The organism is Aurantiacibacter xanthus (assembly GCF_003584015.1).
In the GTDB taxonomy this organism is placed as follows: domain Bacteria; phylum Pseudomonadota; class Alphaproteobacteria; order Sphingomonadales; family Sphingomonadaceae; genus Alteraurantiacibacter; species Alteraurantiacibacter xanthus.
This window is the reverse complement of record NZ_QXFM01000002.1, coordinates 1-53,176: the sequence shown is the minus strand read 5'-3', so window position 1 is coordinate 53,176 and position 53,176 is coordinate 1. Positions and strand designations below refer to the sequence as shown.

67 protein-coding genes (1 of these 67 cut by a window edge) are annotated in these 53,176 nt (G+C 63.6%); 16 read left to right on the top strand and 51 right to left on the bottom strand.

Annotation, left to right across the window (positions count from 1 at the left end; all coding sequences use genetic code 11):
• From mdh to D2V17_RS00355, 11 genes are all read left to right on the top strand, one after another.
• Positions 1–917 carry the 3' portion of a malate dehydrogenase gene (mdh, locus tag D2V17_RS00405; RefSeq protein WP_119591172.1) on the top strand. 46 nt of this gene lie to the left of the window's left edge, so 917 of the gene's 963 nt are visible here — the last part of the coding sequence; the start codon falls outside the window, past its left edge; its stop codon occupies positions 915–917.
• Positions 918–923: 6 nt separating this feature from the next.
• Entirely contained in the window at positions 924–1,217 is a 294-nt protein-coding gene (locus D2V17_RS00400; protein ID WP_119591171.1) for a hypothetical protein, read from the top strand.
• Positions 1,217–2,107: a succinate--CoA ligase subunit alpha gene (gene sucD / locus D2V17_RS00395; protein WP_119591170.1), complete on the top strand. Its 891-nt coding sequence runs from the start codon at positions 1,217–1,219 to the stop codon at positions 2,105–2,107. The genes D2V17_RS00400 and sucD overlap by 1 nt, the downstream gene beginning before the upstream one ends.
• A gap of 53 nt (positions 2,108–2,160) precedes the next feature.
• Positions 2,161–5,001, top strand: a complete 2,841-nt coding sequence (locus D2V17_RS00390) for a 2-oxoglutarate dehydrogenase E1 component (RefSeq protein WP_119591169.1) — start codon at positions 2,161–2,163, stop codon at positions 4,999–5,001.
• A gap of 18 nt (positions 5,002–5,019) precedes the next feature.
• Complete coding sequence (gene odhB, locus D2V17_RS00385) at positions 5,020–6,270, top strand: 2-oxoglutarate dehydrogenase complex dihydrolipoyllysine-residue succinyltransferase (protein WP_119591168.1); 1,251 nt, start codon at positions 5,020–5,022, stop codon at positions 6,268–6,270.
• Positions 6,271–6,383: 113 nt separating this feature from the next.
• Positions 6,384–7,781 (top strand): dihydrolipoyl dehydrogenase, encoded by a 1,398-nt coding sequence (lpdA, locus tag D2V17_RS00380; protein ID WP_119591167.1) that lies wholly within the window; start codon positions 6,384–6,386, stop codon positions 7,779–7,781.
• 4 nt (positions 7,782–7,785) lie between these two features.
• Entirely contained in the window at positions 7,786–8,607 is an 822-nt protein-coding gene (locus D2V17_RS00375) for a hypothetical protein (protein WP_119591166.1), read from the top strand.
• Complete coding sequence (locus D2V17_RS00370) at positions 8,604–9,170, top strand: DUF924 family protein (RefSeq protein WP_119591165.1); 567 nt, start codon at positions 8,604–8,606, stop codon at positions 9,168–9,170. Before D2V17_RS00375 ends, D2V17_RS00370 begins: the two co-directional genes overlap by 4 nt.
• Position 9,171: 1 nt before the next feature.
• Complete coding sequence (locus D2V17_RS00365; protein ID WP_245978379.1) at positions 9,172–9,594, top strand: VOC family protein; 423 nt, start codon at positions 9,172–9,174, stop codon at positions 9,592–9,594.
• A gap of 23 nt (positions 9,595–9,617) precedes the next feature.
• Positions 9,618–10,328 carry a PepSY domain-containing protein gene (locus D2V17_RS00360; protein WP_119591163.1) on the top strand — a complete coding sequence of 237 codons (711 nt, stop codon included), beginning with the start codon at positions 9,618–9,620 and terminating at the stop codon, positions 10,326–10,328.
• Positions 10,325–10,948, top strand: coding sequence for a trimeric intracellular cation channel family protein (locus D2V17_RS00355; protein ID WP_119591162.1), 624 nt, complete (start codon positions 10,325–10,327; stop codon positions 10,946–10,948). The genes D2V17_RS00360 and D2V17_RS00355 overlap by 4 nt, the downstream gene beginning before the upstream one ends.
• Here D2V17_RS00355 and D2V17_RS00350 read toward each other — a convergent pair whose 3' ends face one another.
• The 33 genes from D2V17_RS00350 to rpsL all read right to left on the bottom strand — a co-directional run bounded on the left by D2V17_RS00350 (position 10,949) and on the right by rpsL (position 32,588).
• Entirely contained in the window at positions 10,949–11,770 is an 822-nt protein-coding gene (locus tag D2V17_RS00350) for a hypothetical protein (protein ID WP_119591161.1), read from the bottom strand.
• A gap of 94 nt (positions 11,771–11,864) precedes the next feature.
• Entirely contained in the window at positions 11,865–12,413 is a 549-nt protein-coding gene (locus D2V17_RS00345) for a hypothetical protein (RefSeq protein ID WP_119591160.1), read from the bottom strand.
• A gap of 208 nt (positions 12,414–12,621) precedes the next feature.
• Entirely contained in the window at positions 12,622–13,041 is a 420-nt protein-coding gene (gene rplQ, locus D2V17_RS00340) for a 50S ribosomal protein L17 (protein WP_119591159.1), read from the bottom strand.
• Between the two features lie 231 nt (positions 13,042–13,272).
• A complete protein-coding gene (locus D2V17_RS00335) occupies positions 13,273–14,328 on the bottom strand; it encodes a DNA-directed RNA polymerase subunit alpha (protein WP_119591158.1) in 1,056 nt (351 codons plus the stop codon).
• A 116-nt stretch (positions 14,329–14,444) separates the two neighbouring features.
• On the bottom strand, positions 14,445–14,834 hold the full coding sequence (rpsK, locus tag D2V17_RS00330) for a 30S ribosomal protein S11 (protein ID WP_119591157.1): 390 nt from the start codon (positions 14,832–14,834) through the stop codon (positions 14,445–14,447).
• A gap of 55 nt (positions 14,835–14,889) precedes the next feature.
• Entirely contained in the window at positions 14,890–15,258 is a 369-nt protein-coding gene (gene rpsM / locus D2V17_RS00325) for a 30S ribosomal protein S13 (protein WP_119591156.1), read from the bottom strand.
• Between the two features lie 308 nt (positions 15,259–15,566).
• Positions 15,567–16,214 carry an adenylate kinase gene (locus D2V17_RS00320; RefSeq protein WP_119591155.1) on the bottom strand — a complete coding sequence of 216 codons (648 nt, stop codon included), beginning with the start codon at positions 16,212–16,214 and terminating at the stop codon, positions 15,567–15,569.
• A gap of 49 nt (positions 16,215–16,263) precedes the next feature.
• A complete protein-coding gene (gene secY, locus D2V17_RS00315) occupies positions 16,264–17,628 on the bottom strand; it encodes a preprotein translocase subunit SecY (RefSeq protein ID WP_119591154.1) in 1,365 nt (454 codons plus the stop codon).
• Between the two features lie 109 nt (positions 17,629–17,737).
• Positions 17,738–18,262 (bottom strand): 50S ribosomal protein L15, encoded by a 525-nt coding sequence (gene rplO, locus D2V17_RS00310; RefSeq protein WP_119591153.1) that lies wholly within the window; start codon positions 18,260–18,262, stop codon positions 17,738–17,740.
• A 92-nt stretch (positions 18,263–18,354) separates the two neighbouring features.
• Entirely contained in the window at positions 18,355–18,534 is a 180-nt protein-coding gene (gene rpmD, locus D2V17_RS00305) for a 50S ribosomal protein L30 (protein ID WP_119591152.1), read from the bottom strand.
• A gap of 5 nt (positions 18,535–18,539) precedes the next feature.
• Entirely contained in the window at positions 18,540–19,340 is an 801-nt protein-coding gene (gene rpsE, locus D2V17_RS00300) for a 30S ribosomal protein S5 (protein ID WP_119591151.1), read from the bottom strand.
• A 2-nt stretch (positions 19,341–19,342) separates the two neighbouring features.
• Positions 19,343–19,687, bottom strand: coding sequence for a 50S ribosomal protein L18 (rplR, locus tag D2V17_RS00295; protein ID WP_119591150.1), 345 nt, complete (start codon positions 19,685–19,687; stop codon positions 19,343–19,345).
• 1 nt (position 19,688) lies between these two features.
• The gene (gene rplF, locus D2V17_RS00290) at positions 19,689–20,222 is read right to left on the bottom strand and encodes a 50S ribosomal protein L6 (protein WP_119591149.1); all 534 of its coding nucleotides are present in this window, start codon (positions 20,220–20,222) and stop codon (positions 19,689–19,691) included.
• Complete coding sequence (gene rpsH / locus D2V17_RS00285) at positions 20,222–20,617, bottom strand: 30S ribosomal protein S8 (protein WP_119591148.1); 396 nt, start codon at positions 20,615–20,617, stop codon at positions 20,222–20,224. The genes rplF and rpsH overlap by 1 nt, the downstream gene beginning before the upstream one ends.
• A gap of 12 nt (positions 20,618–20,629) precedes the next feature.
• On the bottom strand, positions 20,630–20,935 hold the full coding sequence (rpsN, locus tag D2V17_RS00280; protein ID WP_119591147.1) for a 30S ribosomal protein S14: 306 nt from the start codon (positions 20,933–20,935) through the stop codon (positions 20,630–20,632).
• 41 nt (positions 20,936–20,976) lie between these two features.
• Positions 20,977–21,561: a 50S ribosomal protein L5 gene (rplE, locus tag D2V17_RS00275; protein ID WP_119591146.1), complete on the bottom strand. Its 585-nt coding sequence runs from the start codon at positions 21,559–21,561 to the stop codon at positions 20,977–20,979.
• On the bottom strand, positions 21,554–21,874 hold the full coding sequence (gene rplX / locus D2V17_RS00270; RefSeq protein WP_119591145.1) for a 50S ribosomal protein L24: 321 nt from the start codon (positions 21,872–21,874) through the stop codon (positions 21,554–21,556). The genes rplE and rplX overlap by 8 nt, the downstream gene beginning before the upstream one ends.
• The gene (gene rplN / locus D2V17_RS00265) at positions 21,874–22,242 is read right to left on the bottom strand and encodes a 50S ribosomal protein L14 (protein WP_119591144.1); all 369 of its coding nucleotides are present in this window, start codon (positions 22,240–22,242) and stop codon (positions 21,874–21,876) included. Before rplN ends, rplX begins: the two co-directional genes overlap by 1 nt.
• A 122-nt stretch (positions 22,243–22,364) precedes the next feature.
• Positions 22,365–22,655, bottom strand: coding sequence for a 30S ribosomal protein S17 (gene rpsQ / locus D2V17_RS00260; RefSeq protein WP_119591143.1), 291 nt, complete (start codon positions 22,653–22,655; stop codon positions 22,365–22,367).
• An 11-nt stretch (positions 22,656–22,666) separates the two neighbouring features.
• Positions 22,667–22,876: a 50S ribosomal protein L29 gene (rpmC, locus tag D2V17_RS00255; RefSeq protein WP_119591142.1), complete on the bottom strand. Its 210-nt coding sequence runs from the start codon at positions 22,874–22,876 to the stop codon at positions 22,667–22,669.
• Entirely contained in the window at positions 22,876–23,310 is a 435-nt protein-coding gene (gene rplP, locus D2V17_RS00250) for a 50S ribosomal protein L16 (protein WP_119591141.1), read from the bottom strand. Before rplP ends, rpmC begins: the two co-directional genes overlap by 1 nt.
• Before the next feature lie 11 nt (positions 23,311–23,321).
• On the bottom strand, positions 23,322–24,017 hold the full coding sequence (rpsC, locus tag D2V17_RS00245; RefSeq protein WP_119591140.1) for a 30S ribosomal protein S3: 696 nt from the start codon (positions 24,015–24,017) through the stop codon (positions 23,322–23,324).
• A 2-nt stretch (positions 24,018–24,019) separates the two neighbouring features.
• A complete protein-coding gene (gene rplV / locus D2V17_RS00240; protein WP_119591139.1) occupies positions 24,020–24,397 on the bottom strand; it encodes a 50S ribosomal protein L22 in 378 nt (125 codons plus the stop codon).
• Positions 24,397–24,672 carry a 30S ribosomal protein S19 gene (gene rpsS, locus D2V17_RS00235; RefSeq protein ID WP_119591138.1) on the bottom strand — a complete coding sequence of 92 codons (276 nt, stop codon included), beginning with the start codon at positions 24,670–24,672 and terminating at the stop codon, positions 24,397–24,399. The genes rplV and rpsS overlap by 1 nt, the downstream gene beginning before the upstream one ends.
• Positions 24,673–24,678: 6 nt before the next feature.
• A complete protein-coding gene (rplB, locus tag D2V17_RS00230; protein ID WP_119591137.1) occupies positions 24,679–25,515 on the bottom strand; it encodes a 50S ribosomal protein L2 in 837 nt (278 codons plus the stop codon).
• A gap of 4 nt (positions 25,516–25,519) precedes the next feature.
• A complete protein-coding gene (locus tag D2V17_RS00225; protein ID WP_119591136.1) occupies positions 25,520–25,831 on the bottom strand; it encodes a 50S ribosomal protein L23 in 312 nt (103 codons plus the stop codon).
• Positions 25,824–26,447 (bottom strand): 50S ribosomal protein L4, encoded by a 624-nt coding sequence (rplD, locus tag D2V17_RS00220; protein WP_119591135.1) that lies wholly within the window; start codon positions 26,445–26,447, stop codon positions 25,824–25,826. The genes D2V17_RS00225 and rplD overlap by 8 nt, the downstream gene beginning before the upstream one ends.
• A gap of 3 nt (positions 26,448–26,450) precedes the next feature.
• A complete protein-coding gene (rplC, locus tag D2V17_RS00215) occupies positions 26,451–27,221 on the bottom strand; it encodes a 50S ribosomal protein L3 (protein ID WP_119591134.1) in 771 nt (256 codons plus the stop codon).
• Between the two features lie 250 nt (positions 27,222–27,471).
• Positions 27,472–27,783, bottom strand: coding sequence for a 30S ribosomal protein S10 (gene rpsJ, locus D2V17_RS00210; protein ID WP_010234663.1), 312 nt, complete (start codon positions 27,781–27,783; stop codon positions 27,472–27,474).
• 331 nt (positions 27,784–28,114) lie between these two features.
• Positions 28,115–29,290, bottom strand: a complete 1,176-nt coding sequence (gene tuf / locus D2V17_RS00205) for an elongation factor Tu (RefSeq protein ID WP_119591133.1) — start codon at positions 29,288–29,290, stop codon at positions 28,115–28,117.
• A gap of 94 nt (positions 29,291–29,384) precedes the next feature.
• Positions 29,385–31,478, bottom strand: coding sequence for an elongation factor G (fusA, locus tag D2V17_RS00200; RefSeq protein ID WP_119591132.1), 2,094 nt, complete (start codon positions 31,476–31,478; stop codon positions 29,385–29,387).
• 128 nt (positions 31,479–31,606) lie between these two features.
• Positions 31,607–32,077, bottom strand: coding sequence for a 30S ribosomal protein S7 (rpsG, locus tag D2V17_RS00195; protein ID WP_119591131.1), 471 nt, complete (start codon positions 32,075–32,077; stop codon positions 31,607–31,609).
• 139 nt (positions 32,078–32,216) lie between these two features.
• On the bottom strand, positions 32,217–32,588 hold the full coding sequence (rpsL, locus tag D2V17_RS00190) for a 30S ribosomal protein S12 (protein WP_119591130.1): 372 nt from the start codon (positions 32,586–32,588) through the stop codon (positions 32,217–32,219).
• 966 nt (positions 32,589–33,554) lie between these two features.
• Here rpsL and D2V17_RS20870 point away from each other — a divergent pair.
• Positions 33,555–34,280 carry a hypothetical protein gene (locus D2V17_RS20870; RefSeq protein WP_147367135.1) on the top strand — a complete coding sequence of 242 codons (726 nt, stop codon included), beginning with the start codon at positions 33,555–33,557 and terminating at the stop codon, positions 34,278–34,280.
• Between the two features lie 253 nt (positions 34,281–34,533).
• Here D2V17_RS20870 and D2V17_RS00185 read toward each other — a convergent pair whose 3' ends face one another.
• Entirely contained in the window at positions 34,534–34,776 is a 243-nt protein-coding gene (locus tag D2V17_RS00185; RefSeq protein ID WP_220474040.1) for a hypothetical protein, read from the bottom strand.
• A 132-nt stretch (positions 34,777–34,908) separates the two neighbouring features.
• Here D2V17_RS00185 and D2V17_RS00180 point away from each other — a divergent pair, with 132 nt between their 5' ends.
• From D2V17_RS00180 to D2V17_RS00170, 3 genes are all read left to right on the top strand, one after another.
• Positions 34,909–35,586, top strand: a complete 678-nt coding sequence (locus D2V17_RS00180) for a hypothetical protein (RefSeq protein WP_245978378.1) — start codon at positions 34,909–34,911, stop codon at positions 35,584–35,586.
• A 228-nt stretch (positions 35,587–35,814) separates the two neighbouring features.
• A complete protein-coding gene (locus D2V17_RS00175; protein ID WP_119591129.1) occupies positions 35,815–37,029 on the top strand; it encodes a hypothetical protein in 1,215 nt (404 codons plus the stop codon).
• 219 nt (positions 37,030–37,248) lie between these two features.
• Entirely contained in the window at positions 37,249–37,737 is a 489-nt protein-coding gene (locus D2V17_RS00170; protein WP_119591128.1) for a hypothetical protein, read from the top strand.
• Here D2V17_RS00170 and D2V17_RS20865 read toward each other — a convergent pair.
• From D2V17_RS20865 to D2V17_RS00130, 10 genes are all read right to left on the bottom strand, one after another.
• Positions 37,664–38,068, bottom strand: a complete 405-nt coding sequence (locus tag D2V17_RS20865) for a hypothetical protein (RefSeq protein WP_147367133.1) — start codon at positions 38,066–38,068, stop codon at positions 37,664–37,666. The genes D2V17_RS00170 and D2V17_RS20865 overlap by 74 nt on opposite strands.
• Positions 38,069–38,148: 80 nt before the next feature.
• Complete coding sequence (locus D2V17_RS21110; protein ID WP_191229000.1) at positions 38,149–38,649, bottom strand: JAB domain-containing protein; 501 nt, start codon at positions 38,647–38,649, stop codon at positions 38,149–38,151.
• A 74-nt stretch (positions 38,650–38,723) separates the two neighbouring features.
• A complete protein-coding gene (locus D2V17_RS21105) occupies positions 38,724–39,194 on the bottom strand; it encodes a hypothetical protein (RefSeq protein ID WP_191228999.1) in 471 nt (156 codons plus the stop codon).
• Between the two features lie 38 nt (positions 39,195–39,232).
• Positions 39,233–39,559, bottom strand: coding sequence for a hypothetical protein (locus D2V17_RS00160; protein WP_119591126.1), 327 nt, complete (start codon positions 39,557–39,559; stop codon positions 39,233–39,235).
• A gap of 69 nt (positions 39,560–39,628) precedes the next feature.
• On the bottom strand, positions 39,629–40,156 hold the full coding sequence (locus tag D2V17_RS00155; RefSeq protein ID WP_119591125.1) for a sigma factor-like helix-turn-helix DNA-binding protein: 528 nt from the start codon (positions 40,154–40,156) through the stop codon (positions 39,629–39,631).
• Positions 40,157–40,273: 117 nt separating this feature from the next.
• Positions 40,274–41,596 carry a hypothetical protein gene (locus D2V17_RS00150; protein WP_119591124.1) on the bottom strand — a complete coding sequence of 441 codons (1,323 nt, stop codon included), beginning with the start codon at positions 41,594–41,596 and terminating at the stop codon, positions 40,274–40,276.
• A gap of 85 nt (positions 41,597–41,681) precedes the next feature.
• Positions 41,682–42,476, bottom strand: a complete 795-nt coding sequence (locus D2V17_RS00145) for a LysR family transcriptional regulator (RefSeq protein ID WP_119591123.1) — start codon at positions 42,474–42,476, stop codon at positions 41,682–41,684.
• Positions 42,477–42,524: 48 nt separating this feature from the next.
• A complete protein-coding gene (apaG, locus tag D2V17_RS00140; protein ID WP_119591122.1) occupies positions 42,525–42,941 on the bottom strand; it encodes a Co2+/Mg2+ efflux protein ApaG in 417 nt (138 codons plus the stop codon).
• Positions 42,942–42,990: 49 nt separating this feature from the next.
• Positions 42,991–44,373 carry a PAS domain S-box protein gene (locus D2V17_RS00135; protein ID WP_245978377.1) on the bottom strand — a complete coding sequence of 461 codons (1,383 nt, stop codon included), beginning with the start codon at positions 44,371–44,373 and terminating at the stop codon, positions 42,991–42,993.
• A gap of 82 nt (positions 44,374–44,455) precedes the next feature.
• Positions 44,456–45,664, bottom strand: coding sequence for a trans-sulfuration enzyme family protein (locus D2V17_RS00130; protein ID WP_119591121.1), 1,209 nt, complete (start codon positions 45,662–45,664; stop codon positions 44,456–44,458).
• A 74-nt stretch (positions 45,665–45,738) separates the two neighbouring features.
• Between D2V17_RS00130 and D2V17_RS00125 the strand changes: the two genes are divergently transcribed.
• Positions 45,739–47,022, top strand: coding sequence for a phospholipid carrier-dependent glycosyltransferase (locus tag D2V17_RS00125; RefSeq protein WP_119591120.1), 1,284 nt, complete (start codon positions 45,739–45,741; stop codon positions 47,020–47,022).
• 67 nt (positions 47,023–47,089) lie between these two features.
• Here D2V17_RS00125 and D2V17_RS00120 read toward each other — a convergent pair whose 3' ends face one another.
• From D2V17_RS00120 to D2V17_RS00090, 7 genes are all read right to left on the bottom strand, one after another.
• Complete coding sequence (locus D2V17_RS00120) at positions 47,090–47,275, bottom strand: PLDc N-terminal domain-containing protein (RefSeq protein ID WP_119591119.1); 186 nt, start codon at positions 47,273–47,275, stop codon at positions 47,090–47,092.
• Positions 47,276–47,366: 91 nt separating this feature from the next.
• A complete protein-coding gene (leuB, locus tag D2V17_RS00115) occupies positions 47,367–48,422 on the bottom strand; it encodes a 3-isopropylmalate dehydrogenase (protein ID WP_119591118.1) in 1,056 nt (351 codons plus the stop codon).
• Complete coding sequence (gene recO / locus D2V17_RS00110; RefSeq protein ID WP_119591117.1) at positions 48,419–49,018, bottom strand: DNA repair protein RecO; 600 nt, start codon at positions 49,016–49,018, stop codon at positions 48,419–48,421. The genes leuB and recO overlap by 4 nt, the downstream gene beginning before the upstream one ends.
• 173 nt (positions 49,019–49,191) lie before the next feature.
• On the bottom strand, positions 49,192–51,159 hold the full coding sequence (locus D2V17_RS00105; protein ID WP_119591116.1) for a S9 family peptidase: 1,968 nt from the start codon (positions 51,157–51,159) through the stop codon (positions 49,192–49,194).
• A 96-nt stretch (positions 51,160–51,255) separates the two neighbouring features.
• The gene (locus D2V17_RS00100; RefSeq protein WP_119591177.1) at positions 51,256–51,501 is read right to left on the bottom strand and encodes an accessory factor UbiK family protein; all 246 of its coding nucleotides are present in this window, start codon (positions 51,499–51,501) and stop codon (positions 51,256–51,258) included.
• A 44-nt stretch (positions 51,502–51,545) separates the two neighbouring features.
• On the bottom strand, positions 51,546–52,103 hold the full coding sequence (locus D2V17_RS00095) for a TspO/MBR family protein (RefSeq protein ID WP_119591115.1): 558 nt from the start codon (positions 52,101–52,103) through the stop codon (positions 51,546–51,548).
• Positions 52,104–52,190: 87 nt separating this feature from the next.
• Positions 52,191–52,955, bottom strand: a complete 765-nt coding sequence (locus D2V17_RS00090) for a TlyA family RNA methyltransferase (protein WP_119591176.1) — start codon at positions 52,953–52,955, stop codon at positions 52,191–52,193.
• Between the last annotated feature and the right edge of the window lie 221 nt (positions 52,956–53,176).

Sequence of the window (53,176 nt, the reverse complement as noted above, 5' to 3'; positions counted from 1 at the left end):
GCACCCTCGCTCACCTCGCAGCGAAGAAGGAAATGGGCGACATCGTCCTGTTCGACATCGCCGAAGGCATGCCGCAGGGCAAGGCGCTCGATCTGAGCCAGTGCGGCCCGGTCGAAGGCTTCGACGCCTCGATCACCGGCACCAACGACTATGCCGACATTGCCGGGGCCGACGTGATCATCGTCACCGCCGGTGTGCCGCGCAAGCCCGGCATGAGCCGCGACGACCTGCTCGGCATCAACCTTTCGGTGATGAAGGCCGTGGGCGAAGGCATCAAGGCCCACGCTCCTGACGCATTCGTGATCTGCATCACCAACCCGCTCGACGCGATGGTCTGGGCGCTGCGCGAATTCTCCGGCCTGCCCGCCAACAAGGTGGTCGGCATGGCTGGCGTGCTCGACTCGGCGCGCTTCGCGACCTTCCTCGCCTGGGAATTCGGCGTCTCGGTGAAGGACGTGAACGCCTTCGTGCTCGGCGGCCACGGCGACACCATGGTGCCGGTGCTGTCCTATTCCACCATTTCGGGCATTCCGGTGCACGACCTCGCCAAGATCAAGGGCGTGGACGCCTCGCGGCTTGACGACATCGTGGCCCGCACCCGTTCGGGCGGCGGCGAAATCGTCGGCCTGCTGAAGACCGGCTCGGCCTACTATGCGCCCGCCACCAGCGCGATCGCGATGGCCGAAGCCTATCTCGGCGACCAGAAGCGCATCCTGCCCTGTGCGGCTTACGTTGAAGGCAAGTATGGCGTTGACGGGCTTTATGTCGGCGTTCCGGCCGTGATCGGTGCCAATGGCATCGAGGACGTGGTCGAGATCGAACTGTCGGACGAAGAAAAGGCCAACCTCAAGGTTTCGGTCGACGCGGTCGAGGAACTGCTGGTGGCCTGCAAGGGACTTGAGCCTTCGCTGGCTTAACAATGCATGACGCTTCTCCTCCTTCTTTTGGCGATAGGCTGGATGGCCCTGCATTGGTGGCTCGGTCGCAGAGGCTATCGCCGAACACTGGGAGCGCTCTCGATACTCGACGCAGTTCTTTTCGTTTTGCTGTGGGTGCACCTTCATAATGACGCAGCAAGCAACCCCTCCAACGGAATGGGACGCGGTCTCGCGTTTTTCGGCGGTGTCCTTTTCCTCGCCTTGCCAGCGCTTGTCGGGGCAGGAGCGTTCTGGAAATTCCGCCGGGTAACCGCAGAACACAAACAGGAATTTGATTAATGTCCATCCTCGTAAACAAAGACACCAAGGTCATCACGCAAGGGATGACCGGCAACACCGGCACCTTCCACACCCAGCAGGCGCTGGACTACGGCACGCAGATGGTCGCGGGTGTGACCCCCGGCAAGGGCGGCACCACCCACCTCGGCCTGCCCAACTTCGACACCGTGAAGGAAGCCAAGGCCGAAACCGGAGCGACCGCTTCGGTCATCTACGTCCCGCCGCCATTCGCCGCCGACTCGATCCTTGAAGCCATCGAGGCCGAGATCGAGCTGATCGTCGCCATCACCGAGGGCGTTCCCGTGCTCGACATGGTGCGCGTGAAGCGCGCGCTGCAGGGTTCGAAGTCGCGCCTGATCGGGCCGAACTGCCCCGGCGTGCTCACCCCCGGCGAGTGCAAGATCGGCATCATGCCCGGCTCGATCTTCTCGAAGGGCTCGGTCGGCGTCGTCAGCCGCTCGGGCACGCTCACCTACGAAGCCGTGCACCAGACCACCGCGGTCGGCCTCGGCCAGACCACGGCTGTCGGCATCGGCGGCGATCCGGTCAACGGCACCAACTTCATCGACGTGCTCGACCTGTTCCTGTCGGACGACGAGACCAAGTCGATCATCATGATCGGCGAAATCGGCGGCTCGGCTGAAGAAGAAGCCGCCGAGTTCATCAAGCAGGAAGCGGCCAAGGGCCGTTCCAAGCCGATGGTCGGCTTCATCGCCGGGCGCACCGCCCCTCCGGGCCGCCGCATGGGCCACGCGGGCGCGATCGTCTCGGGCGGCCAGGGCGGCGCCGAAGACAAGATCGCCGCGATGGAAAGCGCCGGCATCCGGGTCAGCCCCTCGCCCTCGCTGCTGGGCGAGACCCTCGATGCCCTGCTGAAGGAACTCGCCTGAGTTCTGCCCGTAAGGGTAATGGTTGACGTAAGAGTTGAGTGAAGGTCCCTGCCATGGGTGATGAGCCGTTGAATTTGCTTCCCGAGATGCCCGATCAGGGCGGGGCCCAGGCAGGGCCGAGCTGGGCCAATCCGCGCTGGCCGCTGACCGACGACGGCAGCGACCTTACCGCCGGTCTCGACCCGACGGCGATGAAGCTGTCGGTCGAGAAGGCGGCCAAGAGCGCGGGCAAGCCGGCCGATGCCAGGAGCATCGAGGCGGCGGCCAACGATTCGATTCAGGCGATGATGCTGATCCGGCATTATCGTGTGCGCGGACATATGGCCGCCACGCTCGACCCGCTCGGCCTGACCCACCGCGACAAGGAAGAAGAGCTGTCGCTCGCCGCCCATGGCTTTGCCGGGCGCGAGGATCAGGAAGTCTATGTCGGCGGCGCGTTCGGGTTCGAATGGGTCAAGGTCGGCGAGCTGTATAAGGCCCTGCGCAAGACCTATTGCGGCAATGTCGGCCTCGAATACATGCACATCGCCGACACCGAGGAGCGGCGCTTCCTGCAAGAGCGGTTCGAAAGCCCCGAGGATACGATCCAGTTCACCCCCGAGGGCAAGAAGGCGATCCTTCAGGCGGTGATCCGCGGCGAGGAATACGAGAAGTATCTCGGCAAGAAATACGTCGGCACCAAGCGCTTCGGCCTCGATGGCGGCGAGGCGATGATCCCGGCGCTGGAGGCCGTGATCAAGTATGGCGGCTCCACCGGCGTGCGCGAGATCATTTACGGGATGGCTCATCGCGGCCGCCTCAACGTGCTCGCGAATGTGATGGCCAAGCCCTACAAGGTCATCTTCCACGAGTTCTCGGGCGGCAGCGCCAACCCCGACGATGTCGGCGGCTCGGGCGACGTGAAGTATCACCTCGGCACCAGCACCGACCGCGAGTTCGACGGCATCAAGGTCCACATGAGCCTCGTGCCCAACCCCTCGCACCTCGAAACGGTCGACCCGGTGGTGCTCGGCAAGACGCGCGCGCAGCAGGCGATCCACGACGATCTCGGCGTGCACCAGAAGGTGCTGCCGGTGCTGATCCACGGCGACGCGGCCTTCGCCGGCCAAGGCGTGGTGTGGGAGTGCTTCGGCCTGTCGGGTGTGCGCGGTTATGACACCGGCGGCTGCATCCACTTCGTGATCAACAACCAGATCGGCTTCACCACCAGCCCCAAGTTCGCGCGCAACTCGCCCTATCCGAGCGATGTGGCCAAGGGCGTGCAGGCCCCGATCCTGCACGTGAACGGCGACGATCCCGAGGCCGTGACCTTCGCCTGCAAGCTGGCCGTGGAATACCGCCAGACCTTCAAGCGCGATATCGTGATCGACATGTGGTGCTATCGCCGCTTCGGCCACAACGAGGGTGACGAGCCGATGTTCACCCAGCCACTGATGTACTCCGCCATCAAGGCGCACCCGCGCGTGTCGGAAGTCTATTCCGAGCGGCTGCTGGCCGAGGGCGTGATCGAAGCGGGCACCGCGCCTGCCATGCGCGAGGACTTCACCAGGCAGCTCGATGAAGAGTTCGAGGCCGGGCAGAGCTACAAGCCCAACGAGGCCGACTGGTTCGCCGGTCGCTGGAGCGGCCTGCACAAGCCCGCCGACCCCGAACACGCGCGTCGCAACATCGACACCGCGATCGACAAGAAACTGTTCGACCATCTCGGCCGCACACTCACCACCGTCCCCGAGGATGTGACCATCCACAAGACGTTGCAGCGCGTGATCGATGCCAAGCGCGAGATGTTCGAAACCGGCGAAGGGTTCGACTGGGCCACCGCCGAGGCGCTCGCCTTCGGCAGCCTCGTCACCGAAGGCTTCGGGGTGCGTCTGTCGGGGCAGGATTCCGGCCGCGGCACCTTCAGCCAGCGCCACGCGATCTGGATCGACCAGAAGACCGAGGCCAAGTACGTTCCGCTGTCGAAGCTGCCGCACGGCAAGTTCGAGGTCTACGATTCGACGCTCAGCGAATATGGCGTGCTCGGGTTCGAATATGGCTTTGCCATGGCCGACCCCAAGACGCTGGTGCTGTGGGAAGCGCAGTTCGGCGACTTCGCCAACGGCGCGCAAATCATCATCGACCAGTATATCGCCGCCGCCGAGGCCAAGTGGCTGCGCGCCAACGGCCTCGTGCTGCTGCTGCCGCACGGGTTCGAGGGGCAAGGGCCGGAGCATAGCTCCGCGCGGCTCGAACGCTTCCTGCAGCTGTGCGCGAACGACAATATCCAGGTCTGCAACATCACCAGCCCGGCGAACTACTTCCACGTGCTGCGCCGGCAGATGCTGCGTCCGTTCCGCAAGCCGCTGGTGATCATGACGCCGAAGTCGCTGCTGCGCCACCCGATGGCCAAGAGCGACGAGGACAAGTTCACCGGCGAGGGGCACTTCATGCGCATCCTCTCCGACAAGAAGCAGGTCGACGACAAGAAGGTGCGCCGCCTCGTGCTGTGCTCGGGCAAGGTCGCCTACGACCTCATGGCCAAGCGCGACGAAGAGGGCGTCGACGACGTGTCGATCCTGCGCATCGAGCAGCTCTATCCCTTCCCCGGCGAACCGCTCGCCACCCGAATGCAGCGCATGACGGGGCTCGAAGAGGTGGTCTGGTGTCAGGAAGAGCCGAAGAACAACGGTTCGTGGTTCTTCGTCGAGAGCAAGATCGAAGATGCGCTGATCGCCGCCGGGCATAAGGGCATGCGCCCGAGCTATGCCGGGCGCGAAGTGGCCGCTTCGCCCGCCACCGGCTTTGCCAAGCGCCATCAGGCGCAGCAGGAAGCGCTGGTGTCGGTCGCCCTGGGACTTTCCACGCGCGGCAAGACCGCAGCAGAATACGCCGAAAAGCGCGGCGCCAACTAGGCTGAGAGACAAGAGATCATGACCATCGAAGTCAAAGTGCCCGTGCTGGGCGAAAGCGTCACCGAAGCAACCGTGGGTGAATGGCTGAAGCAGCCCGGCGATGCCGTGGCGCAGGACGAGCCGATCGCCAGCCTCGAGACCGACAAGGTCGCCATCGAAGTGCCCTCGCCCGTCGCGGGCGTGATGGGCGAGCACGTGGTCGCCGTGGGCGATACGGTGGAAGTGGGCGCGGTGATCGCGACCGTTTCCGAAGGCGGCAGCGGTGCGGCTCCTTCGCCCTCGCCTGCCCCCGCTCCGGCGGCAAAGGCTGAGGAAGCCCCCGCCGCCAAGGCGAGCGAGCGCGAGATGGAAGCCCTGCCCGACGGCTCGCCGACGATGTCGCCCGCCGTGCGCCGCGCGGTGCTCGAAGCGGGTGTCGATCCGACCACGATCAAGGGCACCGGCAAGGACGGTCGCCTGACCAAGGAAGACGTGCTGGCCGCGGCCCAGTCGAAGAAGGATGGGGCCAAGTCGGGCGGCGCTGCGCCTGCTCCGGCTGCTTCCACTCCGGCCCCCGCCGCGAGTGGCGAGCGCAAGGAAGAGCGCGTGAAGATGACGCGCCTCAGGCAGACCATCGCCAAGCGCCTGAAGAGCGCGCAGGACACCGCCGCGCTGCTCACCACCTTCAACGACGTCGACATGACGGCGGTGATCGAGGCGCGCGAGAAGTACAAGGACGTCTTCGCCAAGAAACACGGCGTGAAGCTCGGCTTCATGAGCTTCTTCTCGAAGGCCTCGGTGCTGGCTCTCAAAACCTTCCCGAGCGTGAACGCGCAGATCGACGGCGATGAGATCGTTTACTTCGACTATGTCGATATCTCGGTGGCGGTTTCGGCGCCCAACGGCCTCGTGGTGCCGGTGGTGCGCGATGTCGACCAGCTGAGCTTCGCCGGAATCGAGAAGGCCATCGCCGACTATGGCGCCAAGGCCAAGGACGGCACCCTGACCATGGACGAGATGAAGGGCGGCACCTTCACCATCTCCAACGGCGGTGTGTTCGGCGGCCTGATGAGCACCCCGATCATCAACCCGCCGCAGTCCGCCGTGCTCGGCCTGCACCGGATCGAGGACCGCCCGGTCGTGCGGGGCGGCGAGATCGTGATCCGCCCGATGATGTACATCGCGCTCTCCTACGATCACCGCATCATCGACGGCCGCGAGGCAGTCACCGCGCTGAAGACGATCAAGGAAGCGATCGAGGATCCGACCCGGCTGCTGATCGACTTGTAATACCACCTTGCCCCCGTTCGGGCTGAGCTTGTCGAAGCCCTGCCCTTGCAACGGGAGCAGCAAGACCGAAGTAAGAGCAATCCTTCGACAAGCTCAGGATGAGCGGAGTATTTATGGCAGACTACGATTTCGACGTCATTGTGATCGGTGCCGGCCCCGGCGGCTATGTGGCGGCGATCCGCGCCGCGCAGCTGGGCCTCAAGGTCGCCTGCGTCGAAAGCCGCGCCACGCTCGGCGGCACCTGCCTCAACGTCGGCTGCATTCCCTCCAAGGCGATGCTCCACGCGTCCGAATACTTCGACGCCGCCGCCAATGGCGCGATGGCGAAGATGGGCGTCGAGGTGACCCCCAAGCTCAATCTCGAAGCCATGCACGGCCAGCGCCGCGACGCGGTGAAGCAGCTCACCGGCGGGATCGAGATGCTGTTCAGGAAGAACAAGGTGACCTGGCTGAAGGGCCACGCCAAGTTCACCGGCGAACACACCGTCGAGGTCGAGGGCGAGAGCCACTCGGCCAGGGAAATCGTGATCGCCACCGGCTCTTCCGTCACCCCCCTGCCCGGCGTCGAGATCGACAACGACAAGGGCGTGGTGGTCGATAGCACCGGCGCGCTTGATCTGCCTGCTGTCCCCAAGACAATGGTCGTCATCGGCGGCGGCGTGATCGGGCTCGAGCTGGGCTCGGTCTGGCGGCGTCTGGGCGCCGAGGTCACCGTGGTCGAATTCCTCGACCAGCTGCTGCCCGGCATGGACGCCGATGTGCGCAAGGAAGCGGGCAAGATCTTCAAGAAGCAGGGCATGACGCTCAAGCTCTCGACCAAGGTTACCGGGGTCGAGGTCAAGGGCAAGAGCGCCAGGGTCACCGTCGAGCCCGCCGCTGGCGGCGAGTCCGAGGTGCTGGAAGCCGATTGCGTGCTCGTCTCGATCGGGCGGCGCCCGAACACCGAGGGGCTGAACCTCGAAGCCATCGGCCTTGAGACCAACCAGCGCGGCCAGATCGAGGTCGACGGCCAGTTCCGCACCAAGGTCAAGGGCGTGCGCGCGATTGGCGACGTGGTCCCCGGCCCGATGCTCGCGCACAAAGCCGAGGACGAAGGCATTGCCGTGGCCGAGTGGATCGCGGGCCAGATCGGCATCGTCAATCACAACCTCATTCCCGGCGTCGTCTACACCATGCCCGAGTTTGCAGGCGTGGGCCTGACCGAGGAGGCCGCGAAGGAGCGCGGCGCGATCAAGGTCGGCAAGTTCCCGATGCTCGCCAACAGCCGCGCCAAGACCAACCACGAGCCCGACGGCTTCGTGAAGGTCATCGCCGATGCCGAGACCGACGAGGTTCTGGGCGTCTGGTGCATCGCCTCGGTGGCGGGCACCATGATCGCGCAGGCGACGCAGGCGATGGAATTCGGCGCTTTGAGCGAAGACATCGCCTATACCTGCCATGCTCACCCGACGCATTCCGAGGCGATCAAGGAAGCCGCCATGGCAGTCCGCGGCAAGCCGATCCACATGTGAGGCGATGAGCAGGGTGCGCGAGCCTGTCACGGCACGACTCCCCGCCCTGCTCGCGCTCGCGCTGCCGGTTCTTGCCGGGCTCGCCTATATGGCGAGCTTTGGCGCATCCAGTGCCTACCTCGCGATCACAACCGCTGCGCTGGTCGTTGCGCTGGCGCTGGTCGCGGCAGTTCCGCAAGGGCTGACTGCTGCGAAAACGCGGCGGATCGCCGCCATCGTCTGCGCGGCGCTGTTGCTGGTGCCGCTCGTCACCGGCCCGCATATGAACGGCATCGCCCGCTGGCTTCCGCTGGGCCCGGTGACGCTCAACAGCGGGCTGCTCGTCCTGCCCCTGCTCGCGCGGCTGTCGGCGCAGGATCAGGACTACGGCCACTGGATGCTCGCCGCAGCGCTTTTGGCCGCGCTGCTGCAACCCGATGCCGCCGCCACCTTTGCCGTCACTATCGCGGCGGTCGGGCTGCATCACGTGACCAAGGACTGGCGCGCGGGCGTCGTCGCGATCCTCGGCTTTGGCGCGACCATCTATGCCGGTCTAAATGGCGAACTGCCTCCCGTCCCCTTTGTCGAGCGGGTGCTGGTGCAGGCGGCAGGCGACAGCGGGCCTTTTGCCCTGCTGCTGTTTGTTGCGCTGATGACCTCCTTCATGCTGATGCTGTTTGCCGGCCCCGGAACGCGGGCGGAGCGGTTTGCGCTCGCGGGATCGCTGTTCGGTTTCGCGGTCATGGCGGCGGTGAACAATTATCCCACCCCGCTGATCGGCTATGGTGCCGCCCCGATCATCGGCTATGCCGTGGCGCTTGCATGGCCAGAAGGAGCCCGCCGATGACGATCTCACCGCTCGACCCCACCCGCGCCGCAGATGAAGTGCTCGGCTTCTGGCTAGGGAAGGTTCCGGCCGACAAGCGCTTCGCGCAGGATGACGCCATCGACGTGACAATCGCGCAGCGCTTCGGCCCGCTTCATACCGAGCTGGCCGAGGGCGTTCCGCCCGCCTGGCGGGAGACCGCGCACACCACGCTCGCCGCCATCGTCGTGCTCGATCAGTTCAGCCGCAACATGTTCCGCGACGATCCGCGCGCCTTTGCCCAGGACGACGCGGCGCTGGCGCTGGCCCGCGAGGCGCTGGTTAAAGGCTTCGATGCCGGGATGACCGGCGAGGAAAAGATGTTCCTCTACATGCCGTTCATGCACTCCGAACAGCTTGCCGATGTCGAACGCTCGATCACGCTGATGCACGCAGCAGAGCTTGCCGAGGGCGAAGAGTTTGCCCGCCGCCATGCCGAAACAATCGCCCGCTTCGGCCGCTATCCGGCGCGCAATGCGGCGCTTGGCCGGGCAACGACTGCGGAAGAATATGCATTTCTCGCCGAACATCCGATGGGGTTCTGACGTGCCCGAACTCTCCCCCTTCCACCTCGCCTTTCCCGTGCATGACCTTGCGACAGCGCGCGCGTTCTGGGGCGGCGTGATGGGCTGCCCCGAAGGGCGCAGCAGCGACCACTGGGTCGATTTCGATTTCTTCGGCCACCAGATCGTCGCTCATCTGACGCAGCAGCGATCCGATGCGCACGAAAACCCGGTCGACGGGCACGGCGTGCCCGTGCCGCATTTCGGCATCGTGCTGAGCATGGCAGAGTGGCAGGACCTGGCCGACCGGCTCACTGCCGCCGGAACCGCGTTCAAGATCGCGCCCTATATCCGCTTCAAGGGCCAGCCCGGCGAGCAGGCGACCATGTTCTTCACCGACCCATCGGGCAATGCCATCGAGATGAAGGCCTTTGCCGACCGGTCAAAACTGTTCGCCACAAGCTAGGCCTTTCGTGTAGGCGCGCGGCCATGGCCCGTCGTAACCTCATGCTGAAATTCGCGCGCTGGCATATCTGGCTTGGCTGGCTGGTGGGCGTGCCGATCCTGATGTGGTGCATCAGCGGGCTAGTGATGACGCTTTACCCCATCGAGGAGGTACGCGGCGAAAACCTGCTCGCCGCGGCCCCGCTGATCGAGCCGCATGGTCTGGTCTTCCCCGCCGACAGCCTCAACACGGCCCGCGCCATTTCGCTGGTCGAGCAGGTCGACGGCCCGGCCTGGCTCGTCACCGAGGCCGATGGCGGGCGCTACCGCTATTCCGCGCGCACCGGCGAGGTGCTGCCGCCGCTGATCGAAAGCGAAGCACGGCGCATGGCCGAAGCCGCCTATACCGGCGACGGCAAGCTCGAAAGCGTGACCTATTTCCCCGCCGACGTTGCGCCGATGGACCTGCGCGCGCCGTTCGACGCCTGGCAGGCCCATTTCTCCGACGGCACCAATATCTACCTGCGCTCCAGCACCGGCGAGATCGTCGCCGTGCGCACGGGCTGGTGGCGCTTCTATGACTTTATGTGGGGCCTGCACATCATGGACCTCGAAACGCGCGAGAACACTTCGCACCCGGTGTTGACCCTGTTCGCCGCGCTGGCCGTAATCGGCGCGCTGCTCGGCTGTGTGCTGATGTTCCGCCGCCGCAAGGCCGGACCGCGTTCCGGATCACGTTCCGGGGTGCGGACATGATCGAACCTCTGCTTCCGCTGCTGACGCTGAGCGGCATCGCCGTGTTCGCACTGTCGGGCGCGCTGCTGGCCATGCAGCTTAACCAGACCTTCGTCACCGCCAGTTTCTTCGCCCTGCTCACCGGGGTCGGCGGCGGGACGATCCGCGATGTGATGCTCGATGCGCCGGTGTTCTGGCTCAATGATCCGCTGGTCGCGCCGGTAATCCTGCTGGCCGCGCTGGTGGCCTGGGTCACCCCGGTGCGCTGGTGGGAGGGGCAGTTGCTCGAATGGGCCGACGCCGCAGGGCTGGCTGCTTTCTCGACGCTGGGCGCCGGCAAGGCGCTTGCCTACGGGGTCGAGCCGGTGCCCGCGATGATCCTCGGCGTGGTCACGGGCTGTGCCGGCGGCATGCTGCGCGACATGGTCGCAGGGGTGCCCTCGATCATGATGCGGCCCGATCTCTACGTGACCCCCTCGGCACTGGCTGCGGTGACCGCTGCCACGCTGATGCTGTGCGGGGTGGACGAGACGCTGTCGTTGCTGGCGGGATCGGTGGTCGGCTTCGGACTGCGCGGCGCGGCGCTGATCTGGAACCTGAAACTGCCCGCCTACTCGCGCACCAGCAAGCCCGACGCCTGATCAGCCGCGCATACCGCTGCCATAGCCCTCGTCCCCCGGTAGCGGGCCGCCGGGGTAGGCAGGCATGGGGCCGCTGGTGAGATCGCCATCGATCTCGCCGCTCGCCGCATAGCCACGGTCGGCTCCGGCATAGCGGGTGGCCGCGCGGGCACGGGCATAGGCATCGTCGCTCAGCTGGCCGCTGGCCTCGGCCGATGTGTAGGCGCCGCCATTGCCGCCGCCATTGCCATAGTCGGCATAGCCGTCGCCGAAGTCGAGCGAGCGCAGGCGGCCGTCGTTGTCGATCCAGCAGCGCCAGTCCTCGCCGCCCGTCATCCGGCCCGACACGCGCCAGCCATCGGCTCCGCGCGCGGCGTTGTCCACGCTGTCGACCCGCGTCGAGCCGCGCTCGACCTGCGCGACGCATATGTCGACGGCGCGGTCCATCCCGCTATCGGAATTGTAGCCGGAATTGCGGTCGTTGCGGCGATAGTCGGCCTGGGCCGGGGCGCGGCGCGGATAGCGCTCGTCATACCGTTCGCGCGACTTGTTGCGGCCCGAAGTGGCGATGGCGGCAATCGCGCCGAGCACCAGGACGCCCGCAATCACGTCACCCGCGCCGACCCCGCGATCACGATCACGGTAGCGGCGGTGGCGATCATAGCGGTCGTAGCGATCATAGCGGTCGTAGCGATCGTAACCCCATCCCTGCGCCTCCATCTGTCTCGCCACCGCCACCTGCGGGGCCAGCGTTCCCGATGCGGGCAATTCCAGCGCGCTTGCAGGCGTGGCCGCCATGGCCAGCACGGCAAGCGAGGTAACGGCAGCAGACAGACGGATCATGCGGGAAACTCCTTCAGGAGGCTATCTAAGGGAAGCTAGGCGGCTCAGACTGTCGTCAGCCTGAACCGCCCTGCCCCGCCCCTTGGGCACCAGATTACAGGCCCCGAATGCCGCGGAAGTCGATATCGACTACCCGGCCATCGCGCACCCGGCAGGTGAAGCGGCCTTCGTCCCAGCGGTCGTTGCGACCGCGATAGCCGGCGCGGTCCCAGCCACGCCCACGATAGTCGTCGCGCACGGCGATCCGGCCCTTGACCTCGAACCCGCGACGGTTGCGGTCGATGTCGCGAATGTCGGTCACTTCGGCGCGGCTGCCGCTCCAGCGCCGGGCCTGACGCTCGGCGGCGCGCACGCACTGGTTGATCGCCCGGTCCGCCCCGCGCTGGTAGTCGTTCCAGCCCCGGCGGTCGTCGTAGCGATAATCGCGGTCGCGGTTGTTGCGCGAGGAGGCAAGCACGGCGGCAAGCCCGCCCAGCACAGCGACACCGGCGATGATCTCGCCGGTCGAGAGGCCGCCCCGGTCACGGTCGTTGTGACGGTAGCGGTCCTGCGCGGCGGCGGGGCTGGCCGCAGCCACGGCCATCGCGCCTGCCGCGACAGTCGCAATGGTGCCTCTGGCGAGAGCTTTGGAAATGGCGGTCATCTGGCGTCTCCTGAGTTCGGTGAGGCCGTCGGGCCTCCGATACCCAGGGTCTAGCCAAGCCGCCGTGAGACGGGACTGAACTCGCGCGTTAGCTGACGTTCAGCTTGGATGGCATTTGCATGAACATATCGACAGCCAACAAAATGAAAGGGGCCGGTGCATCGCTGCCCCGGCCCCTTCACATGTCTGTCGCTGAGACGACGAGCGCTTACGCGTCTTCGTATTCGTCTTCGGTCAGCACCGGGCCGGAATCCTGGCCCTTGGCGTCGACGTCGCGATCAACCAGCTCGATGTAAGCAATCGGAGCGGCGTCGCTCGCGCGGTAGCCGGCCTTGATGATGCGGGTGTAGCCGCCTTCGCGGCCCGCGTAACGCTCGGCCAGAACCTCGAACAGCTTCTTTTCCTGCGCGTCGTCCATCATGCGGGCGTGGGCCAGACGACGGTTCGACAGGCCACCCTTCTTCGCGAGGGTGATCAGCTTCTCGACGTAGGGACGCAGTTCCTTGGCCTTCGCCTGGGTGGTGAGGATCTGCTCGTGCTTGACCAGAGCCGCCGCCATGTTGCGGAACATCGCGGTGCGGTGCTGCGACTTGCGGCTGAGTTTACGGCCAGAAATACCGTGACGCATTGTATCTTCCTTCAGTTCGTAGGGGGCCCGTGTGAGGTAGCCCGATCCAGGCCTGACGGGTGGCCCAACCCTTTCTCCCCTGCAGGGGAGAGAAACGAGACTTGGCAACTTGTTGCCTAGTCGCAGTTGAGAGGGGATTGCGACGGTCGCAGACCCCTCTCCAACTTCGCCTGGCGAGCAAGCTCGCAAGGCTTCGTATCCTCTCCCCTTGAGGGGAGAGGGCTTTAGGTATTAGCCCAAAAGCTCCTGTTCGAGCTTCTTGGCCATTTCCTCGATGTTCTCGGGCGGCCAGCCAGGGATGTCCATGCCGAGGCGCAGACCCATGCTGGAGAGCACTTCCTTGATCTCGTTGAGCGACTTGCGGCCGAAGTTCGGCGTGCGCAGCATCTCGGCTTCGGTCTTCTGGACCAGATCGCCGATGTAAATGATGTTGTCGTTCTTGAGGCAGTTGGCCGAACGCACCGATAGCTCCAGTTCGTCGACCTTCTTGAGCAGGTAACGGTTGAGCTGGTTGGTGTCGCTTTCCTGCGGCTCGGCAGCAACGCCGATCATCGACGACTGCGGCTGCGGAATGCCATCCTCGAAGTGGACGAACAGCGTGAGCTGGTCCTGCAGGATGCGCGCAGCATAGGCCACAGCATCTTCCGGGGTCACGGTGCCATCGGTCTCGACGGTCAGCGAAAGCTTGTCGTAGTCCAGCTCCTGACCGACGCGGGCGTTCTCGACCTTGTAGCTGACCTGCTTGATCGGCGAATAGAGCGAGTCGACCGGGATCAGGCCGATCGGCGCATCGACCGGACGGTTCGACACGGCGGGGACATAGCCCTTGCCCGTATCGGCGGTCAGCTCCATGTTGAGCGTCGCACCTTCGTCGAGGTGGCAGATCACCAGATCCTTGTTCATCACCTCGATGTCGCCGGTAACGGCGATGTCACCGGCGGTGACTTCGGCCGGGCCGGTAACCGAAAGCTGCAGCCGCTTGGGGCCTTCGCCTTCCATCTTCAGTGCGATCTGCTTCACGTTCAGGACGATGTCGGTGACATCCTCGCGCACACCGGCGAGGCTCGAGAATTCGTGCAGCACGTTCTCGATCTTGATCGAGGTGATGGCGGCACCCTGAAGGCTGGCAAGCAGAACGCGGCGCAGGGCGTTGCCCAGCGTGAGACCATAGCCGCGCTCGAGCGGCTCAGCGACGAAGGTGGCCTTGCGCTTCTTGTCGCCGCCTTCCTTGATCTCGAGGGTGTTGGGCTTCTTCAGCTCCTGCCAGTTCTTCATGTTGACGGACATGGACTTCCCCTAAAGGTTCGTATTGGCGGCAAAGGCCGCGGTCGCTTGGGAGCGCCGCGGCCGATGCGAAAAAGTGTGTTGTGGCAGGAGGGCCCTGCCACCGGGCACAAGTTCGATCAGACGCGACGACGCTTGGACGGCCGAACCCCGTTGTGCGGGATCGGAGTCACGTCGCGGATCGAAGTGATCGTGAAGCCCACAGCCTGCAAGGCACGCAGCGCGCTCTCGCGGCCCGAGCCGGGACCCTTGATCTCCACCTCGAGGGTGCGCACACCATGCTCGGCAGCTTTCTTGCCGGCATCGTCAGCAGCAACCTGCGCGGCATAGGGAGTCGACTTGCGGCTGCCCTTGAAGCCCATCATGCCGGCGCTCGACCAGCTGATCGCATTGCCCTGCGCATCGGTGATGGTGATCATCGTGTTGTTGAAGCTGGCGTTGACGTGGGCAACACCGCTCGAAATGTTCTTCTTATCGCGCCGCCGAATGCGGTTGGGTTCGCGTGCCATTGTTCTGTTTCCTCGTATTGGGAAAGAAGGGAAAAGCGAGAGCTAAGCGCTCTGCTTACTTCTTCTTGCCGGCGATCGGCTTGGCCTTGCCCTTGCGGGTGCGGGCATTGGTGTGCGTGCGCTGGCCGCGAACGGGCAGGCCGTTACGGTGGCGCAGGCCGCGATAGCAGCGCAGGTCCATCAGGCGCTTGATGTTCATCGCGGTGTCGCGACGAAGATCGCCTTCCACGGTGTATTCAGCGTCGATGGTTTCGCGGATCTGCAGGACTTCGGCGTCCGACAGGTCCTGCACGCGGCGGGCGGGATCAATGCCGAGCTTTTCAGCGATCGCCTTGGCCGAGGTCGGGCCAATGCCGTGAATGTAGGTGAGCGCAATGATAACGCGCTTGTTGGTGGGGATGTTCACCCCTGCAATACGAGCCACTTACTTCTCCATGCTCCACAGGGGTTGGACCGATGCCAAGGCCGCGGTGCCCCTATCTCATAGCTGCAACTATCGCCTGTTCGACACGACACGGATCGCAAATGGACCACCCTGATGGGCGCCCGTCCCGAAACCGATCATTTCGAATGAGACGAATGGACCGCGCAGATAGGGCGATTCGCCCATAAGGTCAACAGCAGATGACGGACCACCGGAATGTTCCGGGCCCGCCCGGCGCTATGCGCCCTATCCGCACGGTATATAGCCTAAGCGCGGGCCTGCGTCAAAACAGACCGCACATCGCCAGCCTAGCCGGCGAGAACCTGCTCGATCGCCGCGCTGACCACGTCGATGTCGGCCATGCCGTCGATCCGCGTCACGATCCCGCGCGCGTCATAGATCGGCAGGATCGGCGCGGTCTTGGCGCGATACTCGGTCATGCGGGTGCGCACCGTTTCCTCGTTGTCGTCGGGACGACGCTTGAACTCGGTGCTGCCGCACTTGTCGCACACGCCCGCAACCTCAGGCTGCTTGAACACGTCGTGATAGCCCTCGCCGCAGTTGGCGCAGGTGAAACGCCCGGTGATGCGCTCAACCAGCGCATCCTCGTTCACCTCAAGCTCGATCACGTGACGCAGCTGACGGTTGTGCCTGGCCAGCAGCGCATCGAGCGATTCGGCCTGCGCGGCAGTGCGCGGGTAGCCGTCGAAGATCGCGCCGGTCTGCGCGTCCATCGACGCGAGTTCCTCGTCGATCAGCGCCGAGACGATGGCGTCGGACACCAGTTCGCCGCGGTCCATGACAGCCTTGGCCTCAAGCCCGACCGGCGTTTGCGCTTTCACGGCTGCACGCAGCATGTCGCCGGTGGAGAGCTGGCGCATGCCATGCTTCGCCACCAGACGCGCCGCCTGAGTGCCCTTGCCCGCGCCCGGAGGCCCCAAAAGAATAATGTTCATGAAAGCCCCCTCTTATAGCCGGAGCAACTCCACGCCCGAGTCCGCAGACTCAGCGCAGGCGGCCCTTCAATTTGGCTTTCTTGATAAGGTCACCATACTGATGCGCAAGCAGGTGTGATTGAATCTGGCTGATCGTATCCACGGTCACGTTCACGACAATGAGCAGCGACGTACCGCCAAGGAACAGCGGAATGCCCGTCTGCGCGATGCCCCATTCGGGAACGACACAGACCACGGTCAGATAGATCGCACCGACAACGGTGATGCGGGTCAGCACATAGTCGAGATAGTCGGCGGTGCGCTTGCCCGGGCGAATGCCGGGAATGAAGCCGCCGTTCTTCTTCAGGTTCTCCGCCGTATCCTCGGGGTTGAACACCACAGCCGTGTAGAAGAAGCAGAAGAACACGATGCCGATCGCATAGAGCGTCATATAGAGCGGCTGACCGTGGGCCAGATACTGGTTGAGGCTCTGCACGAAACCGCCGAACTTGCTGCTCGGATCGATCGAGTTGCCCGCGAACTGGGTGATCGTCAGCGGCAGCAGCAGCAGCGAGCTGGCGAAAATCGGCGGGATCACACCGGCGGTGTTGAGCTTCAGCGGCAGGTGTGAACGGTCGGCCTGCATGCCCCCGCGTTCGGTCGCGCGCTTGGGATACTGGATCAGCAACCGGCGCTGGGCGCGCTCGAAGAAGCAGATGCCGAGAATCAGCACCACAACCATGACCAGGAAGCCCCCGATCACCACCGGGCTGATTGCACCGGTGCGGCCGCCTTCGAGCAGGTTCGAGGTGAAGGTCGGGAACTGGGCCACGATGCCGGCCATAATGATCAGCGAAACACCGTTGCCGATGCCGCGCGAGGTGATCTGCTCACCCAGCCACAGCAGGAACATGGTGCCGCCAACGAGGTTGATCACGGCCACGATGCGGAAGGTGATGCCCGGATCGACCACCGCCTGCAGGCCCGACTGCGCGCCGTAGGCCTCAAGACCAGAGGCAAGGAACCAGCCCTGCACCGCGCACAGGAACACCGTGCCATAACGGGTATACTGGTTGAGCTTCTTGCGCCCGGCCTCGCCTTCCTTCTTCAGCGCCATCAGCGACGGGTGAAGTGACGCTGCCAGCTGCACCACGATCGAGGCCGTGATGTAGGGCATCACGCCAAGCGCGATGAGGCTCATGCGCTCAAGCGAACCGCCCGAAAAGGTGTTGAACAGATCGAGGATGCCGCCGCGAGTCTGATCGTAGAGCGTTTCGAGGATCTGCGGGTTCACACCCGGCAGCGGCACGAAGCTCATGAAGCGGAACACGATCAGCGCACCGATGGTGAACCAGATGCGCTGCTTGAGCTCGGTGGCCTTGCCGAAGTTGGCGAAGCTCAGCGATGAGGCGATATTGTCGGCGCGTGATGCCATCGGATCTGTCTTTTGACTTCCTGACTATGCGGCCCACCCCCTGGCGAGCCCGGCAGGGTAGATAGGGGCGCGCAGGCTCTTTGTCGAACCCGCGCGCCCCTTTATACGGTTATTGTGCGCGCGCAGCCTTGTTGGCGGCAGCGCGGGCAGCCTTCTTCTCGTGCTCGGGAGCACCGCGGTCGATCACTTCGACCGAGCCACCAACCTTCTCGACCGCGGCAACCGCGCCCTTCGAGGCACCGGCGACCTTGAAGGTCAGCTTGGCAGTGATCTCGCCCTTGCCGAGCAGACGCACGCCGTCCTTGCCACCGCGCGCAACGCCAGCGGCCTTCAGGGTGGCGTGATCGATGGTCGCCTTGGCGTCGAGCTTGCCGTTATCGACCAGCGCCTGGATCTGGCCGAGGTTCACCTCAGCGTAGTCCTTGCCGAACGGGTTGTTGAAGCCGCGCTTCGGGATCCGCATGTGCAGCGGCATCTGGCCGCCTTCGAAGCCCTTGATCGCCACGCCCGAGCGGCTCTTCTGACCCTTCTGGCCACGGCCCGAGGTCTTGCCCTTGCCCGAGCCGATGCCACGGCCCACGCGGATGCGGCCCTTGCGGGCACCATCGTTGTCACGGATGTCGGTAAGTTTCATATCTTGCACTCGCTTTCGCTTTGTTCGCGCCAAAAGAAAGGTGGCCCGGTACGCGCCCGGGCCACCATTTGTCAATTACTGCCTTGAAATCGTCAGTCTTCGACGATCTGCACCATGTGCGGCAGCTTGCGGATCGCACCGCGCACTTCGGGGGTGTCCTCGCGTTCCACCACCTTGTGCATCTTGTTCAGCCCGAGGCCGATCAGGATCTTGCGCTGGCTTTCCGGACGACGGATCGGCGAACCGATCTGCTTGATCTTGATAGTCGCCATCAGACTTACTCCGCGATAGCAGCAGCTTCGGCCTCGGCCTCAGCTTCACTGACCTGACCGCCCCGACCAAGAAGGTCGGCGACCTTCTTGCCACGACGCATCGCAACCGACTTCGGCGAAGACTGGTTGGTGAGCGCGTCGAAGGTGGCGCGGATCATGTTGTAGGGGTTCGAGGTGCCGATCGACTTGGTGACCACGTCGGCCACGCCAAGGCTTTCGAACACGGCGCGCATCGGACCGCCCGCGATGATGCCGGTGCCCGGAGGCGCCGAACGCACGTTGACCTTGCCAGCGCCGAAGTGGCCCTTGCCGTCGTGGTGCAGCGTGCGACCGTCCTTCAGCGGCACGCGAATCATCTTCTTCTTGGCGGCAGCGGTCGCCTTGTTGATGGCTTCCGGCACTTCGCGAGCCTTGCCGTGGCCGAAGCCCACGCGGCCCTTGCCGTCACCCACCACGACCAGCGCGGCGAAACCGAAGCGCTTACCGCCCTTCACCACCTTGGCGACGCGGTTGATGTGGACGAGCTTTTCGATCAGCTCCTCGCCACCATCCTCGTCACCGCCGCGACGGTCGTCACGACCGCGACCACGGCCACGGCCATCGCGGCCGCCGTCACGGCCACCACGGTTGCCGCCACGGTCACCGCCGCGACCGCCACGGCCACCACGAGCACCGCGCTCGTTACCGTCGCTCGCCTGGGCAGCCGACTGGTTGTCGCCAGCTTCGCTCGGAGCGGTGGTCGGCGTCGGGGTCGAGCCGGCGTTGTCTACCACGGGAGTTTCCGCGTTGTTGTTTTCATCAGCCATCATCAGAACTCCAGCCCGCCTTCACGAGCGGCATCGGCCAGCGCCTTGACGCGGCCATGGAACAGGAACCCGCCGCGATCGAACACGACAGTGGTCACGCCGGCCTTCTTGGCGGCGGCGGCAATGTCCTTGCCGACCTGCTCAGCAGCGGCGACATTGGCGCCCGAAACCTTGCCACCGAGCGTGGAGGCTGCGGCCACGGTGCGACCATCGGCATCGTCGATGATCTGGGCGTAGATGTGCTTGCCGGTGCGGTGCACGGACAAACGCGGCTTGCCGCCGGCGCGGGCGCGCAGGGCCGTGCGGACACGGCGACGACGACGTTCGAAAAGGGACAGCTTTGCCATCTTACTTCTTCTTCCCTTCCTTGCGGAAGATATACTCACCGCGATACTTCACACCCTTGCCCTTGTAGGGCTCAGGCTTGCGCCATTCGCGAATTTCGGCAGCGAACTGACCGACCTTCTGCTTGTCGACACCCGAGATCTCGACCGTGGTCTGATCGGGGGTCTTCACCTCAAGGCCTTCCGGCACGGCGAGATCGACGTCATGCGAGAAACCGAGCTGCAGCTTCAGGGTCTTGCCCTGAAGGTTGGCGCGATAACCCACCCCCGAGATTTCCAGAACCTTCTGGAAGCCATCGGTAACGCCCTGAACCAGGTTCGAAATCAGCGTACGCTGCATGCCCCAGTGGCTGCGCGCAGCCTTGGTCTGGTTGGCCGGCTGGACCGAAATCTGCCCGTCCTCGATGGTGTACGAAATGAGGTCCGAAGTGCTCATCGACAGGGTGCCCTTGGGGCCCTTGACGATCAGCGAACCGTTTTCGATCGTGGCAGTCACCCCGCTCGGGATGGCTACCGGCTTTTTGCCGATGCGGCTCATCAGAACACCTCCGCCAGCACTTCGCCGCCGACGTTCTGCACGCGTGCTTCGGCATCCGAGAGCACGCCGCGCGGCGTCGAGACGATGGTGATGCCAAGGCCATTGCGGATGCTCGGAAGTTCCTTCGAACCCGAGTAGACGCGGCGGCCCGGCTTGGAGACACGGGCAACGTGCTTGATCGCAGGTTCGCCCTCGAAATACTTCAGTTCGATACGCAGGGCCTTGTGAGCACCGGTGGTATCTTCGCTGTAGCCACGGATATAGCCTTCGCGCTGGAGAACCTCGAGCACGTTGGCACGCAGCTTCGACGCCGGCGACAGGACGGAGTCCTTCTTCGCCTGCTGGCCGTTGCGGATGCGGGTGAGCATATCACCCAGGGGATCGGTCAATGCCATCTCTCTAGGTCCTTACCAGCTCGACTTGGTCACGCCGGGGATCATGCCCTTGTTGGCAAGATCACGCAGCTCGATACGGCACAGGCCGAACTTGCGGTAGTAGCCGCGCGGGCGGCCGGTGGTGTTGCAGCGATTGCGCACGCGGGTCGGGTTCGCGTTGCGCGGCAGCTCGGCCATCTTGAGGCGGGCCATCAGGCGCTCGGTCTCGTCGAGCGACTCATCGTCGGCAATCGCCTTCAGCGCGGCATACTTCGCGGCATACTTCTGAACGAGCGCCTTGCGCTTCTCGTTCTTGTTGATGGAACTCAGTTTCGCCATTGGACTTAAGCTCTCTCTTTTCTCAGCAATGGGGCAGCGGCTTACGCCGCCGCCTTTTCTTCGTCAGCCGACTGCTCGGCCGGGAACGGGAAACCGAACAGGCGCAGCAGCTCGCGCGCTTCCTCGTCGGTCTTGGCGGTGGTGGTGACGATGATGTCCATGCCACGCACCTTGTCGATCTTGTCGTAGCTGATCTCGGGGAAGATGATCTGCTCCTTGATGCCCATGGCATAGTTGCCATTGCCATCGAACGACTTCGGGTTGAGGCCACGGAAATCTCGGATGCGCGGCATCGCAATCGTCACCAGACGATCGAGGAATTCGTACATCCGGTCACGGCGCAGGTTGACCTTGCAGCCGATCGGCATGCCGTCGCGCAGCTTGAACTGGGCGATCGACTTCTTGGCCTTGGTGATCACGGGCTTCTGGCCGGCGATCAGTTCCATTTCCTCAGCGGCAACCTGAACCTTCTTCTTGTCCTGACTGGCTTCGCCCACGCCCATGTTGAGCGTGATCTTTTCCAGCTTGGGGACTTCCATGTGGTTCTTGTAACCGAACTTCGCGGTCATCGCCTTGGCGATTTCCTCGTTGTACTTGGTCTTCAGACGCGGCGTGTAATCACCCATCGATCGTCTCCCCGGACTTGACGGCGACGCGCACCTTCTTGCCGTCCTTCGTTTCGAAACGGACGCGGGTGGGCTTGCCATCCTTGGGATCGGCAACGGCGACATTCGAGATCGCCATCGGTGCGGCAACACGGTCGATGCCGCCCTGCGGATTGGCCTGGCTCGGCTTGCGGTGACGGGTCATCACGTTGACGCCCTCGACCACGACCTTGCCTTCAGCGGGAATGACCTTGGCGACCGTACCGGTCTGACCCTTGTCCTTGCCCGCGAGCACGACGACCTTGTCGCCCTTCTTGATCTTTGCGGCAGCCATTACAGCACCTCCGGAGCGAGCGAGATGATCTTCATGAAGCCCTTGCCGCGCAGTTCGCGCACCACCGGGCCAAAGATACGGGTGCCGATCGGCTCCTCGTTCTTGTTCACGAGCACCGCAGCATTGCTGTCGAAGCGGATGACGGTGCCGTCGACACGGCGGACATCCTTCTTGGTGCGCACGATCACCGCACGGTGAACGTCACCCTTTTTGACGCGGGCACGCGGCTGCGCTTCCTTGACGGAAACGACGATCACGTCACCGACGCTCGCGGTACGACGCTTCGAGCCACCCAGCACCTTGATGCACTGGACGCGCTTGGCGCCGGAGTTGTCCGCGACGTCGAGATTGGACTGCATCTGGATCATTGATCCGGTTCCTTCTCATTGGCTTGCCGAGACACCCAATACGACTGGGGCCCGGCAGTTCCTAAACGCCTGACCCTTCCCCGCAGGCTTGCGAGGAAGGGAAACTAAATCGGCTTGTCGGCTTAGTTGCCGGCGGCCTCTACATCGAGATCGGCCTCGATCGCAACACCCTTTGATGCGACGATGCGATCTTTCACGGTCCAGGTCTTGGTCTTGGAGATCGGCTTGGTCTCCTCGATGCGGACCTTGTCGCCAACCTTGTACTCGTTGGCTTCGTCGTGAGCGTGGTACTTCTTCGACCGCTTGATGATCTTGCCGTAAAGCGGATGCTTCACGCGGCGTTCGACCAGCACGGTCACGGTCTTGTCGGTCTTGTCGGAGCTGACGGTCCCGATCAGAATACGCTTGGGCATAGTCTGTCTCCTCAGCCCTGCGCCGTCGCGCTCTTGGCGCGCTCGGTCTGCAGGGTCTTGATCTGAGCGATTTCGCGGCGAACTTCCTTGACCCGAGCCGAACGCTCGAGCTGGTTGGTCGCGGCCTGGAACCGCAGGTTAAGCTGCTCGCGCTTCAGCGAGGTCAGCTGTTCACCAAGCTGATCGTCGGTCTTGGTGCGAAGATCTTCCATCTTGGCCATTATTCGCCTCCCAGGTGCGAGGTGTCGCCGAGACGGGCAACGACCTTGGTCTTGATCGGCAGCTTCATAGCGGCACGTTCGAAAGCTTCAGCAGCCAGCGGGCCGGGAACGCCATCGAGTTCGAACAGGATGCGGCCCGGCTTCACGCGAGCGGCCCAGTATTCGATCGAGCCCTTGCCCTTACCCTGACGGACTTCGGCAGGCTTCTTCGACACCGGCACATCGGGGAACACGCGGATCCACAGACGGCCCTGACGGCGAATGTGGCGGGTGATCGCACGACGCGCAGCTTCGATCTGACGCGCGGTGATACGTTCCGGTTCCATCGCCTTGAGGCCATAGGAGCCGAAGTTCAGCGCCGAACCACCCTTGGCCAGGCCATGGATGCGGCCCTTGAAGGCCTTGCGGAACTTGGTTTTTTTCGGTTGCAGCATGATCTTCTACCTCAGCGAGCCGGGCGGACGCCGGACGTCTGCGATTCCATCATCAGGCGGTCGGTCGAGGTCGGATCATGACCCATGATCTCACCCTTGAAGACCCACACCTTGATGCCGATGATGCCATAGGCGGTCAGCGCCTCGGCTTCGGCATAGTCGATGTTGGCACGCAGCGTGTGCAGCGGAACGCGGCCTTCGCGATACTGTTCGACGCGGGCGATTTCGGCGCCGCCGAGACGGCCCGAGCACATGATCTTGATGCCTTCGGCACCCAGACGCATGGCCGACTGCATCGCACGCTTCATCGCACGACGGAACGCGACACGGCGGATCAGCTGATCGGCGATGCCCTGAGCGACGAGCTTGGCATCGACTTCCGGCTTGCGGATCTCGACGATGTTCAGCTTCACATCGCTGGCAGTCATCTTGGCCAGTTCGCCGCGCAGCTTCTCAATGTCTGCGCCCTTCTTGCCGATGATCACGCCGGGACGTGCGGCATAGATCGACACGCGGCACATCTTGGCCGGACGCTCGATCACGACCTTGGAAATCGCGGCCTGGGGCAGCTTTTCCATCACGTACTTGCGGATCTCGATGTCTTCCTTGAGCAGACGCGCATAGTCGCCGCCCTCGGCGTACCAGCGGCTGTCCCAGGTACGGTTGATCTGCAGACGCAGGCCGATCGGATTGCTCTTATGACCCATGATCAGGCCTCCTCTTGTTCGCGCACGACGATCCGCAGCCGGCTGAACGGCTTGAGGATCCGGGTCGACTTGCCGCGGCCACGGGTCGCAAAGCGCTTCATGGTGACCGACTTGCCAACGCTCGCCTCGGCGACGACCAGCGAGTCGACGTCGAGATCGTGGTTGTTCTCGGCATTGGCGATGGCCGAGGCCAGCACCTTCTGCGCGTCGCGGGCCATGGCACGCTTCGAGAAGGTGAGGATGTTCATCGCATCCTCGACCTTGCGGCCACGGATCAGCGCGGCAACGAGGTTCAGCTTCTGGGCCGAACCACGGATCGTGGTGCCGACTGCCAGAGCCTCATTGTCGGCAACGCGGCGCGGGGCTTTCTGCTTGCTCATCAACGCTTACCCTTCTTGTCGGCAGCGTGGCCCGGGAAAGTGCGCGTAGGAGCGAACTCGCCGAGCTTGTGCCCGACCATTTCTTCCGAAACGGACACCGGGATGAACTTGTGGCCATTGTAGACGTTGAACGTCAGGCCGACGAAATCGGGGAGCACAGTGGACCGACGCGACCAGGTCTTGATCGGCTTGGTGTTGCTGGCTTCCTGAGCTTCCTGCGCCTTTTTCAGCAGGTGAAGGTCGACGAACGGACCCTTCCAGACGGAACGTGCCATCTTCGCTTACCTCTTCTTCTTGGCGTGACGCGAACGGATGATCATCTTGTCCGTCTGCTTGTTGTTGCGGGTACGCGCGCCCTTGGTCGGCTTGCCCCACGGCGTAACCGGGTGACGACCGCCCGAGGTCCGACCTTCACCACCACCGTGCGGGTGATCGACCGGGTTCTTGGCGACACCACGGGTCAGCGGACGACGGCCCATGTGACGGACACGCCCGGCCTTGCCGAGGTTCTGGTTCTGGTTGTCGGGGTTCGACACCGAACCGACCGTGCCCATGCAATCGGCGCGCAGGTAACGCTGCTCGCCCGAGTTCAGACGCACGATGACCATGCCGCGGTCGCGACCGACGAGCTGCACATAGGTGCCGGCCGAACGGGCGATCTGACCGCCCTTGCCCGGCTTCATCTCGACGTTGTGGCAGATCGTGCCGACCGGCATCTGACCCAGCAACATGGCGTTGCCCGGCTTGGTGTCGGTCTTCTCATCGGCGATGATCTTGTCGCCGGGAGCGACGCGGTTCGGCGCGATGATGTAGGCCTGCTCGCCATCAGCGTAGGTGATGAGCGCGATGAAAGCGGTACGGTTCGGATCGTATTCGAGCCGTTCCACGGTGCCCTCAACGCCCCACTTGCGACGCTTGAAGTCGATGAAGCGATACTTCTGCTTGTGACCACCGGCGATGCCGCGGCTGGTCACATGGCCCTTGTTGTTGCGGCCACCGGTCTTGCGCTTACCTTCGGTCAGCGCCTTGACGGGCTTGCCCTTGTGCAGGCCGGTCTTGTCGACGAGGACAAGCGCGCGGCGGGCCGGGCTAGTCGGGTTATAGTTCTTCAGTGCCATGGGATCAGCTCACACCTTCGGTGATGTCGATCGGGTCCTGACCCTCAGCGAGAGTCACGATCGCCTTCTTGAAGTCGGTGCGGGTATAGGGCTTGCCCTTCCACCGCTTCGTCTTGCCCTTGCTCACGATCGTGTTGACCGCCTTCACCTTGCGATCGAAGAGAGCCTCGATGGCCTCCTTGATCTGCGGCTTGGTGGCGGTGCCGGCGACCTTGAACACAACCGCGTTGTTCTCCGAGAGAAGCGTGGCCTTCTCGGTGATGTGCGGCGACAGGATAACGTCGTAATGACGCGCGTCGATCTGCGACTTAGCCATTGAAACGCGCCTCCAGCTTGGCGACCGCATCCTTGGTCAGGACAAGTGTGTCGTGGTTGAGAATGTCGTAGACATTGGCGCCCGCAGCCGGGAGCACGTCCACGCCCGGCAGGTTGCCGGCAGCCTTGCGGAAGCCCTCGTTGACGGCTTCACCGTCGATCACGAGCACCTTGCCGTTCCAGCCATTCTTGCCGAAGATGCCGGCGAGAGCCTTGGTCTTGGCGTCCTTCAGCTCAAGGCTGTCGACGACCACGAGGCCGCCGGCTGCCTTGCTCGAAAGCGCCATCTTCAGGCCGAGCGCACGGATCTTCTTGTTGAGCGACTGCTCGAACTCGCGCTTGCGGGCACCGTGGGCCTTGCCGCCGCCGATGAAGATCGGAGCTGCACGGTCGCCGTGACGAGCGGTACCACCACCCTTCTGACGGCCCCACTTCTTGCCGGTGCGGGCCACGTCCGAACGCTCACGCGTCGGGCGGGCGGTGCCGCGGCGGTTCTCAAGCTGCCAGGTGACAACCCGGTGCAGGATGTCGGCACGCGGGGCGACGCCGAAAACGGCCTCGTTCAGCTCCACGTCGCCGGCTGCTGCGCCGTCAATTTTCTGGACCTTCACCTTCACGGATCAGCCCTCCTTGTTCTCGTCCGAAGCGGGTGCTTCGGCGGTGGTGGTGACTTCGACCTCAGCCTCGGGCTGCGCGACATCCTTGGGAGCCGAACGGTCGATCACGGCGCCGGGGAACGGCAGGCCCTCGGGCGCTGCAACCTTCACGGCATCCTTGACCATCAGCCACGAATTCTTCGAACCGGGCACCGAGCCCTTCACGAAGATCAGGCCACGCTCGGCGTCGGTGCGAACCACTTCAAGGTTCTGCTGGGTGCGCTGACGGTCGCCCATGTGGCCGGCCATCTTCTTGCCCTTGAACACCTTGCCGGGATCCTGGCGGTTACCGGTCGAACCGTGCGAACGGTGCGAGATCGACACGCCGTGGGTGGCGCGCAGACCACCGAAGCCCCAGCGCTTCATGGCGCCGGCAAAGCCCTTACCAACGGTGTGGCCGGTGACGTCGACCATCTGGCCGATGACGAAATGTTCAGCGGAGATAAGCGAGCCAACCGGAAGCAGGCCCTCTTCATTCTCGACGCGGAACTCGGCGACCTTCTGCTTCAGACCGACTTCGGCCTTCGCAAAAGCTTCGCGCTGCGGTTTGTTGACGTTCTTCTGCTTGGCCTGACCCGAGCCGACCTGAACAGAGAAATAGCCGTCGCGATCGGCTGTGCGGTGGGCGGTCACCTGACACTCTTCCAGCGAGAGAACGGTGACCGGCACGTGCCGACCGTCCTCCTGGAAGAGGCGGGTCATCCCGACTTTCTTCGCGATCACGCCAGTGCGCATGATCCTAACTCCTTACAGAGGCACAAGGGGACCATCCCCAGGTGCGTGCCCAGCCCTGTTGTAAGAAGCGAGCCCCGTCCGGGCTGAAGCGCCCTCCCCCGAAAGGAAGGACTAAGACGGGGGACGCTAGCCCGGAAGTAAACCCCTCCGGCGGTATCCCTTGTGTCCCGGCGGCGTTTTGCCGGGCTCTGTCTTCACGGTCCCTTGCCGGAACCGGAGCACCCGGCCAGCGGCCGGGTGCGTTACTGGCTTAGGCCAGCTTGATCTCAACGTTCACGCCAGCGGCGAGGTCCAGCTTCATCAGCGCGTCGACCGTCTGGGCGTTCGGCTGCACGATGTCGAGCAGACGCTTGTAGGTGCGCACCTCGAACTGCTCGCGCGACTTCTTGTCGATGTGCGGACCGCGGTTCACGGTGAACTTCTCGATGCGCGTCGGGAGAGGAATCGGACCCCGGATCAGCGCGCCGGTGCGGCGTGCGGTATCAGCGATTTCGCCAGTCGCCTGATCAAGCACACGGTGATCAAAGGCCTTGAGACGAATGCGGATGTTCTGAGCGTCCATAATTCCAACTACCGATGCGAAAGAGCCAAGGAAGCGCCCGATCTTGCGAAGGGGATACTTCCCACCAAAAACAAAAGCCCACCCCGCTTTCCGGTCAAACCGGACAGGGCGGCCTCTGCATTAATTCGTTGCGAGGGAGACGAATCTCTCTCTGTGGCCGCGCCTATACGGGGCTTACCCCGCACTGACAACCCGAAAATCGGGCAATCGCCCCCTTCCCTTTCACTTTTGCGACAGGACGAGGAAAATTCAGCTCACATAAAAAGAGGCCCGGCTCACAGACGTGAACCGGGCCGCTCTTTAACCTGGCGCCCCGAAGGGCGCAGCAGGCTTACTTGGTGATCTTCGCGACCACGCCCGAGCCGACGGTGCGGCCGCCTTCGCGGATAGCGAAGCGCAGACCTTCGTCCATGGCGATCGGGGCGATCAGCTTCACGCCGATCGACACGTTGTCGCCGGGCATGACCATCTCGGTGCCTTCCGGCAGAACCACTTCACCGGTCACGTCGGTGGTGCGGAAGTAGAACTGCGGACGGTAATTGGCGAAGAACGGGGTGTGACGGCCGCCTTCGTCCTTCGACAGCACATAGACCTCGGCTTCGAAGTCGGTGTGCGGAGTGACCGAGCCGGGCTTGGCCAGAACCTGGCCACGCTCCACGTCGTCACGGCCGATGCCGCGGATCAGGGCGCCGATGTTGTCGCCGGCTTCACCACGGTCGAGCAGCTTGCGGAACATTTCCACGCCGGTCACGGTGGTCTTCTGGGTGTCGCGGATGCCAACGATTTCGACTTCGTCGCCGACGTTCACGATGCCCGATTCAACACGACCGGTCACCACGGTGCCGCGACCCGAGATCGAGAACACGTCTTCGATCGGCATCAGGAAGTTCTTGTCCACCGGACGCTCGGGCTGCGGAATGTAGCTGTCGACAGCGTCCATCAGAGCCTTGATCGAGTTCTCGCCGATTTCCGGATCGCGACCCTCGAGAGCGGCCAGAGCCGAACCCTTGATGATCGGAATGTTGTCGCCGTCGAAGTCGTACGACGAAAGCAGCTCGCGCACTTCCATTTCGACCAGCTCGAGGATTTCCTCGTCGTCGACCTGATCGACCTTGTTCAGGTACACAACCAGCTGCGGCACACCGACCTGACGGGCGAGCAGGATGTGCTCACGGGTCTGCGGCATCGGGCCGTCAGCAGCGTTCACCACCAGGATCGCGCCGTCCATCTGGGCGGCACCGGTGATCATGTTCTTCACGTAGTCAGCGTGGCCCGGGCAGTCGACGTGCGCGTAGTGACGGGCGTCGGTCTCGTATTCCACGTGGGCGGTCGAGATGGTGATGCCGCGCTCGCGCTCTTCGGGAGCCTTGTCGATGTTGGCGAAATCAACAGCTGCGCCCTGCACCTTGGTGATTGCAGCGGTCAGCGTGGTCTTGCCATGGTCGACGTGACCGATGGTGCCGATGTTGCAGTGCGGCTTGTTCCGCTCGAATTTTGCCTTTGCCATTTTTCCAATAACCTTCTTGTTCGAATCTGATTTGCTTCAAGATCAGGCGGGCACCTGCTGAATCAGGCGCCCGCCACTAGACGTTGAACCTGCCTTAGGCAAGCTTCTCCTTGACTTCGGCCGCGACGTTCGCCGGGACCTCGTCGTAGTGCGAGAACTGCATCGAGTACTGAGCACGGCCCTGGGTGAACGAGCGCAGTTCATTGACGTAGCCGAACATGTTCGCGAGCGGCACGTGAGCCTCGACCGACTGCGCGTTGCCGCGGCTGTCGGTGCCCTGGATCTGCCCGCGACGCGAGTTCAGATCGCCGATCACGTCGCCGAGATAGTCATCAGGGGTGACGACTTCCACCTTCATGATCGGCTCGAGCAGCTTGATGCCGGCCTTCTCGGCGACTTCGCGCATGGCGCCACGGCCGCAGATTTCGAACGCGATCGCGCTCGAGTCGACGTCGTGGTAGGCGCCGTCGGTCAGGGTGATCGTGAAGTCGATGATCGGGAAGCCGATCAGATGACCGCTGTCAGCCTGCTCGCGCATGCCCTTTTCGATCGCGGGGATATATTCCTTCGGAATGTTACCGCCCTTGACCTCGTCGTTGAAGATCACGCCCTGGCCGCGTTCACCCGGCTCGACCGTCACCTTGGCACGGCCGAACTGGCCCGAACCGCCCGACTGCTTCTTGTGGGTGTAGTCCACGTCGACCTTGCGAGCCAGCGACTCGCGGTAGGCCACCTGCGGCGCACCGACGTTGGCTTCGACCTTGAACTCGCGCTTCATGCGATCGACGAGAATGTCGAGGTGAAGCTCGCCCATGCCCTTGATGATGGTCTGGCCCGATTCGTGGTCGGTGCTGACGCGGAACGAGGGATCCTCGGCGGCCAGACGATTGAGCGCGACGCCCATCTTTTCCTGGTCGGCCTTGGTCTTCGGCTCCACCGACAGCTCGATCACCGGCTCGGGGAATTCCATCCGCTCGAGAATGATCGGCTTGGCCGGATCGCACAGGGTGTCGCCCGTGGTGGTCTCCTTGAGGCCCGCGATGGCGACGATGTCGCCGGCGAATGCTTCTTCGATGTCCTCGCGGTTGTTGGAGTGCATCAGCAGCATGCGGCCGATCTTTTCCTTCTTGTCCTTCACCGAGTTCAGGACCGAACCCTTGGACAGGTGACCCGAGTAGATGCGGGTGAAGGTGAGCGAACCGACGAACGGATCGTTCATGATCTTGAAGGCCAGCGCGGCGAACGGCGCATCGTCCGACGACGGACGGCTGTCCTCGGTCTCGCCATCGAGCAGGACGCCCTTAATGGCGGGCACGTCGAGCGGCGACGGCATGTAGTCCACGACGGCGTCGAGCAGCGGCTGAACGCCCTTGTTCTTGAACGCCGAACCACACAGCACGGGCACGAAGGCCTGGTCCATGGTGCCCTTGCGGATGAGGCGCTTGAGGGTCGCGGCGTCGGGCTCGTTGCCTTCGAGGTAGGCTTCCATCACCTCGTCGTCCTGCTCAACAGCAGTCTCGATCAGCTTCTCGCGGTATTCAGCAGCCTTGTCAGCCAGGTCCGCCGGAATATCGACATAGTTGAAGCTGGCACCAAGACCATCGTCTTCCCAGATAATACCGCGGTTGTTGACGAGATCGACAACGCCCTTCAGATCGCTCTCAGCGCCGATCGGCAAGTAAAGAACCAGCGGAGTGGCACCGAGGCGCTCAACAATACTCTTTACGCAATAGTAAAAGTCAGCGCCGGTGCGATCCAACTTATTCACGAAGCACATCCGCGGCACGCGATACTTGTCAGCCTGACGCCAAACGGTTTCCGACTGCGGTTCAACGCCGGCAACGCCGTCGAATACTGCAACCGCGCCGTCGAGGACGCGCAGCGAACGCTCGACTTCAATCGTGAAGTCGACGTGGCCGGGGGTGTCGATGATGTTGATGCGGTGCTTCGGGCCCTTGCCGTCTTCCGCCGACCAGAAGGTGGTGGTGGCAGCCGAGGTGATCGTGATCCCGCGTTCCTGCTCCTGCTCCATCCAGTCCATGGTGGCGGTACCCTCGTGGGTTTCGCCGATCTTGTAGGACTTGCCGGTGTAGTACAGGATCCGCTCGGTCGTCGTGGTCTTCCCGGCGTCGATGTGCGCCATGATCCCGATGTTGCGATAGCGTTCCAGCGGATATTCGCGGGCCATAGAAAATTCCTTGAGCGTTGGGGGACTTCAGACGTCCGAAGCGCGCCCCATATGGCTATTAATGTGTCAGCTTGAAGACCTGACGGCCCGCCATCCCCACACAGGTGACGGCGAGCCGGATCAGCATCTTACCAGCGATAGTGCGAGAAGGCACGGTTGGCATCGGCCATACGGTGCGTGTCTTCGCGCTTCTTGACCGCGTTACCGCGGTTGTTGGCGGCGTCCATCAGCTCGCCCGAGAGGCGGGCCGACATCGTGGTTTCGGCACGACCGCGCGCGGCCGAGATCAGCCAGCGGATCGCAAGCGCCTGGGCACGCTCGGGGCGAACCTCGACCGGCACCTGATAGGTAGCACCACCGACGCGGCGCGAACGCACCTCGACCTGCGGCTTCACGTTCTCGAGCGCATCGTGGAACAGCTGCACCGGATCGCTCTTGGCGCGGGCCTCGACGGTGTCGAGCGCGGAGTAGACGATGCCTTCGGCAACGGCCTTCTTGCCGTCAAGCATGAGGTTGTTCATGAACTTCGACAGAACCTGATCACCGAACTTCGGATCAGGCAGGATTTCCCGCTTCTCGGGACGACGACGACGTGACATATTTCCTAACTCCTTCGGAGTGGCCGCTCACATCCGTGAGCGTCCTGCGGCGCCGGCCCACTCCCCCTCCCGGCCACCCAGAGCATACCCGCGTAGGGTAGCCGGGAGGGGGAGCGGCCCGCCGCCGCGACTGAACCTGTTACTTGGGCCGCTTGGCGCCGTACTTCGAACGGCTCTGCTTGCGGTCCTTCACGCCCTGCGTATCGAGAACGCCGCGCAGCACGTGGTAGCGCACACCGGGAAGGTCGCGCACACGGCCGCCGCGGATCAGCACCACCGAGTGCTCCTGCAGGTTGTGGCCTTCGCCCGGAATGTAGGCGATGATCTCGCGCTTGTTGGTGAGACGGATCTTGGCCACCTTGCGCAGAGCCGAGTTCGGCTTCTTCGGAGTGGTGGTGTAAACGCGGGTGCAAACGCCGCGCTTCTGCGGGTTCGAATCCATCGCCGCCGACTTCGACTTCTTGACGATGGGATGGCGGCCCTTGCGGACCAGCTGGTTGATCGTAGGCATTGATATCCTTCGTGCGGGTTGCGGGACTTGGCCCCTTCCCACCCCGCTCATCCTGAGCGGACATGGAAAAAGACCCGGACCCTAATTGGTCACCGGGTTGAAACAGCGTTCCGGGTGGAATGTATCGGGATCGTGCGAGAAACGACTGCTCATGCTGAGCTTGTCGAAGCATAGGCAACACCGTCGCCCAACTCGCGCGAGCCTGAAACGCTCCACCCGGAGTGCTGGCACAGCCAGATAACCGGGTTACTTTGCCGACTGCCCCTTTGCCTTGGCGCGGGGACGGGGCCGACAATGTTCAGCTCTATGATTGCAAAGCCGACCTTGCGGACGGACCTGCGAAGGGCGGGCCATTAGCGGGGTGTGGGGCGCGGGTCAAGGGGAGATCAGTTGCCCCGACGACTATCAAGGTATGCTTTCAACTCTCGCTGCATCGCCTCATGTTTACCGCTTCCGATCAAGACACTCCAACTCCCCAGCTCGTGACACTCCGGCAATCGACGTCGCAGCCGAGCGCGAAAGCCCTTGCCGTTTCTTAATCCGGCATTTCTCGCCATTTCCTCGGCATTTGTAAGCTGCATGAGCATAGCCCCGGAGTTTACATTATTCACTTTACGATCAAGTCAAGCGAAAGACCACTCACTCAGGCTTCCGCTCAACCATTTCCATCACATGCGACAGCCTAGACTAATAGAAAGAAGGTCGCCCCGGCCATCGCCACACCCAGAACAGCAAGAGAATTATGGCCGAAACGATGCGCCTCGTATGTGGACCAACAAATAAATATAATCTATCCGATATGACAGTAAGACCCAACCCACTTTCCCCCTCTAAAGAAGCAACCCCTCCACAGCAAGAGATAGGAACGCAGAAGCACTTTAAATTTATGGATTAACAAAAATTAATAATAAAACCGCTAGTTTATTAAAGATTTAATATATCGGTGCTGAAAAATATGAGGTGAATATGAATAAAATGAAATTATTATTCAGAATTTTTTCAGGGTGCCCAACCGGGGTTAACGCTATAGCAATTATTTCTTTTCTATTTATAATTATAAAATCTTTGATATTTGATAATTATCGAGAGGTTTTCTTCGGCGCTCAAAAAATTGGATTCTTAATAGAGGCTTGCCTGATATCAATCTTAGCCAGCTATATCTTTTATATAATAGTTGTTAGAATTCCATTCTTTACTGAGAGGGCATCAATTCACCCTTCTGTTTCAAGACATGCACATTTGTTTTTAAGCAGATCAAAATCATTCTCTGAGGGTATTGACAAGGTGTACAGTACAAATCTCTGGGGCGAAAAAAATAACCCCGGAAATGTTGGCACAATCCTTTCTAAAATTCGTTTAGACGAGAGCAATGCGCCGGCTGCGTCAATGAGTTCTGGTCAGAATCTAAATTGGTATCAGTATATTCTTTCGGGTTTTAAAGAGTCCGACAAATCTGCTGAAATAATATTTCGCTACGGAGCTCTAATAGATACTGAAATGGCAAACAAAATAACTATTATACAATCCTCAACGTTTAGATCAATGTTCACTCAGTTTTCGCAAATTAGGAATAATCCACTTGCACCTAAAGAAGTGACAATGATAAATTTCGCAAAGCCATTGTCAGAATACTTAAATCTTATTGAAGATTTTGAAATTTACCTTTCTAAATATAATGCGCGCTACCAATAATCAAAACAAACCCCTTGCCTTATGCGAGCGTATTCAACACTTCGCCCACAACTTCCAGTAGCAGAATCACGCTTTGCTACACGCCCCCAAATCTGCTCCACACTCGCAGATGACCGACTCACGCAAAAAGCCCGCGCGCCCGCAGCCGCTCACCCCTGGCACCCCCCGCGCCCAACGGCCACCAGCGCGCCACTGCGCGTCAGGCAACCAGCTATATTTGCCGGCGGCATTTCGCGCCAGCCCGCGCATCCAGCTAGCGCTTTGCCCCATAGAAAACAGCCAGCCCCGCCACCGTCAGCGGCGCCCAGAAATGGAGCAAGCCGATCTCGCTCACCACATCGAACCGCTCCCGGCAGCCGGTCGTGTTCATTGCGCAACCCAGTGGCACGAAATAGAAAAACCAAACAAACGTGGCGATGGCGAGCAGGATGCCGAACAGTAACGAAAGCGTCTTCATCTCGCCTAGGTTCACCGAAAATTCGCGATAGTCCAGCACTTGTCGCCGCAGCGCAACTGGCCATTGCCCGCCATCAAGGCGAGGCTGGGTGAACCTCACGATCCTTGCGTGACTGACCGCCCCATAAATTCCCCTTTCCTACAACCAGACGAATCTGCTCCACACTGGCAGATGTCCGACTCACCCAAAAAGCCCGCTCGCCCGCAGCCGCTCACCCCTGACGCTCCCGCGCCCAATGGCCACCAGCGCGCGACCGCGCGGCAGGGCACCAGCTATATGACCGCCCCCGGCCCGCTCCCCGCCGCGGACGATCCGCTGCTCGACTTTGCGCCATATCTCCACAAGCGGCCGCGCCGGAACTCGATCACGCCCGACAAGCAGCGCGACTTCATCGCCATGCTCGCCGCCACCGGGATCGTCGCCCGCGCGGCCATGCACATCGGGGTCTCGCTCGAGGCGCTGTACAAGCTGCGCCAGCAACCCGGTGCCGAGGGCTTTGCCGCCGCGTGGGAAGCCGCGGTCGATCGCGGGGTCGACCGGATCGAGGCCGCCGCCATGGACCGCGCGATCAAGGGCGTGCCCTACGAACATGTGCTCGCCAATGGCGACATCGTCGTCCACGGCGCGAAGCATAACGAGAACCTCGTGATGTTCTTCCTGAAGAACCGGCGTCCGGAGAAATACTCGCAGCACCTGCGCCCCGGCAACGCGGTCTACGAACGCATCCGCGCCGAGGTGCTGACCGACCTCATGCAGCAGGCCGAGCGCAACCGCGGCGCGCTGGTCGACCTGATCAGCGCCGAGGTCGATGCGCTGCGCGCCAGAGAGGGGCAAGAGCGCGAGGCGTAGGCCCCCTCTCACCTCCGACCTGAGCGGGATGACATAGCATTGCCCCACAAAGCCCTTCCCCTGTGGGGAAGGGTTGGGATGGGGGTCCAGCGTCGAGCCCCCACCCCCAGCCCCTCCCCACCGGGAGGGGAGCAAGGCGCGACCCAAACAGAGATTGCCGCGACAGACAAACTCCACTAGCATTGGACAAAATCAATTTGTCCGCATCTGTCTGGGGAGAGACAACCGATGATCAGCCGCCTTGCCGCCGCTTTGTGCGCCGTGTCCGCCGCCGCGCTTGCCGTTCCCGCCGCGGCGCAGGAGCGTCCCGCCGACCTCACCGAGCTGCCCCCCGTCCCCACCGACTACGAACCCGCGAAGACCTCGTGGGGCGACTACGATTTCACCGGCACCTGGCCGATTGAGAATATCAACACCGGGCATATCCTGTTCCAGCGCCCCGCCGCCTATGGGGACCGCCAGTGGGTCAACGACGAGGAGTTCGAACGCCGCCTCGCCGCCGCGCGCGGGAACGACGGCAACTTCGCCGAGGCGACCGAGACTGGCATCGGCACTGCGGGGACCGAGGGGCTGGAGGCGTGGTTCCGCGCGACCAGCTTCGGCAAGCGCACCGCGATGCTGGTCAGCCCCGCCGATGGCCAGCTCCCCGCCCTCACCCCGCAGGCGACGGAGCTGTTCAAGGAGGGCCGCTCGGGCTGGGTGCCGGGACAGGGCTATGACTGGGTGAGCGACTTCGACAGCTGGGATCGCTGCGTTTCGCGCGGGTTTCCGGCCTCGATGTACCCGTTCCGCTACAACAACGGCATCCGCATCTTCCAGAGCCCCGGCGTGATGACCATCGTGCTGGAGATGCTCGGCACGCGAGTTGTGAAGATCTACGACAGCAAGGAAGCGGCGCAGGCAGCGAAGTGGGACAAGCCGGTCGAGGCATGGATGGGCAATTCGCGCGGTTGGTGGGAAGGCAAGACGCTGGTGATCGAGACCACCAACATCGTCTCGGGCGACAGCGCCACACGCGACAGCTACGCCCGCTCGGCCAGCCCGCTTAACATGGCGACGCAGTTCACCGGCACCACCACCGTGCCCGCCTTCAACACCGTGCCGATGAGCGATCAGGCGATGACGGTAGAGCGGCTGACCATGGTCGGGCCGGACGAGATCGTCCACGAACTCACCTATTCCGACCCCGAGGTCTATACCCGGCCCTGGACCACCCGCCTCTCGTGGAGCCGGGACGACGACTACCAGTTCTTCGAGTATGCCTGCCACGAGGGCAACTACATGCCGCGCGATTACATCAGCGCGAGCCGCGCGCAGCAGGCCCGCATCGCGGCGGGCGAGGAAGCGGCCGTCACCGCCGAAAACGACGACCGCAGCCGCTTCGCCCAGCCCTTTGATCACGACCCCGGCACCGGCCCGCGCCCGGAGCGACAAGGGCGGTAAGAACGAGCCATAACCCCCTCCTTCTATTGTTATTTCCCTTGCAACCCCAGGCGGTTCACCTTAGCGGAACATCGGTCAGACCAACAAAAGTCATATTGACGTTGGTGTCGCGAGATTGGCGGAATCGTTTTGTGGGGCCCTGGAGCCCGTGGACGGAGTTGGCGCGCGGCGTGTCCTTTGCGACCGCCGGGCGACAGTTGGAACCAAGGGGTGCGGCGAATGAAAGGCTGCGATGTCGAGGATCTGGAACCTTTGCTGCCGGAGATCTGGATCTCCCGCGTCGAAAGGATCGCAGGCTCGTTAAGGCATGATCGGCTGGACCTGCTCAATCTGGCGCGGCTGCTGCGGCTGGCCTGCCACATCTGCCTGCTGGCGCCCAGGTCGCTGCAAATCGAAGGCCTGAACCGCAACCGCGCGGCCTGTCTTGAAGCGCTGCTCGAAGCGGAGCAACTCGATGGCGCTGCCGCGCTGCTGCTCAGTTCCGAGCCCGAGCTGGAAATCCAGCAAAGCGACAAGGGCACCAAGGCCAGCGTGCGTCTGTTCCGGGGCGGCGCAATGGGCAAGGCTCTCGGCTCGACCATGCCGCAGGCGCTGCTCGCCGCGATCCTTGACTGCCTGATGATCGAGCACGAGCTCAATCAGGCGATACGGACCTATCCCTTGAGCGACGATAGTCTGCGTAGATCGCAATCCGGATCGCGTCCGTAGTCGATCCTGCATCGAGTTCGGCAAACAAGGCGGCCAGCGCTTCGTCGAGCTGAGCCGGTGCAAAGCCCGTTGTCGCCAGCATGTCCCGCGCGCCGTAGCCATCCAGCAGCAGGTCAAGCAATACCCCCGAAGGCGGACTGAGCCGGGCTACCCTGCGCAAGGCATCTTCGGTCAAATGGTCCAGATCGCGCGTCTGCGCCTGTGCGTTGCGCGCGAATCCCCAGGCTTCTCCCTTGGCGTCGTTATCCGGCATAACCCCACCCTCACCCCGGCCGCGCGCAAGTGTGGCGGCCGACTGCAGCTTATTTGCATGATCGTCAGTGGCAGACATGGTTCAATACCTGAATTATCTACGGGCACACCTATACCTTTCGGAGATCCGAAAGATAAGCCTTTGCTACCATACGTTTTTTAGTAGGGTAAGAGGGAATTGCGGCGCATCGAATAGGCCTGCCCGGCCCCGACGATCAGATGATCGACCAGCACCAGCTCAAGCTCTCGCGCCACGTATTCAAAGCGGGCCGTGGCGAGCCGGTCTTCCTTGCTGGGCGCGGCCACACCCGAGGGATGGTTGTGGGCAAGGATGAGTTTGTGCGCATCGAGCTCGAACGCACGCCGCACAATAGTGCGCATCCGCAAGGACAGGCCCGAGCGGCTTCCGGCAGCGATCTCCTCGTCGCGGATATAGTGATCGCTTGCGGTGAGGAAGATGGCGTGGAGCCGCTCTTCGTAAGGGTTCTGGAGCAGGCCGAGCAGATACTGCGCAAGGCGCGGATCGGCCGCATCGACCGCCTGCCCGCTGATTGCTTCGCGCCATCCCGCCGAAACGAGCGTGCGCGCGGCAAGCAGGGCCTCGGCCACCGCGCCGTTGCCCTCCAGCGCCTGACAGAGCGCCTCGCGGCTTGCGGTCATAATTGCCGAAATCGAGCCGAACCGCAGCAGCAGATCGCTCGCGCTGGCCTGTGCTTCGCTGCCGAGGATCGGCCTCAGGAGGTCCGCCAGGACCGGTAGCTGCCGTAGCGCGCTATCCGCCGCCGGTGGCAGTACAGCCCCGCCATCAGGGCCACGATCTGGATGTACGACGGCGCCCGGGTGAGGATGAAATAGACGCCGCCCTCCATCCCGGCGCTGATATCGCGCAAGAAGTGCATCATCACCGCGATCAGTTGCGCTCCCAGAAGCCATAGCGGGTAGATCCTGTTGGCTCTGATCGCGAGGCCCGCAAATACGACCAGCGCGAGGGAATCAATGACGAGATCACCGATCTCGATTGCCTCGTAGCTGCCGCCTTCGGGAAAAACGATCTGGTTGACATACTGTAGCACGATCATGGCTGGCAGCACGGATGTGGCAATCCGCTCGGGTGCATCCGCGCGCAGGTAGGCGTAGATCGCCAGACCGAAAATAACCACGTGCTGGGCAATGATCCGGGAATTGAACAGAAGATAGTCGGCCATGGTGTCTTACCACCACGACCGGCCATCATATTCAATCGTCAAGCAGCAATGCTCGGCGCTTCCTGAACGGCGCCGATCGGGCAACGGCCGATCGTTTCCGGCATCCCGGTCACGGTCAGGAAGTCGTCGCGCAGCGCCTTGTGCGCGCGGGCGAGTTGCCCCATCGCCTCAACCTGCGCCTTCTGGGCTTCCTGCAGGCGCATCACGGCGGTGTGCCCCTGATACTGCGGCAGGTCGGTTTCGAGCCGGACATTCATCATGCTCATCTGCAGGCGGGCATAGGCGCGCATGCATTCGTTGCTGAGGCGTTCGGCTTCTTCGAGGTCGGCGGCAACGCGCACACCGGCAGTTTCGACAGTCAGCATTTCACTTTAACTCCCGCCCGGCTTGCTCACGGCCAGGCCCCATGATCAGGGAGGTAAAGCGAAATACCGTCAGACCAGATTGCCCAGAGCCTCCGCAACGGCCAGCAGGATGAGCGTTAGAGCGACCATGCCCAACGCCAGCCCCACGGCGGCAAGCAATCGGTACAGAGTGGCGGAATCGCCGTCGAGCACCTCCGGGACAACGCGGGGCTCTGACTGGCTGGCCCAGGGAGCGCTGCGATGAAAAGACATCGCATCGCTCAGGACCAGATCGTCGTCCGCGTCGTTCCTGATGCCGGTATCGACATCATGCTCCCACTCGGACAGCTGAAAAATCTTACCTGTATTCTGCTTACAGTCTGCCTCGCCGGCGCTGGCATAGTCACGATAGAGGCGCACCAGCTCCTTGCGCAGCAGGCCGCCCGATTTGGCGCGCACGGTCTCGATGCGCTGCACCACGGCGCTTTCCGAAACGCCGAGTTTGGTGGCGATTTCCTTGCTCGTCCAGCCATCGCAGAGCAGGTCCATCGTTTCCCGCTGCTTGGCGGTGAGGCTATCGAACAGGTGGTCCGGGCTGATGGCGAGCGGCTCTGTCATAGGCGATCTTTACTATGACAAACCCGCCGCTGTCCATAAATGGCAGCGATCCCAGGAGGCAGATCGAAGGCCCGAAGCGGGCAAGGCGCAAGGCCCTGCCCGACACGGACACCGGCCTTAGTGGCGGGCGGGAAATGCCATCGGGGAAGACTGCACCTGCACCGGCGGGGAGGCGACCGGATCGATCGCGCTTTCGAGATATTCGCCGTATTCGGAATCGACCGGCTCAAGTCCCGAGGTGACGGTGAGGACATAGTCGCCCGTGCTCTCACCGTAGCCCTTCACCTTGATCCTCAGCGCCGAGAGCATCTCCGGATTGTTCTTCAGAACCGAAAGATCGATCGGGATCATGGCGTTGAAGTCGCCCGCGCTGTCGTCGTCGTTCTGCACGACGGCAAAGCCGAGCGGCGTATCGAAGCCCAGTTCAAGATAAGGATCGAGGCCGTTGCCGAAATCGGCGTCCTCGCTCTTCGCCTTGGACATGCGCACGGTGATTTCGCCGGCACGGCCGCTGCTGATTGCCGCCAGCGCGCTTTCCGACAATTGGTAATCCAGCGAGCTCGGATCGATATCGCCATTTTCGTAACCCGCGCCGATGCGCCCGGTCGCGGTGTCGCCGATAGCCACCACCTGCAACGGTGCCTGCACGATCGGCTCGCGCCGCGGTGCCACGCGCAGGCTGTAACCGCCCGCGCTATCGCCGAGACCGCTGGCAACGATGGTATAGGTTTCGTTGCCGGTCATGACATAGCGCAGCAGCGCATTCAGCCCCTCGCCGCCGTCGTCGTTCTGGGCCAGCGTCTTGCCGCTGGCATCGCGCAGCGTGAGATAGGGATCCAGCCCGCTGGAATCGTCAGGATCGGCGATCATCGCCACTTCGAGCAGCAGGCCTTCTTCGCCCGTGATGGTATAGAGGTGCTCCTCACCGCCGAAGAACTGCCCCTTCTCCTCGCTGCCCCAGGTCACCGCTCGCACGGGCTGCACTTCATAGTCGAGCACGGTGAGTTTAAGATCGAAGCTGCTCCCCGAAACGAACCCGCCTTCGACGATCTCTTCGCCGGTGCCCACGAGGCCGTCGGCCTCATCGCGCGCCCCATACGAGCTGACGGCGATGCGCAGGTGCATGTCCTGTGTGGCCGTGACCATGGCGCGCGAGTTGAGCCCTTCACCGCCATCATCGTTCTCGGCGATCAGATCGCCGGTCTCGGCGTTGTATATCTTCAGATAGGGGTCGAGTTCGCTGGTGGACATCACGTCTACGCGCATCGCCTGCCCCGCTGGCAGCGTGACTTCGAACAACACCGGCTTATCGTTGTAAACGCCATTGAAAACGCGGGCGTTGGTCTCTTCATGGTCAAGATTTCGCACCGGCTGCGCCGCCGCCGGAACCGCCATTGCCGCGCCGGCAAGCAGAGCCGCCATCAAGAAACCTGCACGCATCGTAAATCACTCCATTATCGAGCCACTAAGTAAGATGCCTTAAGCACCCGCTACCTTGCTGGCAAATGAAAGCCCGAACGACTTCTCAGCTTTCGCTAGTAAGGTGTTCCACCAGCGCACGCACTTTCTTTTGGCGCCACTGTGGACGCGGCGCGACCAGCCAGAACGCCCGCCGACAAACCCGCGTTTCGCCCTGTGCCAGCAGCAGGCCGCCAGCCAGCGCTTCCGCCACCAGCGGCAGCGGCATCAGCGCCGCCCCCATCCCCGCCAGGGCCGCCGAGAGCGCCTGTCCGGCATTTCCGGCCTGCAAGACCACGCGCGCATCGTCTTCCGGTTCGAAACCGGGCCAGCTGATCCAGCCGTCCTGCGCACCCGGCGCGGCCACCGCCACTCGCTCGCCCGGTGCCAGTTGCACGCCCTCCAGTTCGCCCGGCCCTTCGACCAGCCGCACCGCCAGATCGAGGTTGGCCTCGGTGAAATCGGCATGTTCATCGCCCGCCAGCGCGAACCGCACCTCGGGGTTGGCGGCGCGGAACAAGGCCAGCCGCGGCGCCAGCCACTGCGCGAAGAACTCGCGCGGGGCGGCGATGGCGAAGGTGGACGAGCCCTGCCCCGCCTGCATCGCCTCGACGCTTTCCTCGAACCGCAGGAACCCTTCGCGCAGCGGCTCAAGCCCGGACTGCGCCTCTTCGGTCAGTTCGAGCCCCTTGCTGGTGCGGCGGAACAGCACCACGCCGAGCACATCTTCGAGCGCGCGGATCTGCTGGCCGACAGCAGCCGGGGTCACGGCCAGCTCGTCGGCGGCGCGGGTGAAGCTGAGGTGCCGCGCGGCGGCATCGAATACGCGCAAGGCGTTCAAGGGCAGGTGTGTGCGTTTCATGGTCTCAGGCGCGCGGTCTATGCCTCGACGCGCGGCCCGGCAAGCCCTCTAGTGGGCGCGCTGGGCCGGAGTTTCGAGCATGAAATGGGGAATGGCCACCTCGAACAGAGAACCGTTGGCGTGGGTAAAGCCATAGTGCCCCTCCATCGCGCCGTGGGGCGTGGTCAGTTCGCACCCCGACACATAGTCATGCGCCTGCCCCGGAGCGAGCACCGGCATCTCGCCGACCACGCCCTCGCCATCGACCACGTTGATCATCCCGTCGGCATCGGAAATGCGCCAGTGCCGGGTGCGCAGCTGGATCGTCTCGTTGCGGTGGTTCTCGATACGGATGTGATAGACCCAGAACCAGCGCCCGGCCTCCACCCGCGATTGCTCGGGCATGAAGCTGACGGCCACGCGCACGGTCACGCCGTGGGTGGTGGCCTCTTGCTGGAACAGCGATTGAAATGTGGCATCGGTCATGGCCCGCGCAGCCTAGCGGCTTTGCGGCCGGGGGCAAGGCCTTCGCGACCTATCCCTGCCCGGCGACAACCTCCGGCCCGCACGATAGCTCCCACCGCACGCCTTCGCGCGGATAGTCGAGCGTGACCTCGGCCGAGAGCGAGCGCCGCGGGATATCGCTGATCAGGCTGGTGCCGAACCCGATGTGTTGCGGCGCCGCCACCGGCGGTCCACCTTCCTCGCGCCAGAACATCCTGAACCCCGCCGGGCCGGCCTTGTCCGCATTGCCCTTGTCCGCATCGCCCTTGTCCGCATCGCCCTTGTCCCAGCCAATCGTGACCTTGCCGCCATCGCGCGACAAGGCCCCGTGCTTGAGCGAATTGGTCGCCAGCTCGTGCAGGGCCATGCCGATCACCTCGGCCGCGCGCGGAGTCAGCGAAACGGCGGGCCCGTCAAGCATCAGCCCACCCCTCGCCGTCTCAACGAAACGGAGCTGCTGCTGCACCAGGTCGAGCACCGGCACATCGCGCCATTCGCGCCGCACCAGAATATCCTGATTGACCGCCAGCGAACGGACCCGCTCCTCGAACCGGGCAACGAACCCGGCATCGTCGGGCGCGGTGCGGCGGGCCAGCGCCTGAACGATCGCCAGCATGTTCTTCGAACGGTGGTTGACCTCCATCAGCAGCACGCGGATCTGCTCGGCCTGCTCGCGCTGTTCGGTAATGTCGGTATTGGTGCCGAACCAGTGGCGTACCTCGCCATCCTCGCCGCGCACCGGCAGCGCGCGCGACAGATACCAGCGATATTGCCCGTCCTTGCCGCGCAGCGGGAAAGTGTCCTCCCAGCGCTCCTTCGCGGCCACGCTGAGACGGTAGCCGGTGGTCACGCGGTCGACATGCTCGGGGTGATGCACCGCCTGCCAGCCGAAGCCCTGCATGCTTTCCAGATCGGTGCCGGTGTAATCGTACCAGCGCTGGTTGTACCAGAAGATGCTGCCATCGGGGTGGGCCATCCAGGCAAGCTGGCTGATGTTGTCGGCCATCATGCGAAAGCGCAGATCGGCCTCGCGGATGCGGCGCTGGTTTTCAAGGTATGGCCCCGCGTTGCGCGCAATCTTGCTGAGGCCGACGATCCTGCCCTCGCCATCGCGCACCGGCGAGACGGAGGCCGAAATGTCGAGCAGCGAGCCATCCTTGTGCAGCCGCTTGGTCAGAAACTGGCCAACCACCTCGCCCTGGCTGATGCGCCCGAGGATCTCGTCTTCCTCATGCTCGCGGTCGGCGGGGAGGAGATGCCGGATCGACCGTCCGACCATTTCCTCCGCCGAATAGCCGAACAGGCGTTCCGCCGCCGCGTTCCAGCCAATGATCGTGCCATCGATAGTCTTTGCAACGATGGCATCGTCGCAGGATTCTACGAGACGGGCATAATAGTCAGGAATGATCGGCACTTGCGGGGGCTCTCGCGGTCACGAAATCCCAGCCTATGCGCGTTTCGTCGATCCCGCACCACACATTTGTACGGACCGTCGATCAAATTCCCGCAGCATCAAGCGCACGGCCCAGATCGTCGATCAGGTCGAGCGGGTCTTCGAGCCCGATATTGATCCGTATCATGCCCTCGTCGACGCCCATGTCGGCGCGCCCTTCCGGCCCCATCGAGTGGTGCGTGGAGCTGGCCGGATGGCAGGCGAGCGACTTCGCATCGCCGATATTGTTCGAGATATCGACCAGCTGCATCGCATCGAGCACAGTAAAGGCCTGTTCTCGCCCGCCCGGCATCACGAAGCTGAAGATCGGCCCGAAGGCATCCATCTGGCTCGCCGCCAGCTCGTGCTGGGCAAAGCTCGGCAAGCCCGGATAGAGCACCTTCACCCCGCGCCCCTCGACGAACTGCGCCACTTGCAGTGCATTTGCGCTCTGCTGGAATGCGCGCAGCGAGAGCGTCTCCAGCCCCTTGAGCACGACCCAGGCGTTGAACGACGAACAAACCGGGCCGGTGTTGCGCTGGAACGGCGAGAGCGTTCCGTGAATGAACTCGTCCGAACCGCAGACCGCGCCCACCAGTACCCGACCCTGTCCGTCCATCAGCTTGGTGGCGGAATAGGCGACAAGGTCCGCCCCATATTCGAGCGGGCGCTGCAAGGCGCTGGTGGCGAAGGCGTTATCGACCAGCGTGGTGATCCCGTGCGCCCTCGCCAGCCCGCAGACGAACCGCAGGTCGACAATGTCGAGCGTGGGGTTGGCCGGGGTCTCGAAGAAGAACACCTTGGTGTTGGGCTGGATCGCAGCCTCCCAGGCGGCATTGTCGCGCCCGTCGACCACGGTGTGGGTGATCCCGAAGCGGGCCAGCACGTTGGTGAGGATCCACCGGCACGAACCGAAGGCCGCCTTGGCCGCCACCAGATGGTCGCCCGCCGACAGCTGGCACAGCAGCGCGGTGGTCATCGCCGCCATGCCCGAGGCCTGCACCTTGCACGCCTCGGCCCCCTCCATCGCCGCGATCCGCTCTTCGAGCATCGCGATGGTGGGGTTCTGAAAGCGCGAATAGACCATGCCCTCGGCCTCGCCCGCAAAGCGTTCGGCCACTTCCTGCGCGCTGTCGTAGGAATAGCCGCTGTTGAGATAAAGCGCCTCGCTCGTCTCGCCATGGTCGGAGCGCCAGGTGCCCGAACGCACGGCACGGGTGGCGGGACGCCAGGAACTGGTCTGGCTGCGATCTATGCCGGTGGTCTTCTTCATGATCCGCGCGTTTACGGACATGGAGCCGATTTGCCAATTGCCCTTGGCGCGCGCCCCCCTTATTCGCTGAGACAATGAGACGGCTGCTTGCCCCACCCCACCGCGCCAGCGATCCGATCATCTGGCACGGGTTGATCGCTCTGCTGTTTCTGGTGCTGGTGCTGATCCGCATCAGGATTCCCTCGACGCCCTATTTCGACGAGGTCCACTATGTCGCGGCGGCGCGGCACTTCCTCGACCTGTCGAATGCGGTCAATCTCGAACACCCGCCGCTCGGCAAGGAACTGATCGCGCTGTCGATATGGCTGTTCGGCGATAGTCCGTTCGGCTGGCGCGCGCTCGCGGCACTGTTCGGCACGCTGGCGCTGTTCGCGACGATGCGCGCGGTGTGGCTGACCGGGCGCGCGGGGACGGCCAGTGTCCTCACCGGGCTGTTCGTGGGCAGCAACTTCGTGCTGTTCGTCCAGTCGCGGATCGCGATGCTCGACGTGTTCATGGTCTCGTTCCTGATGCTGGCGACGTGGATGGTGGTCGGCGCATTCCGCCAGAACGAGACCGCCCGCTGGCGGCTCGCTATCGGCGGAGCAGCGATCGGCGCGGCGATGGCCTGCAAATGGAATGCGGTGCCGCTGGCGGTGCTGCCGGGCCTGACCTTCCTCGCGATCCGGGTGCGGGAGGCGCGCTGGCAGACGCTCACCGGCACGCGCTTTGCGCCGATCCGCGGCATGGCGCTGTGGGAGGCGGCCCTGTGGCTCGGCGTCTGGCCGCTCGCGGTCTACTGGGCGGCGTTCCTGCCCTACGGCGCCTTTGCCGATCCGGGCCACACCAGCGCGGGGATCGTGGCGCTGCACCGGCAGATGCTCGAACTGCAACAACAGGTGCTGAAGCCGCATCCCTACCAAAGCGTCTGGTGGCAATGGATCGTGAACGGCCGCGCGATCTGGTATCTTTACGAGGTGATCGACGGGGCGCAGCGCGGCATCATGGTGATCGGCAACCCGGTGACGATGATCGCCGGTCTGCCCGCGCTGGGATGGTGCCTGTGGGCGGGCGCGAAAGAGGGGCGGCGCGACTGCCTCGGCGTGGCTCTGCTTTATCTTATCAGCATGGCGCTATGGGTTGTCGCACCCAAGCCGGTGCAGTTCTACTTCCACTATTTCCTGCCCTCGATCTTCCTCTCGGCAGCGCTGGCGCTGGCAGTGACCGAAATGTGGCAGCGTGGCTGGCGGATCGTTGCTGCGGGCGTGACGCTGGCGACACTGATTACCTTTGCCTTCTGGTATCCGGTTCTCAGCGCCGCGCCCCTCGCGGGCAACCAGTCGTTCCTGATCTGGGCCTGGTTCGACGGCTGGCGCTGATACGAAAAGGGCCGGCATCGCGCGTGGCGATACCGGCCCTTTTCTTCAATCGGTTAGTCCGGCCTTCTTAGGCCAGGACACGGCTGCCCGATTTGGGGCCGAACAGAAACCACGCGAGGAAACCGATGACCGGCAGCACGATAATACCGATGGTCCACAGCACCTTGCTGGCGGTCGAGCTGGAACTCGAAATGATGTTCATGATGGCCCAAATGTCGAGCAACAGCACGACAACGCCGAAGATAAATTCCATGGTTCGCTCCTGAGTCTTAAGCCGCATTATTGGCGGCGAATATGACTCAGGAACGGCCCAAACACCGCTCCGGTTCCTCGCGGATTGCTACCTAGAGCCGCGCGAGCACCGCATCGCCCACCTCGGTGGTGCCCGCAGAGCCGCCCAGATCGGCGCCGGTGATGCCGTCGGCCAGCGCCTGCGACACGGCCTTTTCGACCCGCACAGCCGCCTCTTCCAGCCCCAGCGAATGACGCAGCAGCATAGCCAGCGACAGGATCATCGCCATCGGATTGGCCTTGTCCTGCCCGGCGATATCGGGCGCGCTGCCGTGGATCGGCTCGTAGAGCCCGAAGGTGCCACTTGCGGTCTGCCGCTCACCCAGTGCGGCGCTGGCGAGCAGGCCGATCGAGCCGACGCACATGCTCGCCTGATCGGACAGGATGTCACCGAACAGGTTGCCCGTCACCACCACGTCGAACTGGCCGGGGTTGCGCACCAGCTGCATCGCCGCGTTGTCGACATACATGTGGCTCAGTTCGACATCGGGATATTCGGCGGCGACCTCGATCACCACGTCGCGCCACAGCTGGCTGGTTTCGAGTACATTGGCCTTGTCGACGCTGCACAGCTTGCCCTTGCGCCCCTGTGCGGCGCGGAAGGCGACATGGGCGATGCGGCGCACCTCGTCCTCGGCATAGGACATGAAGTCATAGCCCTGCCGCCGCCCGTCTTCGAGCACGCGCTGGGCCTTCTCGCCGAAATAGACGTCGCCGTTCAGCTCGCGCACGATGAGGAGGTCGATGGCGGAGGCGACCTCGGGCTTGAGCGCGCTCATGTCCTCAAGGCCCTTGAACATCGTGGCGGGGCGCAGGTTGGCGAACAGGCCGAGCGCCGAGCGCAGGCCGAGGATCGCCTGCTCGGGCCGCAGGTGACGTTCGAGATTGTCGCACTCGGGATCGCCCACCGCGCCGAACAGCACCGCATCGCTGGTGCGTGCCAGCTCCAGCGTTTCGGGCGGCAGCGGGTGGCCATGCGCCTTGTAAGCCGCGCCGCCGACATCGGCGATGGCGGTCTCGATGCCGAGATCGAGCGCGGCCAGAACGCGCAGCGCCTCGGCCATGATTTCGGGGCCAATACCGTCACCGGGCAAGCAAGCGATCATCATTGTATTCTTTCCAGCAAGTCTCTGAGACGTGAGCGCGCGGCCATAACATCGCCGCGCGTGCCTGCAAGCAGGTAGTCCGCAATCGGCTGGCCGAGCGCATCCATCGCCGCCAGCAGGTCAGCCATATCGCCCTCGGGCCGCGCAACCCGCCCGCCATAACCCAGCTCACGCAGCATCAGCGCTTCGTATCCGACCAGCGCCGAAGCCCAGCCGCGCGCCGATGGCGCATGGCAAATGGCATCGAGCAGCGCATCCAGCGCGGCATGGAGTGAAGGATAGGGGTAGCGCTCGGGCAAGGCGCTGGCGGTGAGCGCGGTGGCCCAGGCGATGGCGGCGGCGGGCAGCGGCTCGGCGAGCCACGGGCCCCGGCTGGCGAGCAGTTCGAGCCGGGCGAAAGGCAGCTGACTGTCCGAGCGCGCGGAGATTTCGGCCGCGACGAGATTCCCCGGCAGCACCACGGGCCGCAACTGCCGCCCACGCCCGCCCGCGACATAGGCCGCGACAAGGCCATGGTCCTCGGTCAGCAGCCGCGCGATCACGGCGGTCTCCCCGTGGGCACGGGCGGCAACGAGGATGGCAGAGGTGCGCAGTTTCATGGCGGGGTGGTGTTAGGCCTGCGCCACCTATGTGCAAGAGGCAGGCGCGTGAGGGCGGACCTTCGGCCCAGCTTCGCTTCCGGCAGGCTCAGCCTGAGCGGATATGGCTTGAAGAGCGAACAGACACCCGCTCACCCTGAGCTTGTCGAAGGGCAGCCACCATTCAGGAGCCGCTATTCCCCCACCGCTCCCACACCAAGCTGATCCTCAAGGAAACGCGCCTGCTCGCGGTAGTAGAACAGCCGGTTCGCCAGCTTGCGCCAGCCGTGGCCTTCGTCGGGGATGCGGATGAACTCGGCGGTGATGCCGTTGCCGCGAAGCGCCTGCACCATCACCTCGGTTTCCGAGATGTCGATCCGCGGGTCCATTGCGCCGTGCGAATAAAGCACCGGCACGGCGATGCGGTCGGCGCGGAACACCGGGCTCATCTGACCGTAAACGTCGCGCCAGCGTTGCTCGGTGATGTCGCCATATTCGATTCGGTCGCTGGCCTTGAGCGCTGGCGACGCCACCTCGAGCGCGGTGATCCAGTTGCCGACCCCGAACAGCGAAACACCGGCCGCAAAGGCATCGGGATATTCGGACAGCACGGCGTTGACCATATAGCCACCATAGGATCCGCCCATCACCGCCGCGCGGCTACCATCGATCAGCCCATCGGCAGCGAGCGCGCCCTTGAGATCGACCAGATCGCGCACCGAATCGAGCCGCCGCTCGCGGTCGTCGAGCGTCGAATAGGTCCGCCCCAGCCCGGTCGAACCGCGCACATTGGGCTTGAACACCGCCACCCCGCGCGCGACGTGGTATTGCGACGTTGCATCCCATGTCGGCGACGACTGGCCCGAGGGCCCGCCGTGAACGTCGAACACCACCGGCGGCGCATCCCCGCCCGTTCCGGCCCCGCGCGGCAGATAGAGCAGGCCTTGCAGCTCCACCCCGTCGCGCGCCGGATAGCGCACCACCTGCGGCCGCACGAGGCTGGCCGGATCGACACCGGCGAAGGTCGAGGCGAAGACCTGTCGCGCGCTTAGGTCGCTCGTATCGACCACGTAAATATCGCCCGGCGTCGCCCAGCCGTTCACCCGCACCATCAGGCTGCTGGCGGCGCAGTCGATGTCGTAGGTGCCTTCAGGCAGGCCTGCGACGCCCTGCGGCCCGTCACCGTCGTTGTACCAGAGACTGTCGAACCCGTCGCGGGAGACGACATAGGCGAACCCTCCGCCGCACAGCGCAATGTCGCTGACATCGGCATCGCCCGCTTCGATGACGGTGCTGGCAAGGGTGGACGGATCGACCATGGTGAGCGCACCGAACTCGCGCCCCGAATTGCTCGACATGTAAAAGGCCGAGCTATCGGGCAGCCATTCGAACCCTCCCAGCGTGTGACTGGCGCGGTCCTCGACCGGCGGCGCGTCTATGGCGCGCAGCTCTCCGCTCTGAAGGTCCAGCAGCGAGAGGTTGTCGGCATCCTCGCCCACCGTCTCGGCCACGATGGCATAGCGCCCGTCGGGCGACACCGACTTGGCGATAGTGCCGTAATGCCCCTCGTAGACGATCCGCGAATTACCTTGCAGATCAGCCTGGTAGACGTCGTAGTCGAGGCCATTTCTCAGTGTGGAGGAATAGACGAAGCGCCCATCATCGGCGAAACCGGCGAAGTCGCGGAAATCGCCGGAGGCCGCGGGCAGGATCGAACGCTCGCGCGTGCCGTCGAGGCTGATGCCGAAGTAGCCGGGCTGCTCGTTGCCGTCGCGGTCGGCGGCGTAGAACAGGCCCGAGCCATCGGGCAGCCAGCGGAACATCGTCACCCCGGTGGCGAAGGTGAGCTGACGCGGCTGGCCGCCGCTCGCAGGCAACACCCATAGCTCGGGCTGGCCGGTGAGCCGCTGGATGAAGGCAATGGTCTGACCGTCAGGGGAAAGGCGGGCCTCGCTCGCACCGTTGGCGAGCAGATAGCGTGCAATGTCGACCGGCTGCTGCCCGGCCAGCCCGATGTCCGCCGCTGCTCCGTCTGGCTCGATCGCCTCGATCGACAGATCCGGGCCGGACTGACCACCGAAGGCGCTGTCCTGCGCCAGCGCGGGCGCGGCGGCGACCGTCAGTAACGAGGCGGTGAAGAGAAGGCGGGAAAAGCGGCGCATGCGGTGTGGATCCCCTGTCTGACAAGGATACACAGAAGCACGTTTTGCACTGCAACAAAAGCCGCCTTCTACGGCCGCGGCGCTACCCCTGAACGATCAGGACAGCTTCGCCTCAAGCGCGGCAATACGCGCGGCCAGCGCCTCGTTCTCTTCGCGCGCCTTGGCGGCCATGTCCTTCACCGCGTCGAACTCCTCGCGGCTGACGAAATCGAGCCCGCCGAGCGATTCCTTCATCTTCTCGCGCGCATTGTCACGCGCCTCGCGGCTCATCCCCGCGAGCGTGCCCGCAGCGGAATTGGCGAGTTTGACGAAGTCGGCGATGATCGGGTTCTGGCTCTGCATGGCGTCTAGATGATCCTTGCGCGCGCATTGCGCAAGATGCTGCGTCACCTCATTTCGATCCGCTGGACCGCGTTGTTGGGCGCATCGTTCGAAGCATCCGGGTTCTGCTGCAGGAACTGAAAGTTGAGCAGCGTGGCAAACAGGATCCACGCCAGATAGGGCAGCAGCAGCAACCCGGCCCAGCGCCGCACCTGGAAGAACAGGTAGATCGTCACCAGCACGGCCAGGTCGAGCAGCGCAATCACCACCAGCGCCCCGGCGATATTGTGCCACAGGAAGAACATCGGCGACCACAGCAGGTTCAGGCACAACTGCACCACGAAAGCGATGACCGCCGCCGTGCGAAAGCGCGATCCGAAGGCAGAGCAGACCCCTGCCGCCGCCAGCCCCATCAGCACATAGAGAATCGACCAGACGATGCCGAAAGCGGCCGGTGGCGGGAAGGTGCCGGGCTTGGTGAGCTGAGCGAACCACGGGTTGTCACCCCCGCTCCCCGCCAACTGACCCGACATGAATCCGAGCAGCAATACCGCCGGAACGAGAAACAGAGACCAGCGCATGAGGCTGGCGCGCAACTGTGCCGGGCTGGCAAGACGATTCATCAATCCCCCGTGTGCGATTCGGACAGGTAGTCCGCAACAGGTTGTGCCGCGTGTGCCTGCCGCCCGCAACCCGCGGATTCGCCCTGTTTAGTCGGAATCGGAGGCTTTCGTGCCATCGCGGTACGCGTGGACGAGGAATTCGACATTGCCCTCGGTGCCGGTGATCGGACTTGGGGCCAGCCCCTCGATCGTCCAGCCGTTGCCTTCGAGCCAGTCGCACACCTCGCGGCAGACCCGATCGTGCAGCGCCGGGTCGCGCACGATCCCGCCCTTGCCGACCTCGCCGCGCGCGACTTCGAACTGCGGCTTGATGAGCGCCACCAGCCGGCATTGCGGCGCCGCCAGCGCCAGCGGCACCTCCAGCACCTTGGCAAGGCCGATGAAGCTCGCATCGCAGACTACCCAGTTGCATGGGCGGTCGATCTGGGCGCGGGTCAGTTCGCGCGCATTGGTCTGTTCGAGCAAGGTAATGCGCTCGTCCTGCCGCAGCTTCCAGTCGAGCTGATTGGTGCCGACATCGACCGCGAACACATGCTCGGCCCCATGGTGCAGCAGCACCTGCGTGAACCCGCCGGTCGAGGAGCCGATGTCCATCGCCACCGCGCCGCTCGGGTCGAGCCCGAAATGTTTGATCGCGTGATCGAGCTTGATCCCCCCGCGCCCTACCCACGGATGGTCCTTGCCCTTCACGCTGATCGCCGTGTCGACCGGCACTTGCTGGCCCGGTTTGTCGATCCGGCTGTCGCCGCCCTTGTCGTCCACCCGGAACACCAGTCCGGCCATGACCAGCGCGGCGGCACGGGTGCGGCTTTCGGCCAGCCCCCGCTCCACCAGCAGCTGATCGATCCTCATGCGAGATGTCTTGCGCTCGGCCATGCGGGCAGCGATAGGAGGCAGCGCGCGCGCTTGCCAAGAGCGAAGCTGCGCGCGGACGATAATTATCCCGCGTCCGGAGATGCGCCTGATGACCGACACCCCGACCCGCCCCCTTCATGGCAAGACCGCCCGCCGTCTGGTGCTGGGCGCTTCCGGTCTGGGGGCGCTGGCCGTGCTGGGCCTCAGCCTTGGCGGCT

Excerpts from the sequence above, each read along its gene's own strand:
- D2V17_RS00390 (WP_119591169.1), top strand. The coding sequence starts at position 2,161 with ATGGGTGATGAGCCGTTGAATTTGCTTCCCGAGATGCCCGATCAGGGC.
- rpsQ (WP_119591143.1), bottom strand. The coding sequence starts at position 22,655 with ATGCCCAAGCGTATTCTGATCGGGACCGTCAGCTCCGACAAGACCGAC.
- secY (WP_119591154.1), bottom strand. The coding sequence starts at position 17,628 with ATGGCATCACGCGCCGACAATATCGCCTCATCGCTGAGCTTCGCCAAC.
- rplN (WP_119591144.1), bottom strand. The coding sequence starts at position 22,242 with ATGATCCAGATGCAGTCCAATCTCGACGTCGCGGACAACTCCGGCGCC.
- D2V17_RS00120 (WP_119591119.1), bottom strand. The coding sequence starts at position 47,275 with ATGGAATTTATCTTCGGCGTTGTCGTGCTGTTGCTCGACATTTGGGCC.
- D2V17_RS00170 (WP_119591128.1), top strand. The coding sequence starts at position 37,249 with ATGAAAGGCTGCGATGTCGAGGATCTGGAACCTTTGCTGCCGGAGATC.
- rplO (WP_119591153.1), bottom strand. The coding sequence starts at position 18,262 with ATGAAACTTACCGACATCCGTGACAACGATGGTGCCCGCAAGGGCCGC.
- D2V17_RS00105 (WP_119591116.1), bottom strand. The coding sequence starts at position 51,159 with ATGCGCCGCTTTTCCCGCCTTCTCTTCACCGCCTCGTTACTGACGGTC.
- rpmD (WP_119591152.1), bottom strand. The coding sequence starts at position 18,534 with ATGGCGACTATCAAGATCAAGCAGATCGGTTCGCCGATCCGTCGTCCG.
- sucD (WP_119591170.1), top strand. The coding sequence starts at position 1,217 with ATGTCCATCCTCGTAAACAAAGACACCAAGGTCATCACGCAAGGGATG.
- D2V17_RS00155 (WP_119591125.1), bottom strand. The coding sequence starts at position 40,156 with ATGACAGAGCCGCTCGCCATCAGCCCGGACCACCTGTTCGATAGCCTC.
- D2V17_RS20870 (WP_147367135.1), top strand. The coding sequence starts at position 33,555 with ATGAATAAAATGAAATTATTATTCAGAATTTTTTCAGGGTGCCCAACC.
- D2V17_RS00095 (WP_119591115.1), bottom strand. The coding sequence starts at position 52,103 with ATGAATCGTCTTGCCAGCCCGGCACAGTTGCGCGCCAGCCTCATGCGC.
- rpsJ (WP_010234663.1), bottom strand. The coding sequence starts at position 27,783 with ATGGACGCTCAGAACATCCGCATTCGTCTCAAGGCCTTTGATCACCGT.
- D2V17_RS00175 (WP_119591129.1), top strand. The coding sequence starts at position 35,815 with ATGATCAGCCGCCTTGCCGCCGCTTTGTGCGCCGTGTCCGCCGCCGCG.
- D2V17_RS00130 (WP_119591121.1), bottom strand. The coding sequence starts at position 45,664 with ATGAAGAAGACCACCGGCATAGATCGCAGCCAGACCAGTTCCTGGCGT.
- rpsE (WP_119591151.1), bottom strand. The coding sequence starts at position 19,340 with ATGGCTGATGAAAACAACAACGCGGAAACTCCCGTGGTAGACAACGCC.
- recO (WP_119591117.1), bottom strand. The coding sequence starts at position 49,018 with ATGAAACTGCGCACCTCTGCCATCCTCGTTGCCGCCCGTGCCCACGGG.
- D2V17_RS00345 (WP_119591160.1), bottom strand. The coding sequence starts at position 12,413 with ATGACCGCCATTTCCAAAGCTCTCGCCAGAGGCACCATTGCGACTGTC.
- rpmC (WP_119591142.1), bottom strand. The coding sequence starts at position 22,876 with ATGGCCAAGATGGAAGATCTTCGCACCAAGACCGACGATCAGCTTGGT.
- D2V17_RS00145 (WP_119591123.1), bottom strand. The coding sequence starts at position 42,476 with ATGAAACGCACACACCTGCCCTTGAACGCCTTGCGCGTATTCGATGCC.
- tuf (WP_119591133.1), bottom strand. The coding sequence starts at position 29,290 with ATGGCAAAGGCAAAATTCGAGCGGAACAAGCCGCACTGCAACATCGGC.
- rplC (WP_119591134.1), bottom strand. The coding sequence starts at position 27,221 with ATGCGCACTGGCGTGATCGCGAAGAAAGTCGGGATGACCCGCCTCTTC.
- D2V17_RS00350 (WP_119591161.1), bottom strand. The coding sequence starts at position 11,770 with ATGATCCGTCTGTCTGCTGCCGTTACCTCGCTTGCCGTGCTGGCCATG.
- D2V17_RS21110 (WP_191229000.1), bottom strand. The coding sequence starts at position 38,649 with ATGACCGCAAGCCGCGAGGCGCTCTGTCAGGCGCTGGAGGGCAACGGC.
- rplQ (WP_119591159.1), bottom strand. The coding sequence starts at position 13,041 with ATGCGTCACGGTATTTCTGGCCGTAAACTCAGCCGCAAGTCGCAGCAC.
- D2V17_RS21105 (WP_191228999.1), bottom strand. The coding sequence starts at position 39,194 with ATGGCCGACTATCTTCTGTTCAATTCCCGGATCATTGCCCAGCACGTG.
- D2V17_RS20865 (WP_147367133.1), bottom strand. The coding sequence starts at position 38,068 with ATGTCTGCCACTGACGATCATGCAAATAAGCTGCAGTCGGCCGCCACA.
- D2V17_RS00150 (WP_119591124.1), bottom strand. The coding sequence starts at position 41,596 with ATGCGTGCAGGTTTCTTGATGGCGGCTCTGCTTGCCGGCGCGGCAATG.
- apaG (WP_119591122.1), bottom strand. The coding sequence starts at position 42,941 with ATGACCGATGCCACATTTCAATCGCTGTTCCAGCAAGAGGCCACCACC.
- rpsL (WP_119591130.1), bottom strand. The coding sequence starts at position 32,588 with ATGCCTACGATCAACCAGCTGGTCCGCAAGGGCCGCCATCCCATCGTC.
- D2V17_RS00125 (WP_119591120.1), top strand. The coding sequence starts at position 45,739 with ATGAGACGGCTGCTTGCCCCACCCCACCGCGCCAGCGATCCGATCATC.
- rplB (WP_119591137.1), bottom strand. The coding sequence starts at position 25,515 with ATGGCACTGAAGAACTATAACCCGACTAGCCCGGCCCGCCGCGCGCTT.
- D2V17_RS00360 (WP_119591163.1), top strand. The coding sequence starts at position 9,618 with ATGGCCCGTCGTAACCTCATGCTGAAATTCGCGCGCTGGCATATCTGG.
- D2V17_RS00180 (WP_245978378.1), top strand. The coding sequence starts at position 34,909 with ATGTCCGACTCACCCAAAAAGCCCGCTCGCCCGCAGCCGCTCACCCCT.
- leuB (WP_119591118.1), bottom strand. The coding sequence starts at position 48,422 with ATGATGATCGCTTGCTTGCCCGGTGACGGTATTGGCCCCGAAATCATG.
- D2V17_RS00320 (WP_119591155.1), bottom strand. The coding sequence starts at position 16,214 with ATGAACATTATTCTTTTGGGGCCTCCGGGCGCGGGCAAGGGCACTCAG.
- D2V17_RS00335 (WP_119591158.1), bottom strand. The coding sequence starts at position 14,328 with ATGTCCGTCAACATGAAGAACTGGCAGGAGCTGAAGAAGCCCAACACC.
- rpsK (WP_119591157.1), bottom strand. The coding sequence starts at position 14,834 with ATGGCACGCGAACCCAACCGCATTCGGCGGCGCGATAAGAAGAACATT.
- rpsC (WP_119591140.1), bottom strand. The coding sequence starts at position 24,017 with ATGGGTCATAAGAGCAATCCGATCGGCCTGCGTCTGCAGATCAACCGT.
- D2V17_RS00400 (WP_119591171.1), top strand. The coding sequence starts at position 924 with ATGACGCTTCTCCTCCTTCTTTTGGCGATAGGCTGGATGGCCCTGCAT.
- rplX (WP_119591145.1), bottom strand. The coding sequence starts at position 21,874 with ATGGCTGCCGCAAAGATCAAGAAGGGCGACAAGGTCGTCGTGCTCGCG.
- rplV (WP_119591139.1), bottom strand. The coding sequence starts at position 24,397 with ATGAGCAAGCAGAAAGCCCCGCGCCGCGTTGCCGACAATGAGGCTCTG.
- rpsH (WP_119591148.1), bottom strand. The coding sequence starts at position 20,617 with ATGGCATTGACCGATCCCCTGGGTGATATGCTCACCCGCATCCGCAAC.
- D2V17_RS00370 (WP_119591165.1), top strand. The coding sequence starts at position 8,604 with ATGACGATCTCACCGCTCGACCCCACCCGCGCCGCAGATGAAGTGCTC.
- rplE (WP_119591146.1), bottom strand. The coding sequence starts at position 21,561 with ATGGGTGATTACACGCCGCGTCTGAAGACCAAGTACAACGAGGAAATC.
- rpsG (WP_119591131.1), bottom strand. The coding sequence starts at position 32,077 with ATGTCACGTCGTCGTCGTCCCGAGAAGCGGGAAATCCTGCCTGATCCG.
- rplR (WP_119591150.1), bottom strand. The coding sequence starts at position 19,687 with ATGGCAAAGCTGTCCCTTTTCGAACGTCGTCGTCGCCGTGTCCGCACG.
- rplP (WP_119591141.1), bottom strand. The coding sequence starts at position 23,310 with ATGCTGCAACCGAAAAAAACCAAGTTCCGCAAGGCCTTCAAGGGCCGC.
- rpsN (WP_119591147.1), bottom strand. The coding sequence starts at position 20,935 with ATGGCGAAACTGAGTTCCATCAACAAGAACGAGAAGCGCAAGGCGCTC.
- D2V17_RS00225 (WP_119591136.1), bottom strand. The coding sequence starts at position 25,831 with ATGGCTAAGTCGCAGATCGACGCGCGTCATTACGACGTTATCCTGTCG.
- rpsS (WP_119591138.1), bottom strand. The coding sequence starts at position 24,672 with ATGGCACGTTCCGTCTGGAAGGGTCCGTTCGTCGACCTTCACCTGCTG.
- D2V17_RS00375 (WP_119591166.1), top strand. The coding sequence starts at position 7,786 with ATGAGCAGGGTGCGCGAGCCTGTCACGGCACGACTCCCCGCCCTGCTC.
- D2V17_RS00100 (WP_119591177.1), bottom strand. The coding sequence starts at position 51,501 with ATGCAGAGCCAGAACCCGATCATCGCCGACTTCGTCAAACTCGCCAAT.
- odhB (WP_119591168.1), top strand. The coding sequence starts at position 5,020 with ATGACCATCGAAGTCAAAGTGCCCGTGCTGGGCGAAAGCGTCACCGAA.
- fusA (WP_119591132.1), bottom strand. The coding sequence starts at position 31,478 with ATGGCCCGCGAATATCCGCTGGAACGCTATCGCAACATCGGGATCATG.
- D2V17_RS00355 (WP_119591162.1), top strand. The coding sequence starts at position 10,325 with ATGATCGAACCTCTGCTTCCGCTGCTGACGCTGAGCGGCATCGCCGTG.
- D2V17_RS00090 (WP_119591176.1), bottom strand. The coding sequence starts at position 52,955 with ATGAGGATCGATCAGCTGCTGGTGGAGCGGGGGCTGGCCGAAAGCCGC.
- lpdA (WP_119591167.1), top strand. The coding sequence starts at position 6,384 with ATGGCAGACTACGATTTCGACGTCATTGTGATCGGTGCCGGCCCCGGC.
- rplF (WP_119591149.1), bottom strand. The coding sequence starts at position 20,222 with ATGAGCCGCATCGGCAAAAAGCCGGTAGCCATCCCGAGCGGGGTGACT.
- D2V17_RS00160 (WP_119591126.1), bottom strand. The coding sequence starts at position 39,559 with ATGCTGACTGTCGAAACTGCCGGTGTGCGCGTTGCCGCCGACCTCGAA.